Annotated in this window: 55 protein-coding genes (1 of these 55 cut by a window edge); 29 read left to right on the top strand and 26 right to left on the bottom strand. The window is 53.8% G+C overall.

Going from position 1 to position 56,977, the window contains the following annotated elements:
• The 3 genes in view from F8R23_RS23385 to F8R23_RS23375 are tightly spaced (at most 22 nt apart) and all read left to right on the top strand, a layout consistent with a single transcriptional unit that may run on beyond the window.
• Nucleotides 1–1,162 carry the 3' portion of a glycosyltransferase gene (locus F8R23_RS23385; protein WP_151416073.1) on the top strand. It extends 8 nt beyond the left edge of the window, so the window shows 1,162 of its 1,170 coding nt (coding positions 9–1,170); its start codon lies off the left edge, out of view; its stop codon occupies nt 1,160–1,162.
• Between the two features lie 22 nt (nt 1,163–1,184).
• On the top strand, nt 1,185–2,420 hold the full coding sequence (locus F8R23_RS23380; RefSeq protein WP_129936348.1) for an O-antigen ligase family protein: 1,236 nt from the start codon (nt 1,185–1,187) through the stop codon (nt 2,418–2,420).
• 5 nt (nt 2,421–2,425) lie between these two features.
• Nucleotides 2,426–3,409, top strand: a complete 984-nt coding sequence (locus F8R23_RS23375; RefSeq protein ID WP_129936347.1) for a glycosyltransferase — start codon at nt 2,426–2,428, stop codon at nt 3,407–3,409.
• Here the strand turns inward: F8R23_RS23375 and F8R23_RS23370 are convergent.
• The gene (locus tag F8R23_RS23370) at nt 3,406–4,509 is read right to left on the bottom strand and encodes a glycosyltransferase family 9 protein (RefSeq protein WP_129936346.1); all 1,104 of its coding nucleotides are present in this window, start codon (nt 4,507–4,509) and stop codon (nt 3,406–3,408) included. The two genes, F8R23_RS23375 and F8R23_RS23370, sit on opposite strands and share 4 nt — an antisense overlap.
• A gap of 1 nt (nt 4,510) precedes the next feature.
• Nucleotides 4,511–5,467 carry a polysaccharide deacetylase family protein gene (locus F8R23_RS23365; RefSeq protein WP_129936345.1) on the bottom strand — a complete coding sequence of 319 codons (957 nt, stop codon included), beginning with the start codon at nt 5,465–5,467 and terminating at the stop codon, nt 4,511–4,513.
• Between the two features lie 211 nt (nt 5,468–5,678).
• On the opposite strand from F8R23_RS23365, the gene rfaQ reads away from it, so the two are divergent.
• The 3 genes from rfaQ to F8R23_RS23350 are packed head-to-tail and all read left to right on the top strand — an operon-like array spanning nt 5,679 to nt 8,985.
• Nucleotides 5,679–6,761: a putative lipopolysaccharide heptosyltransferase III gene (gene rfaQ / locus F8R23_RS23360; protein ID WP_129938893.1), complete on the top strand. Its 1,083-nt coding sequence runs from the start codon at nt 5,679–5,681 to the stop codon at nt 6,759–6,761.
• Nucleotides 6,758–7,885: a glycosyltransferase family 4 protein gene (locus tag F8R23_RS23355; protein WP_129938894.1), complete on the top strand. Its 1,128-nt coding sequence runs from the start codon at nt 6,758–6,760 to the stop codon at nt 7,883–7,885. Before rfaQ ends, F8R23_RS23355 begins: the two co-directional genes overlap by 4 nt.
• A gap of 2 nt (nt 7,886–7,887) precedes the next feature.
• Nucleotides 7,888–8,985 (top strand): glycosyltransferase, encoded by a 1,098-nt coding sequence (locus tag F8R23_RS23350; RefSeq protein WP_151416072.1) that lies wholly within the window; start codon nt 7,888–7,890, stop codon nt 8,983–8,985.
• A gap of 30 nt (nt 8,986–9,015) precedes the next feature.
• Here F8R23_RS23350 and F8R23_RS23345 read toward each other — a convergent pair whose 3' ends face one another.
• Nucleotides 9,016–10,029 (bottom strand): glycosyltransferase family 9 protein, encoded by a 1,014-nt coding sequence (locus tag F8R23_RS23345; RefSeq protein ID WP_129936342.1) that lies wholly within the window; start codon nt 10,027–10,029, stop codon nt 9,016–9,018.
• A gap of 125 nt (nt 10,030–10,154) precedes the next feature.
• Between F8R23_RS23345 and waaA the strand changes: the two genes are divergently transcribed.
• From waaA to coaD, 3 genes are read left to right on the top strand one after another with little or no spacing between them, the layout of a single operon-like run.
• Nucleotides 10,155–11,432 carry a lipid IV(A) 3-deoxy-D-manno-octulosonic acid transferase gene (gene waaA / locus F8R23_RS23340; RefSeq protein ID WP_085120055.1) on the top strand — a complete coding sequence of 426 codons (1,278 nt, stop codon included), beginning with the start codon at nt 10,155–10,157 and terminating at the stop codon, nt 11,430–11,432.
• Nucleotides 11,433–12,206, top strand: a complete 774-nt coding sequence (locus F8R23_RS23335) for a glycosyltransferase family 2 protein (RefSeq protein WP_151416071.1) — start codon at nt 11,433–11,435, stop codon at nt 12,204–12,206.
• 3 nt (nt 12,207–12,209) lie between these two features.
• Entirely contained in the window at nt 12,210–12,695 is a 486-nt protein-coding gene (gene coaD / locus F8R23_RS23330) for a pantetheine-phosphate adenylyltransferase (RefSeq protein ID WP_112349254.1), read from the top strand.
• On the opposite strand, the gene mutM is transcribed toward coaD, so the two are convergent.
• From mutM to radC, 4 genes are all read right to left on the bottom strand, one after another.
• Nucleotides 12,696–13,505, bottom strand: a complete 810-nt coding sequence (gene mutM / locus F8R23_RS23325; RefSeq protein WP_129936340.1) for a bifunctional DNA-formamidopyrimidine glycosylase/DNA-(apurinic or apyrimidinic site) lyase — start codon at nt 13,503–13,505, stop codon at nt 12,696–12,698.
• 79 nt (nt 13,506–13,584) lie between these two features.
• Nucleotides 13,585–13,752, bottom strand: a complete 168-nt coding sequence (gene rpmG / locus F8R23_RS23320; protein WP_004392084.1) for a 50S ribosomal protein L33 — start codon at nt 13,750–13,752, stop codon at nt 13,585–13,587.
• A gap of 11 nt (nt 13,753–13,763) precedes the next feature.
• On the bottom strand, nt 13,764–14,000 hold the full coding sequence (gene rpmB, locus F8R23_RS23315; RefSeq protein ID WP_004953342.1) for a 50S ribosomal protein L28: 237 nt from the start codon (nt 13,998–14,000) through the stop codon (nt 13,764–13,766).
• A gap of 263 nt (nt 14,001–14,263) precedes the next feature.
• The gene (radC, locus tag F8R23_RS23310) at nt 14,264–14,947 is read right to left on the bottom strand and encodes a RadC family protein (RefSeq protein WP_129936372.1); all 684 of its coding nucleotides are present in this window, start codon (nt 14,945–14,947) and stop codon (nt 14,264–14,266) included.
• A 180-nt stretch (nt 14,948–15,127) separates the two neighbouring features.
• On the opposite strand from radC, the gene coaBC reads away from it, so the two are divergent.
• From coaBC to slmA, 3 genes are all read left to right on the top strand, one after another.
• A complete protein-coding gene (coaBC, locus tag F8R23_RS23305) occupies nt 15,128–16,345 on the top strand; it encodes a bifunctional phosphopantothenoylcysteine decarboxylase/phosphopantothenate--cysteine ligase CoaBC (protein ID WP_165366393.1) in 1,218 nt (405 codons plus the stop codon).
• A complete protein-coding gene (gene dut, locus F8R23_RS23300; protein WP_085120061.1) occupies nt 16,323–16,781 on the top strand; it encodes a dUTP diphosphatase in 459 nt (152 codons plus the stop codon). The genes coaBC and dut overlap by 23 nt, the downstream gene beginning before the upstream one ends.
• A gap of 253 nt (nt 16,782–17,034) precedes the next feature.
• Nucleotides 17,035–17,631, top strand: coding sequence for a nucleoid occlusion factor SlmA (slmA, locus tag F8R23_RS23295; RefSeq protein WP_012147516.1), 597 nt, complete (start codon nt 17,035–17,037; stop codon nt 17,629–17,631).
• A gap of 47 nt (nt 17,632–17,678) precedes the next feature.
• Here the strand turns inward: slmA and pyrE are convergent, their stop codons facing one another.
• Together pyrE and rph are read right to left on the bottom strand one after the other, a co-directional pair.
• Nucleotides 17,679–18,320 (bottom strand): orotate phosphoribosyltransferase, encoded by a 642-nt coding sequence (gene pyrE / locus F8R23_RS23290; RefSeq protein ID WP_085120062.1) that lies wholly within the window; start codon nt 18,318–18,320, stop codon nt 17,679–17,681.
• A 92-nt stretch (nt 18,321–18,412) separates the two neighbouring features.
• Nucleotides 18,413–19,129, bottom strand: coding sequence for a ribonuclease PH (gene rph, locus F8R23_RS23285; protein ID WP_012147518.1), 717 nt, complete (start codon nt 19,127–19,129; stop codon nt 18,413–18,415).
• A 126-nt stretch (nt 19,130–19,255) separates the two neighbouring features.
• Here rph and F8R23_RS23280 point away from each other — a divergent pair, with 126 nt between their 5' ends.
• Nucleotides 19,256–20,119, top strand: a complete 864-nt coding sequence (locus tag F8R23_RS23280; protein WP_112349257.1) for a YicC/YloC family endoribonuclease — start codon at nt 19,256–19,258, stop codon at nt 20,117–20,119.
• 46 nt (nt 20,120–20,165) lie between these two features.
• On the opposite strand, the gene F8R23_RS23275 is transcribed toward F8R23_RS23280, so the two are convergent.
• Entirely contained in the window at nt 20,166–20,345 is a 180-nt protein-coding gene (locus F8R23_RS23275; protein ID WP_129936338.1) for a hypothetical protein, read from the bottom strand.
• Between the two features lie 375 nt (nt 20,346–20,720).
• Between F8R23_RS23275 and F8R23_RS23270 the strand changes: the two genes are divergently transcribed.
• On the top strand, nt 20,721–21,905 hold the full coding sequence (locus tag F8R23_RS23270; protein WP_151416070.1) for a NupC/NupG family nucleoside CNT transporter: 1,185 nt from the start codon (nt 20,721–20,723) through the stop codon (nt 21,903–21,905).
• 37 nt (nt 21,906–21,942) lie between these two features.
• Here F8R23_RS23270 and F8R23_RS23265 read toward each other — a convergent pair whose 3' ends face one another.
• Nucleotides 21,943–22,377, bottom strand: a complete 435-nt coding sequence (locus F8R23_RS23265) for a DUF3574 domain-containing protein (protein ID WP_112349259.1) — start codon at nt 22,375–22,377, stop codon at nt 21,943–21,945.
• A 282-nt stretch (nt 22,378–22,659) separates the two neighbouring features.
• On the opposite strand from F8R23_RS23265, the gene F8R23_RS23260 reads away from it, so the two are divergent.
• A complete protein-coding gene (locus F8R23_RS23260; protein WP_129936337.1) occupies nt 22,660–23,277 on the top strand; it encodes a trimeric intracellular cation channel family protein in 618 nt (205 codons plus the stop codon).
• On the opposite strand, the gene ligB is transcribed toward F8R23_RS23260, so the two are convergent.
• Nucleotides 23,252–24,958 carry an NAD-dependent DNA ligase LigB gene (ligB, locus tag F8R23_RS23255; RefSeq protein ID WP_390900954.1) on the bottom strand — a complete coding sequence of 569 codons (1,707 nt, stop codon included), beginning with the start codon at nt 24,956–24,958 and terminating at the stop codon, nt 23,252–23,254. The two genes, F8R23_RS23260 and ligB, sit on opposite strands and share 26 nt — an antisense overlap.
• Before the next feature lie 311 nt (nt 24,959–25,269).
• Here ligB and gmk point away from each other — a divergent pair, with 311 nt between their 5' ends.
• The 5 genes from gmk to recG are packed head-to-tail and all read left to right on the top strand — an operon-like array spanning nt 25,270 to nt 31,133.
• Nucleotides 25,270–25,893 (top strand): guanylate kinase, encoded by a 624-nt coding sequence (gene gmk, locus F8R23_RS23250; protein ID WP_099063925.1) that lies wholly within the window; start codon nt 25,270–25,272, stop codon nt 25,891–25,893.
• A gap of 54 nt (nt 25,894–25,947) precedes the next feature.
• Nucleotides 25,948–26,223: a DNA-directed RNA polymerase subunit omega gene (rpoZ, locus tag F8R23_RS23245; RefSeq protein ID WP_004953385.1), complete on the top strand. Its 276-nt coding sequence runs from the start codon at nt 25,948–25,950 to the stop codon at nt 26,221–26,223.
• A gap of 19 nt (nt 26,224–26,242) precedes the next feature.
• Nucleotides 26,243–28,354, top strand: coding sequence for a bifunctional GTP diphosphokinase/guanosine-3',5'-bis pyrophosphate 3'-pyrophosphohydrolase (gene spoT, locus F8R23_RS23240; protein WP_129936334.1), 2,112 nt, complete (start codon nt 26,243–26,245; stop codon nt 28,352–28,354).
• A gap of 5 nt (nt 28,355–28,359) precedes the next feature.
• Nucleotides 28,360–29,055, top strand: a complete 696-nt coding sequence (gene trmH, locus F8R23_RS23235) for a tRNA (guanosine(18)-2'-O)-methyltransferase TrmH (RefSeq protein ID WP_099063926.1) — start codon at nt 28,360–28,362, stop codon at nt 29,053–29,055.
• Nucleotides 29,052–31,133, top strand: a complete 2,082-nt coding sequence (gene recG / locus F8R23_RS23230; protein ID WP_129936333.1) for an ATP-dependent DNA helicase RecG — start codon at nt 29,052–29,054, stop codon at nt 31,131–31,133. Before trmH ends, recG begins: the two co-directional genes overlap by 4 nt.
• Nucleotides 31,134–31,193: 60 nt before the next feature.
• Here the strand turns inward: recG and gltS are convergent, their stop codons facing one another.
• Nucleotides 31,194–32,405, bottom strand: a complete 1,212-nt coding sequence (gltS, locus tag F8R23_RS23225; protein WP_099063928.1) for a sodium/glutamate symporter — start codon at nt 32,403–32,405, stop codon at nt 31,194–31,196.
• A 242-nt stretch (nt 32,406–32,647) separates the two neighbouring features.
• Here gltS and F8R23_RS23220 point away from each other — a divergent pair, with 242 nt between their 5' ends.
• Nucleotides 32,648–34,048, top strand: a complete 1,401-nt coding sequence (locus tag F8R23_RS23220; protein ID WP_112349264.1) for a nucleobase:cation symporter-2 family protein — start codon at nt 32,648–32,650, stop codon at nt 34,046–34,048.
• A 129-nt stretch (nt 34,049–34,177) separates the two neighbouring features.
• Nucleotides 34,178–35,839, top strand: coding sequence for an AsmA family protein (locus F8R23_RS23215; RefSeq protein WP_151416069.1), 1,662 nt, complete (start codon nt 34,178–34,180; stop codon nt 35,837–35,839).
• 39 nt (nt 35,840–35,878) lie between these two features.
• Here the strand turns inward: F8R23_RS23215 and fabY are convergent, their stop codons facing one another.
• From fabY to typA, 5 genes are all read right to left on the bottom strand, one after another.
• Entirely contained in the window at nt 35,879–36,826 is a 948-nt protein-coding gene (gene fabY / locus F8R23_RS23210; RefSeq protein WP_099063931.1) for a fatty acid biosynthesis protein FabY, read from the bottom strand.
• A gap of 23 nt (nt 36,827–36,849) precedes the next feature.
• Nucleotides 36,850–37,287 carry a D-aminoacyl-tRNA deacylase gene (dtd, locus tag F8R23_RS23205; RefSeq protein WP_012147545.1) on the bottom strand — a complete coding sequence of 146 codons (438 nt, stop codon included), beginning with the start codon at nt 37,285–37,287 and terminating at the stop codon, nt 36,850–36,852.
• Entirely contained in the window at nt 37,284–38,174 is an 891-nt protein-coding gene (locus F8R23_RS23200) for a virulence factor BrkB family protein (protein ID WP_099063932.1), read from the bottom strand. Before F8R23_RS23200 ends, dtd begins: the two co-directional genes overlap by 4 nt.
• A 49-nt stretch (nt 38,175–38,223) precedes the next feature.
• The gene (yihX, locus tag F8R23_RS23195; RefSeq protein ID WP_099063933.1) at nt 38,224–38,814 is read right to left on the bottom strand and encodes a glucose-1-phosphatase; all 591 of its coding nucleotides are present in this window, start codon (nt 38,812–38,814) and stop codon (nt 38,224–38,226) included.
• Between the two features lie 164 nt (nt 38,815–38,978).
• The gene (typA, locus tag F8R23_RS23190) at nt 38,979–40,802 is read right to left on the bottom strand and encodes a ribosome-dependent GTPase TypA (protein WP_012147548.1); all 1,824 of its coding nucleotides are present in this window, start codon (nt 40,800–40,802) and stop codon (nt 38,979–38,981) included.
• Nucleotides 40,803–41,172: 370 nt separating this feature from the next.
• Between typA and glnA the strand changes: the two genes are divergently transcribed.
• The 3 genes from glnA to glnG all read left to right on the top strand — a co-directional run bounded on the left by glnA (nt 41,173) and on the right by glnG (nt 45,235).
• Complete coding sequence (gene glnA / locus F8R23_RS23180) at nt 41,173–42,582, top strand: glutamate--ammonia ligase (protein WP_151416068.1); 1,410 nt, start codon at nt 41,173–41,175, stop codon at nt 42,580–42,582.
• A 182-nt stretch (nt 42,583–42,764) separates the two neighbouring features.
• Nucleotides 42,765–43,814, top strand: coding sequence for a nitrogen regulation protein NR(II) (gene glnL, locus F8R23_RS23175; protein WP_099063934.1), 1,050 nt, complete (start codon nt 42,765–42,767; stop codon nt 43,812–43,814).
• Between the two features lie 8 nt (nt 43,815–43,822).
• A complete protein-coding gene (gene glnG, locus F8R23_RS23170) occupies nt 43,823–45,235 on the top strand; it encodes a nitrogen regulation protein NR(I) (protein ID WP_085120084.1) in 1,413 nt (470 codons plus the stop codon).
• A 48-nt stretch (nt 45,236–45,283) separates the two neighbouring features.
• Here the strand turns inward: glnG and hemN are convergent, their stop codons facing one another.
• From hemN to F8R23_RS24340, 3 genes are all read right to left on the bottom strand, one after another.
• Complete coding sequence (gene hemN / locus F8R23_RS23165; RefSeq protein WP_129936328.1) at nt 45,284–46,657, bottom strand: oxygen-independent coproporphyrinogen III oxidase; 1,374 nt, start codon at nt 46,655–46,657, stop codon at nt 45,284–45,286.
• 182 nt (nt 46,658–46,839) lie between these two features.
• Entirely contained in the window at nt 46,840–47,391 is a 552-nt protein-coding gene (yihI, locus tag F8R23_RS23155) for a Der GTPase-activating protein YihI (protein ID WP_129936327.1), read from the bottom strand.
• Nucleotides 47,392–47,490: 99 nt separating this feature from the next.
• On the bottom strand, nt 47,491–47,763 hold the full coding sequence (locus tag F8R23_RS24340) for a hypothetical protein (RefSeq protein WP_244953414.1): 273 nt from the start codon (nt 47,761–47,763) through the stop codon (nt 47,491–47,493).
• Nucleotides 47,764–48,138: 375 nt separating this feature from the next.
• Here F8R23_RS24340 and yihA point away from each other — a divergent pair, with 375 nt between their 5' ends.
• Nucleotides 48,139–48,789: a ribosome biogenesis GTP-binding protein YihA/YsxC gene (yihA, locus tag F8R23_RS23145; RefSeq protein ID WP_112349269.1), complete on the top strand. Its 651-nt coding sequence runs from the start codon at nt 48,139–48,141 to the stop codon at nt 48,787–48,789.
• Between the two features lie 278 nt (nt 48,790–49,067).
• Here the strand turns inward: yihA and spfP are convergent, their stop codons facing one another.
• Both spfP and polA read right to left on the bottom strand, forming a co-directional pair.
• Nucleotides 49,068–49,115: a small protein SpfP gene (spfP, locus tag F8R23_RS24465; RefSeq protein ID WP_071892919.1), complete on the bottom strand. Its 48-nt coding sequence runs from the start codon at nt 49,113–49,115 to the stop codon at nt 49,068–49,070.
• 207 nt (nt 49,116–49,322) lie between these two features.
• A complete protein-coding gene (polA, locus tag F8R23_RS23140; RefSeq protein WP_151416067.1) occupies nt 49,323–52,127 on the bottom strand; it encodes a DNA polymerase I in 2,805 nt (934 codons plus the stop codon).
• Between the two features lie 504 nt (nt 52,128–52,631).
• Between polA and F8R23_RS23135 the strand changes: the two genes are divergently transcribed.
• The gene (locus F8R23_RS23135; RefSeq protein ID WP_112349271.1) at nt 52,632–53,522 is read left to right on the top strand and encodes an acyltransferase; all 891 of its coding nucleotides are present in this window, start codon (nt 52,632–52,634) and stop codon (nt 53,520–53,522) included.
• A gap of 46 nt (nt 53,523–53,568) precedes the next feature.
• Here the strand turns inward: F8R23_RS23135 and dsbA are convergent, their stop codons facing one another.
• The 3 genes from dsbA to F8R23_RS23120 all read right to left on the bottom strand — a co-directional run bounded on the left by dsbA (nt 53,569) and on the right by F8R23_RS23120 (nt 55,583).
• Entirely contained in the window at nt 53,569–54,192 is a 624-nt protein-coding gene (gene dsbA, locus F8R23_RS23130; protein WP_112349272.1) for a thiol:disulfide interchange protein DsbA, read from the bottom strand.
• 29 nt (nt 54,193–54,221) lie between these two features.
• On the bottom strand, nt 54,222–55,208 hold the full coding sequence (locus tag F8R23_RS23125; protein WP_099063940.1) for a serine/threonine protein kinase: 987 nt from the start codon (nt 55,206–55,208) through the stop codon (nt 54,222–54,224).
• Nucleotides 55,209–55,313: 105 nt separating this feature from the next.
• Entirely contained in the window at nt 55,314–55,583 is a 270-nt protein-coding gene (locus F8R23_RS23120; protein ID WP_099063941.1) for a YihD family protein, read from the bottom strand.
• Nucleotides 55,584–55,735: 152 nt separating this feature from the next.
• Between F8R23_RS23120 and mobA the strand changes: the two genes are divergently transcribed.
• Together mobA and mobB are read left to right on the top strand one after the other, a co-directional pair.
• Nucleotides 55,736–56,329, top strand: coding sequence for a molybdenum cofactor guanylyltransferase MobA (gene mobA / locus F8R23_RS23115; protein WP_129938903.1), 594 nt, complete (start codon nt 55,736–55,738; stop codon nt 56,327–56,329).
• Nucleotides 56,322–56,840 carry a molybdopterin-guanine dinucleotide biosynthesis protein MobB gene (gene mobB / locus F8R23_RS23110; RefSeq protein WP_129936324.1) on the top strand — a complete coding sequence of 173 codons (519 nt, stop codon included), beginning with the start codon at nt 56,322–56,324 and terminating at the stop codon, nt 56,838–56,840. Before mobA ends, mobB begins: the two co-directional genes overlap by 8 nt.
• The last annotated feature ends 137 nt before the right edge of the window (nt 56,841–56,977 follow it).

Raw genomic sequence — 56,977 nt, 5'->3', positions numbered from 1 at the left:
ACTGCACATTATCAATTTAGGGAAAATGGGCGGTGTTGAACGCCTGTTCCTGCAGTACATCAACGACACCACCGACGGTAGCAACGAAGTGATTTGCATCAGCAGTGAAGTCGGCGATGAGATTCGCCGGCAAATGCCTGACCAAAAAGTCACCTTTGCCAATCGGCTGATTAACTCGCTACCGCTGCGCTGCCCGCAATTTTTGCGTAAATACCTGCTGAAAAGAAAAATCGAGCAGGCCAATGCCGACGTGGTGATCGTTTGGGATCTGATACCGGGTCTGGCTGCTAAACCTAAACGCGGCAAGCTGGTTTATTACGATCATGGCTGTTCATGGCGTTACCCAAAGAATCACAAGACTTTACGTTTTCTCGCGATGCTGGACGGTTGCATCTCCGCGTCCTACGCCTCTAAACGGGTGATGGCGCTGCGGTTCAACCTGCCCTGCCCGAATCACGTGGTGATAAATCGGCTGAAAACGCCATCGGGTATCAGCGATAACCTGAAGCCGCTCAGTAAACCCGTCAGGATCGGCACAGCATCACGTTTGGTGAGCCTGAAAGGCATTAGTGTTTCGTTGCTGATGATGCAGGAACTACTGCGTCGTGGGCATGATGTCACATTGGAGATTGCCGGTAAGGGCCCGGATCAGGCAGCGTTTGAAACCCTGGCAGAAAAGCTTGAGCTGAGCGACCGGGTCACCTTCAGTGGTTTCCAGGATAACGTAGCCGACTTCTTTAATCGTACGCATATCTACATGAGCACGCCGATCACCGAGCCCTTCGGCTTATCTTGTATGGAAGCGCTGTATTTTGGCGTACCAGTGATTTTCCCACAGGTCGATGGCCAGCCAGAGGTGATTCAAGACGGACACTGCGGCATTGGCCTGACACCCTCGGTGACGATTGAAGAACATCAACGCTTGACCGGTATCAAAGTGGATTTCCCACATGATGTCTACGATCCGCTTAGCGATACCCTGGTAACGCCCAAGTTGCTGTCACATCTTGAATGTGCGGATGCGGTGGAAAGGCTGATGGTGCCGGAAATCTATCAAAATATGAGTCAAAATGCGCAACATTACCCGGTCGAACATTTCAGCTACGCTATGTTCAAGACCGAGTTTGATGACGCACTGAAATCCTTTATTAGCCAACCATAATGTGAGCTGGAAACCTAGTCCCATGCTATTAAAAGAGACCACACCCCATCCTGCCTTCAGTTACCTCATCTATTTGGGTTGCGCGATCGCTTTTTGCACCATTCCTTTCGGTTCAGCTACTGGACGCAATATTTTCTATATTTCCAGCTATATTTCCTTCATCGCTGTCTGCTTGAATTTAAGATATTTTTTTAAAAATAAACGTAATTTAATTCTGCCTTTGCTGTTTTTTTGCGTGGGTATGGCGACTATTTTCTGGATGAACCACTTCAAACAACCCGGTGACTACATCAACATTTACCGCTCCTATATGTCGACCGGTAAATTACAGATCGCCACTGCCTTCATCCTGTTGATTGCATTAAATGAGCGACTTTGCATGCAACGCGCGTTTATCATCGTCGCACTGGCCACCGGTGTCGCCGTCAACGGCTACTCGCTTTATCAGGGGTTGTGGTTGGATATTCCACGCATAGAGATCAACTTCGATCGTGCCACTGTTGCTGCCTATCTGATTACCGCCATCAACCTGGTGGTGCTGCAAGCAATACTGATGTTACGGACGAAATATCGTATCCCACTATATATTTTAGGCTTCCTGGTCACCTTCTCCACGTTGGTACTCACTGGAACGCGGGCAGCGATGCTGGTTTACCCAGTTGCGGTAGCTTTATCGATATTGGCAACGAAAAACCTGATTTCTCATAAACACAAAATTTTGCTGATGGCCTCCGTGCCGCTATTGCTTCTCGCCAGCGGTTTCTTTTTTAAAGCACAGATAGAACAACGTATTACAGCATTCCAGACTGATTTGCGGCTAATCAATCAACCACAGACCGAGAACTCGATTATTTCCAGAGTCTCCATGCAGATCGTCGCAATACGCACCGGTTCGCAAGCACCACTAGGACAATCCGCAGAACAACGGGGTGCCGAAATCCTCGCCATAGTTGCGCACGAGCCTCATCTGGCTGGTGTCTTGCCTTATATCAACGTGCATCTGCATAACGAACTGTTGGAAACCTACTCACTCAAAGGTGTCTGGGGCATGCTATTTTTACTGGCGCTCTACATCGGTTTATTCGTTTCCTCACTTAAGCCCTACCGCAATGCGTTGCTACTGGGGGTCACATTCAGCCTGTTTGTTTACGGGCTCAGCGACGTTATCTTCTTCAGCACGGAAGCCACGGCGATTTTCTGCCTGGCGATTATCCTCAGCGTGCTGTCAGTGAAAAAAACGCCAGTATCCGAGAATTGAAAAACATGGTTTCGTCGCCGCATCTGCTCAGCTTTATTGTACCTTTTTACAATAACGAAAATTTTGTTGTCGCCAGCCTGAGCTCGCTGTTCAACCAGATCGCTGATGATATTGAAGTGATCATCATTGATGACGGTTCAACAGATACTTCTGCCGAACGGGTCCGCCAATTACTGGCGGAGCGCCAACATCCGCATGTGACGTTTATCTCGCAGAAAAATGGCGGTATCGCCTATGCCCGCAACGTCGGGCTTCGTCACGCACGAGGGCGCTTTATTACCTTCCTAGATGGCGATGATTTGCTGAGTAATGACTATCTGGCCATTCTACGGCCACTGTTGGTTGCCGATGAAGATGACCTTATCGATTTTAATTATCAGAAGTTTACCGACGTTCCACCAACACAACCCGCCGATACGACAGCTCGTCGCAACACTTATGATTTCGCGAGTCTTGGCTTGTCCTGCCTAACCCCATTATTTGCTCACTCGATGTGGCATCTCTGGAGTCGTATCTACAGGCGATCACTGTTGGAAGGAGAGTCATTTGAAAATGGCAGGCGTTATGAAGACGTGATTTTCACCCCTTTCCAGTATTTCAAAACCCAGAAAATTGCTCATCTCGATCACGTGCTCTATTTTTACCGTGACAACAGCCAGGGAATTACCCGTAATGTCAAAGCTAAAGACATTGAAGATATGCAGTTTGCTATCGACAAAATGCTGCTCTTTATCGACCAGCATCCGGGTGATGAATCACTACGACAGTTGGCAGCGTTAATGCTCGCCAACTGTTTCTCTGAAGTGAAAGGTATGTCGAAGGTATTGTACGGTTATTACTATTACCCGCCAGAAGCACGGTATAGATTTCGGCGTCTTGCTGACGTATGCAGCAACAGCGGCGTACCGCGTAAAAAAGTCCGACAAATGCGTTACGCCTGGGTGGACACCTGGCTGTCAAAAATCCGCTGGCGGTTGAAAAAGCGCTAAACCTGCGCTTTATCTAACGACAGATGATCCACGACTTCAGCGTAAATGCGCTGTGGTTGGATCACCCCCATCGGGCTTTCCGCTTCCAGTGGCATGGTGTATCCGGTACGGGAAACCTGAACGATTCGATGTAGCTCCAGATCCTGAATCGGCCCGGTAGAACGCGAATCCGCGGTGACAAACAGGCTAATGGTTTTGACCTTCAGCGCCACCGCCAGGTGCAATGGCCCGGTATCGCCGGTTACCAACACGTGGAAGCTGTCGATCAGCGTCAACAGCCCTTGCAACCCCGTTTTACCAATCTGGTTGTCGATGCATGCCTGGGTTTCAGGACTAACCTGACTCAGGAATTGTTGTGCTTTCCCTTCATCAAAAGGCCCGCCAATCAGTACTATGCGTACATTGCCCTGTTTAGCCACCAGTTCGTCGGCCAGCCGGGCAAAATGTGAGACAGGCCAACAACGTGACTCAGTAGAGGCGCCTAACTGGAATCCAATAGTACAGTGCTCACTGCTTTTGACGCCCGCCTGGTAAGACACTGGAATTTCCATTGTGGGATCGTCACTACGGCAGCCCAGGATGGAAATCAGCTCCAACTTGCGGCGAATAAAGTGGCCGTAGTAATGAAAAATATAGTTGGTCAACCAGGGTTCAAGCCCGCAAATACCAGAACTGTAGTTATCCCTGATAATGTATTTAGCCCCGGACAAGACCGCACTGATAATGTCATACGGCAGATGTGAGTGCAGGATCAATGCCAAATCTGGTCGATGTTCGCGCAACGATTTTAACAGCGGGCGCATGGTTTTGATTTTGCTGTCCCAATACACCACCCGATCGTAATAGCGACCATTCTCCACTAACTCCTGATTTTTTTTGTGCACTACCAACGTGATATGTGCATCAGGGTAGCGTTCTCGCATCGCGCGAAGCGCCGGGGTATTGAACATAAAGTCACCCAGCGCCGTGGTGGAATAGATGACAATATTGTCAAACTGAAGCCGACTGTCGAAAGTCGCTTTGTCCTGAAAGCGGCCGGACTTTGCTGTATAGCGCCGTAAAAACCAATCCGCGACCTTAATTTTCCATTTTTTCGACATGTCAGTTCACTTTAAGTTGATAATACTCGGCCAGCGTCATGCCCACCGTGCGCTGCTGCAGCCAGGCAAAAAGCTGCTCCAAATCACGATATAACACTTCGATATCCTGCTGCGTTTTAAAGGTCGGGCTACCGCCGGGCATAAACTCGGACGAGTGCAGCATAAATTCAACGTAGTCATGGCCCTGAGCCAGACAGCGCTCAGCCACCAACTTCATTTTTTCCAGATTGCCGCCGCTTGGCCGCAGCCAGTTAACCGACGGTGAGCGCCGTTTGCCACGCAGGCTATCGTAACCCTGCTTTAGCGTATTCATCAGCGCCGAATGCTTATACTGGATACTCATAGGCACTTCCAGTAGCGATGAGGAGCCCGCCCTGGCGATATTTTCCGGATCGATAAAATAGGCCTGCGATGGGAAGTGGCGATAGTCGGTGCCGCCGTTGCCCTGCGGGTTGCCCGGTGAGTATTGCCAGTTAACGCGCGGCGTCACCGAACAATCCACCTGATAACCATATTCCAGTAGCAAGGCCGCATAGTATTCATTAAACGCCCAGCGCCCGGCGCGATGGCTGAGCATTTTGGTCTGGAAGCTGTCTTCCAGCAATTTGGTCATATGATCGACCTTGGCGCGAATTTGATCGACCGGGTATTCGATCAGATAGGGCTTATGCCGCCAGTCGTCGCCAGTTAATGGCGTCAGCGGTGGGCTGTTCCAGGCATGCAGGTGCATCCCCACCTCCCCGCAGCCACGGGCTATCACATCACGGGCAAACTCGACATATTCTGCATCCACCGCCATTTCATAGTTGGTGAGGTACACCGGCTTAAAGCCATATTTCTCACACAGCGTCTGAAAGCGCGGCAAAAAGCGCGTGTTTTCGGTCGAAATGCGATCGTGGTTTTGCCACAAATTATCGCCTTCGGTATCAATGGTGATGAGAAACGCCGGTTTAGTCATAAATATCGAGCCTGATATCAATAGAATGCATTATGTTACGCAGGGCGTTTCGCCAGGGCAAACGACTTTGTTGCCTGGTTTGGACAACGTTGAAGGCCTTTTGTCACTCCCCCAGACTATTTTTTCACTTCACCGCAAGAAAACCGAGCAACAGTAGCCACATGCGATCGGGTCATTTAGAATCAAAGATTGGTTTCCCAGAAAGCGACTCATGATGAACGACGCGCCAGCCCTAGCTCCTGATCCCTCGATACAGCGTATTTTGATCGTTAAACTTCGCCATCATGGCGATATGTTGCTGATCACACCGGTCATCAATACCCTGCAACAAAACTACCCGCAGGCGCAGATCGACGTACTGTTGTATAAAGAAACTCAGGAGATGCTGGCCAGCCACCCGGCGCTGTCGAATATCTTTGTTATCGATCGTCAGTGGAAAAAGCAGGGGACGAAAGCGCACCTGCACCATGAGCTTAACCTGATCCGCCAGCTCAAAGCACAAAGTTACGATCTGGTGGTCAATCTTGCCGATCAGTGGCGCAGCGCCCTCCTCGCCAAGCTAACCGGCGCGCGTATTCGTCTGGGTTTCGATTTTCCCAAACGGCAGGGTTTCTTATGGCGCTATTGTCATACGCAGTTGGTGCCGGTGAGCGATCACGGCCGGTTGCATACGGTTGAACAGAATCTGTCGCTGTTGCAACCGCTCGGCCTGTCAGCCCTCAGCCAGCAGGTGACCATGAGCTACTCGCAGCAGGACTGGCAGGCCTGCGAACAATTGTTACAGCAGCAAAGCATTACCGGCGATTTTATTGTGGTACAACCCACCTCCCGCTGGTTCTTCAAATGCTGGAGCGAAGAAAAAATGGCGGCCACCATCAGCGCACTGCAGGCCGATGGCCACCAGTTGGTGATCACTTCCGGGCCGGACGCAAAAGAACGTGAAATGGTGGAGCGCATTCTGGCGCTCTGTCCGCCGCAGGACGTAGTTTCATTGGCCGGCCAACTGACACTACGACAACTGGCCGCCCTGATCGACCACGCTAAACTGTTTATCGGTGTAGATTCGGTGCCTATGCACATGGCCGCTGCGCTGCAGACCCCCTGCATCGCTCTGTTTGGCCCTTCCAAGCTGGTGTTCTGGCGCCCCTGGCAGGTCATTGGCAAGGTGATATGGGCCGGAGACTACGGCGACTTACCCGATCCGGACGCCATCAATACCGGCACCGATGAACGTTATCTGGACCTTATTCCTACAGACGCGGTGATTGCAGCCGCGCGGAGCACGCTGGCATGAAAGCATTTCGTTTGGCGATCGTTCGCCAAAAGTACCGCCCGGACGGTGGAGCTGAGCGTTTCGTCTCACGCGCCCTTGAGGCGCTGGAACAGCAGGACCTCGATCTGAACGTTATCACCCGCGAATGGCAGGGTGACGCCAATCCAAACTGGCATATCCACCTGTGTAATCCGCTAAAATTCGGTCGCATCAGCCGTGAACGCGGCTTTGCCGAGGCAGCCAGAGCGTTATGGCAGAAAGAAAACTTCGATCTGGTGCAGAGCCATGAGCGCATTCCCGGCTGTGATATTTACCGTGCCGGTGATGGCGTCCATCGCCGCTGGTTACTGCAGCGGGCGCGCCTGCTACCGGAATGGCGTCGCAAGTGGCTGTTCTCCAATCGTTATCACCGTTACGTGATGTGTGCGGAACGGGCGATGTACGCCGCACCAGAGCTGAAAGCCGTCATCTGCAATGCAGAAATGATCAAACAGGAAATCATCGATGACTTCGGAGTACCGGCCGATAAAATCACGGTGATCTACAACGCCATTGATAATCAAAAGTTCCTGCCCGCCAATGCCGAACTGCGCCAGCAACTACGTCAGCAATACCAGATCCCGCAGCAGGCGCACTGCCTGATTTTTGTCGGTTCAGGTTTTGAACGTAAAGGGCTGGCCGCCGCCATCCGTGCCGTTGCAGCGACCGATAGCTATCTGTTGGTGGTGGGTAAGGATAAGGCTGAAAAACGTTATCAGGCGCTGGCCCAGTCGCTGGATTGCAGCGACCGGCTACGGTTTATGGGCGTGCAAAAACAAACGCTGCCGTTCTATCAGGCTGCCGACGCACTGTTGCTGCCTACACTGTACGATCCGTTTCCCAACGTCATCCTGGAAGCGATGTCCTGCGGACTGCCGGTCATTACCAGCACCACCTGCGGCGGCTCGGAATTTATCACCCAGGGGGAAAATGGCTTCGTGACCGATGCCCTTGATGTCCCCGCGCTGATCGCAGCGATCACCGCGCTACCGCGCCAGGCTTTGGGCTCCGCCATGGGCGAGGCAGCAAGATTGCGTATTATGTCGGCTACCCCGGCACACCTGTCGGAACAGCTGATCTCCCTTTATAACCGGCTGCTGGATTAACTATGCGTATTCTGATGATTATCGACGGCCTGCCTGGCGGAGGCGCTGAAAAAGTGGTGCTGACCCTGTGCCAGGGAATGCAGCAAATGGGTCATGACGTCGGCCTGATTTCATTGCGCGATGTCTGTAACTATCCGATCCCCACAGGCATTCACTATCAGGTGGTCGCGGACCATAGTCGCTCACCATGGCGCAAACTGACCGAACTGTCACGCCGCGCCGCCGCACTGGATCGGGCGATCGCCGACAATGAGCGCCAACAGGGTGCCTATGATTTGGTGTTCTCCAACCTGCATAAAACCGATCGCATCGTCAGCCGCAGCAAGTTGCTCACGTCAGACCGACTGTGGTTCTGCATTCACGGTATCCTGTCGACCTCCTATCTGGGCCATCGCAAGGGGCTGGATCGTTGGTTGAAACAACGGAAAATCGCCCAGGTTTACCAAGGCAGGAATATCGTTGCCGTCTCACAAGCCGTGGGCAACGACTTGCAGCAGAACTTGCCGATCCGCCCAAACCGATTGGCGGTGATCAACAATCCGTTTGATATTGCTGCCATCGAGCAGCAGGCGGCGGAACCCTGTGAACTGGCAGGTAAAGATTATCTGGTGCACGTCGGGCGCTTTCATCCGCACAAACGGCACGATCGGCTGTTGAAGGCCTATGCCCAATCGGGCATACAAGCACCGCTGGCGCTGATCGGCACCGGCAGCGAAGCCAACGTGGGAGAAGTGAAACAGCTGGCAAACCAGTTGGGTATCGCAGACCGAGTACTGTTCCTCGGCTTTCAGGCCAATCCTTATCCGTTTATTCGGCACGCATCACTGCTGGTACTTAGCTCCGACAGCGAAGGCTTTGGTAACGTGCTGGTGGAAGCGCTGCTCTGTGGTACTCCGGTGGTCAGCACCCGTTGCCCCGGCGGGCCTGCAGAAATTCTGGAAAAAGCGGGAATGGATAACGCGCTGGCGGAACTTAATGAAAAGTCACTGGCGGAAAAAATGGCGGAAATTTATGCCAATCCACCAGAGATTAATCATCAGCAACTGTTGGGCTATGGGCTAAATCCTATTTGTCAGCAGTATTTGGCGCTCAAGAAATAAATAAGGCAGGGAACCCTGCCTTATATTTAATTAATTGAATGCCTGAATTTTCTGCCAGACATCGTCGACGGGCACATCAATACAGTCACCCGATTCGGTTTGCAGAATGTGATAACGTCCAGACCATGGATGCCAGGATTCTTTATCAGTATCGCCAAAGAATACCACCATGTCTTTATTCAGCGCCGCGGCCAGATGCATCTGCCCGCCGTCGCTGCACAACACTCTGTCGCATAAATCAAAACCGGCAAGTAATTCACGCACCGACGCCGTTGGGTACAACGCCACACGCTCGTTCTGACAAAGCGCCAATAACTGCTCTGCGCGTTTCTGATCGCCAATATCATCCGGCGTTAGCGTACCCTGCGGCGACCAGAAAATCAGCACCGCCGTGTTCTTATCGGCGAGTAAACGATTGATAATTTCGGCATAGCGCTCGATCGGCCAACGCCGCTTAGGACTGCGACTGCTGATATGAACCGCAAAAACTCGCTCGACCTGCGGCAGGCATTGTTGCAGACGCTGCGCCGCCTGCTGGCGCTCTTCAGCCGTCAGGTACACCCGCACCGGGGGGATGGGAATACGCTGGTCGGTGATGGCCGAAAGGTAGCTGTAGGTATGCTCTACCTGATGCTTGCCGCTGAAATTCTCCTTACGAAAAGGATGATGAATATCAGGCGTGCCCAAGTCTGCGCCAATAATATTGTCGATCCCCGCCATTTTTGCCAAGCGCAGGCTGTACTTGCAGGGAACCGGGTTGGCCAGGATCGCCGCATCAAACTTTATTTTACGCAGCTTAAGGAAAATCATCAAACGCTCGAAATAAACCCCCAGCGTGGTTTCATTTTTCGCCTTGTGCTTTGCCTTTTTATAGACGAAGACCTTTTCGAGGTGCGGGTTATTTTTAACAACATCCTGACTGACTTTATTGATTAACAGATAAAGTTTGGCATCCGGATAGGCAATTTTCACCCCTTCGATCAGCGGAGTGGTACAAACAAGATCGCCAATATTGTCACGGCGAATAATTAAAATATTCTTCATTCCAAGCCTATCAGCGAAATCTCTCGCCTGTTGTCTGAAACTGACACCCAAGGTTACCAAATTAGCGCCTTTCCCTTCCAGTTATGGTACTATTCTGAATAACCCATATAAATGAAATTGATAGAATGTTGCTGCGTTTATATCAGGTACTACTCTACCTCATCCAACCCCTGATCTGGCTCCGCTTACTGTTGCGCAGCCGCAAAGCTCCAGCCTACCGTAAACGCTGGGCAGAACGCTATGGCTTCTGCGCCGGAAAAGTCGTACCGGGCGGCATCATGCTGCATTCCGTCTCCGTGGGTGAAACGCTGGCCGCCATCCCGTTGGTCCGCGCACTGCGCCACCGTTACCCCTATTTACCGATTACTGTGACCACCATGACGCCGACTGGTTCAGAACGCGTGCAGTCCGCCTTCGGTAAAGACGTTCATCATGTTTATCTGCCTTATGATCTGCCTGGCTCCATGCGCCGCTTCCTGGATCAGGTGAATCCCAAGCTGGTCATCATCATGGAAACCGAGCTGTGGCCCAATCTGATTAACGCCCTGCACCAGCGTCAGATCCCTCTGGTGATTGCCAACGCCCGGCTTTCCGCCCGTTCTGCCGCCGGCTACAAAAAAATCGGCGGTTTTGTCCGCGATATGCTGCGCCGCATTACCCTGATCGCCGCGCAAAACCAGGAAGACGGCGAACGTTTTGTCGAACTTGGCCTAAAACGCTCACAGTTGACGGTGACCGGCAGCCTGAAATTCGATATTTCCGTTACGCCAGAGCTGGCTGCACGCGCCATCACGTTACGCCGCCAATGGGCGCCGCGTCGGCCAGTGTGGATCGCCACCAGCACCCACGAAGGTGAAGAAAGCATTCTACTGGCCGCGCATCGCAAACTGCTGGAAAAACACCCTGACCTGCTGCTGATCCTGGTGCCACGTCACCCTGAACGCTTCCCTACCGCTAAAGAGTTGGTGCAAAAAGCCGGCTTCAGCTACACCCTGCGCAGCAACGGTGAAATCCCTTCCGGCAGCACCCAGGTGGTGATCGGCGATACCATGGGCGAACTGATGCTGCTGTATGGCATTGCCGATCTGGCCTTTGTTGGTGGCAGTCTGGTGGAGCGCGGTGGACATAACCCGCTGGAAGCCGCTGCACACGCCATTCCGGTACTAATGGGACCGCATACCTTCAACTTCAAGGATATCTGCGCCAAGCTGTCGCAGGCCGAAGGGTTGATCACCGTGACCGACGAGGAGTCGTTGGTCAAGGAAGTGGCTACGTTGCTCACCGACGAAGACTATCGCCGCTATTACGGCCGCCACGCGGTAGAAGTGCTGTATCAAAATCAGGGAGCGCTGCAGCGCCTGCTGCAACTGTTAGAACCGCACCTGCCACCTCGGAGCCATTAAATGAGCGCCCGCAAAAGCCTGTCGGTAGTGATTATCGCCAAGAACGAAGCCGGGCTGCTGCCGGACTGCCTGCGCTCCGTAGCCTGGGCAGACGAAATCGTCATACTGGATTCAGGCAGCCAGGATGACAGCGTCGCCGTAGCCGAAAGTCTGGGCGCCAAAGTATTCACCCATGTCGACTGGCAGGGATTTGGCAAACAACGCCAACTGGCGCAAAGTTACGCCAGCCACGACTATATTCTGATGATCGACGCCGACGAACGCGTTACACCAGAACTGCGCCAATCAATTGAACAAACGCTGACCGCTCCGGACGATAATCAAGTCTACAGCTGCGCGCGCCGCAATCTGTTCCTCGGGCGTTTTATGCGTCACAGCGGCTGGTATCCTGACCGAGTCAATCGGCTGTACGCCAACCAGCGCTATCGCTATAACGACAATCTGGTGCACGAGTCGCTCACGATCAACGGGGTGAAAGTGGTGCCTCTTAGCGGCGATCTGCTGCACCTGACCTGCCGCGACTTTTTTGCCTTCCAGCGTAAACAGCTGCGTTATGCCGAAGAATGGGCCAATCAACGCCATCAGGCCGGTAAGCGCTGCGGCTATCTCTCGATTCTGACCCATACCCTCGGTGCCTTCTGCAAAACCTGGTTGCTGCGTGCCGGCTTCCTGGACGGCAAACAGGGGTTGCTGTTAGCGGTGGTCAACGCGCAATATACCTTCAATAAATATGCCGCACTCTGGGCATTGGGCCGCAACTATTCAGAGAAGTGAATCATGACCCGTAAAGCCATCTATCCCGGTACTTTCGATCCCATGACCAACGGCCACCTGGATTTGGTAACCCGTGCGTCACTGATGTTCGATCACGTCATTTTGGCGATAGCCGCCAGCCCGAGTAAAAAACCGCTGTTCACACTGGAAGAGCGCGTAGCTTTAGCCAGCCAGGTGACATCGCATCTGGATAATGTAGAAGTGCTGGGGTTCAGTGAACTGATGGCGCATTTTGCAACCCATCAGAATGCCAATATTCTGGTTCGCGGTCTGCGTGCGGTATCTGATTTTGAATATGAGCTGCAGTTGGCCAACATGAATCGCCATTTGATGCCGACGCTGGAAAGCGTGTTCCTGATGCCTTCCGAAGAGTGGTCGTTTATCTCTTCCTCGCTGGTGAAAGAAGTGGCGCGCCATGGTGGTGACATCGCCCCTTTCCTGCCGGCGGTGGTCACCCAGGCCCTGTTCGAAAAACTCGCCGCGCAATAATCAGCGCTGGCAGCGTCGGCAGAAGAAAGTGCTGCGCTGCCCGTGCTTGGCGGATTCAATCGGCGTGCCACATGCGCGGCAAGGCTCGCCCGCCCGACCATACACCTGCAGTTCCTGCGCGAAATACCCCGGCTTGCCGTCCGATTGCAGGAAATCACGCAGCGTGGTGCCGCCTTGCTCAATAGAGCGCAGCAATACCGCCTTAATGGTTTCCACCAACACTTCAGCTTCCACTTTACTCAGCGACCCCGCAGGACGGTCAGGCAGGATCCTGGCGGTAAACAGCGATTCACTGGCGTAGATATTGCCCACCCCCACCACCAGCTTGTTATCCATCAACCAGGGTTTGATCAGCGTGCGCTTGTTACGCGATTTTTCGTATAGGTAGGCACCGGTAAAAGCGTCACTCAGTGGTTCCGGCCCCAGGTGGGCCAGCACGTTACTGCTCGCCAGATCGTCACACCATAACCAGGCGCCAAAGCGGCGCGGATCGGTGTAACGCAGCGTCATACCGTTGCTGATCACCAGATCGACGTGGTCGTGTTTACCGGCCTCGGCCTCTTCGGCCAACATCCGCAGGCTGCCTGACATCCCCAGGTGAACGATAATCCAGCCGCTCGCCAGTTCAATCAGCAAATACTTGGCGCGGCGTTGCACACTGAGTACCGGCTGGTCGCTCAACGCCAGAATTTGCTCGGAAACCGGCCAACGCAGACGCGCATTGCGTACCACGGCATACTGAATGCTATGGCCAACAAGGTAAGGTTCAATACCGCGGCGGCTGGTCTCAACTTCTGGTAATTCAGGCATCTGGCGCTCTCCTGTCGGTTTTCTACTCTTATAACGCAAAAAACCCGGCCGAGGCCGGGTTTTTATTAATCCACTAAAATTATTTAATTTTAGCTTCTTTGTAGATCACGTGCTGGCGGACAACTGGATCGAATTTCTTCAGTTCCAATTTTTCCGGCTTAGTACGCTTGTTCTTCGTGGTGGTATAGAAGTGACCAGTACCAGCAGAAGAAACCAGCTTGATCTTCTCGCGAACACCTTTAGCCATGATGCAGTTCCTTAATACTTCTCACCACGGGTACGCAGATCGGCCAAGACCGTCTCAATACCCTTCTTATCGATAACACGCATACCTTTAGCAGATACACGCAGCGTTACAAAGCGCTTCTCAGCCTCAACCCAAAAACGGTGTGAGTGCAGGTTCGGCAGAAAACGGCGTTTGGTCGCGTTCATTGCGTGGGAACGGTTATTACCGCTCACCGGGCGCTTGCCAGTAACTTGGCAGACTCGTGACATGTCTATTCTCCAAAAATCAAATCAGCTCGAGCTTCGTATAGAGTATGGCCGCCTCGTCAGGCTTTTAGAGCCCATCTCAGCAAACTTCATACTGAGGAGACTCTCGTCATCAGGTTAGAAACCACACATCAGGTTAGAAACCTGCTGAGATAGGCTCTTACGCCAAACCCAAGATTCTCAAAGGTGGCGTAGTATACGCTCTGAAGCGTAAGTGCTCAAGTCCCGAACAGCTAAAGATCCCATAAGGATCGCGAAAAAATCGCTTAAAGCCATCCGCGCTCGGCAAAAGAGACACATTCACCCCGACCTATCACCAAATGATCGAGCACTCGGATTTCCAATAACAGGCAGGCATTAACCACTTGCTCGGTTATCAAACGATCGGCATGACTGGGTTCAGCCATACCCGAGGGGTGATTATGCGCCAGAATAATGGCGGCCGCATTAGCCTTCAACGCTTCGCGCACAATTTCTCTCGGGTATACGACAACGCTGCTGATGGTACCAGCAAACATCTCCTGATGGCGAATAACACGGTGCTGATTGTCTAAAAACAATACCAAAAACACTTCCCGTTCATGATGTGCCAGCAAACTTTGCAAATAATGCTGGGTCATCCTGGGGTTAAGCATGGCATTTTCCTGCGCCAGATGGCTGGAAAAGAAGCGGAACGCCAACTCGGAAATTGCCTGCAATTGAGCGTAGCTGGCAGTACCCAGCCCTTTATGGCTGCAAAAAACTGAATGCTCCGCCGACATCAGGTGAGACAGCGAGCCAAACTGCTCCAACAGTTGCTCAGCCAGTTGCATGACATGTACACCGGGAAAACCGGTGCGCAGAAAAATGGCCAGCAGCTCCGCATCAGACAACGCCGGCGCACCGTAACGTAATAATTTTTCCCGTGGTGCCAGCATATCCGGCCACAAGGTGATTACCTGACTGCTCATCATCGCCCCCCTGAAAACGCCACAGCATGCCACGCAGCGGAGAGGTCAACGACAGGTGTTTGATAACATTGCGAAGTACTGCGCAAAGCACAATGTAACGCACTGCAGACTCAGCAGAATCGCTCACCTGTCTGGCGGTTATGCTAAAATGGCACATCTTTCGGATTCAATCGGACAATCATGATGACGGGACTTTCCGGCAAACATATTGTGCTTGGCATCAGTGGCGGCATCGCCGCCTACAAATGCCCGGAACTGGTACGCCGCCTGCGTGACAGAGGCGCGGAAGTGCGTGTGGTAATGACCAACGCGGCGAAAGCCTTTATTACGCCGCTGACTCTGCAGGCCGTTTCCGGTTATCCGGTCTCAGACGATCTGCTGGATCCCGCCGCCGAAGCGGCGATGGGCCATATCGAACTCGGTAAATGGGCAGACCTGGTGATCCTGGCTCCGGCTACCGCCGATCTGCTGGCACGCGTCGCAGCCGGCATGGCCAACGATCTGCTGACTACCCTTTGCCTGGCCACGGCGGCACCGATCGCCGCCGCGCCCGCCATGAACCAACAGATGTACCGCGCCGTCGCGACTCAGGCCAACCTGCGCACTCTGCAGGCACGCGGTATGCTGCTGTGGGGACCAGACAGCGGCAGCCAGGCCTGTGGTGACATCGGCCCGGGGCGCATGCTCGATCCGCTGGAAATTGTCGAACTGGCGAACAGCCATTTCTCTACGCCACAAGATCTGCAACATTTAAAGATTATGCTCACCGCCGGCCCGACGCGCGAAGCCTTGGATCCGGTGCGGTTCATTAGCAACCACAGCTCAGGTAAAATGGGCTTTGCCATCGCCCGTGCCGCCGCAGCACGGGGTGCACAGGTCACGTTGATCGCGGGGCCAGTCAACCAGCCAACGCCACCCTGGGTCACCCGGGTTGACGTCGTCAGCGCGTTGGAAATGGAGCAAGCGGTGCAGCAACGCGCTGCTGCGCAGAATATTTTTATTTCCTGTGCTGCCGTGGCCGACTACCGTGCCGAGCAGATTTCCGATGAAAAAATTAAAAAACAGGGTGATGAAATCATCCTCAAAATGGTAAAAAACCCCGATATCGTTGCCGGCGTTGCCGCAATGACCAAAAATCGCCCCTTTGTCGTGGGGTTTGCCGCCGAAACCCAGAATGTGGAAGAATACGCGCGACAAAAACTGGCGCGTAAGAAACTGGATTTAATTTGCGCTAATGATGTATCGCTTGCAGAGCATGGGTTTAACAGTGACACCAATGCCTTGCACCTTTTTTGGCAGGATGGAGAAAAGCGCCTGGCGCTGAGCGACAAGGCACTCCTTGGCCAACGTTTAATAGACGAGATAGTCAGCCGTTATGAAGAAAAAAATCGACGTTAAAATCCTCGACCCACGTATCGGACAGGATTTCCCATTACCAACCTACGCCACCCCAGGCTCTGCCGGCCTGGATCTGCGCGCCTGTCTGGACAGCGCCGTTGAACTGGCACCGGGTGAAACTACGCTACTGCCTACCGGCCTGGCTATTCACATCGCAGATACCGATCTTGCGGCAGTAATCTTGCCACGTTCCGGTCTGGGCCATAAACACGGCGTCGTACTGGGCAACCTGGTCGGCCTGATCGATTCCGATTATCAGGGTCAACTGATGGTTTCCGTCTGGAACCGCGGTCAAAAATCCTTCACTATTGAACCCGGTGAACGTATCGCACAGATGGTATTTGTGCCGGTGGTACAAGCTGAGTTCAATCTGGTTGAAGAGTTCGACAGCAGCGAACGTGGTGCCGGTGGTTTTGGTCACTCCGGCCGCCACTAAGCGATACCCGATTGCCGACAGGGAAACGTCACCTGAAATCTTGCCACCCCAGAGAGAAGGACAGCTCTACGGCTAGGTTTGGCCGGCTACGATTTCAGCGCAGACCAGGGCGCGCGGAGAATACAGGTCGTTAAGGCCGCTGACCCCAGCATCGTAAAAAAGCTATCACATAAGCCGCACAGAGATATCTCTGCAGCGGCCGGTGCCCGGGTTTTCGAAAGTCTAAGCAGTTTTAGCAAGGGTCTAATCAGACATGGCAGAAAAAGAAAAAATCAAAAGGAACCGGCGCGAGGAAATACTGCAGGCATTAGCTCAGATGCTGGAATCCAGCGACGGCAGCCAACGTATTACCACCGCTAAACTTGCCGCTAACGTCGGAGTCTCCGAAGCTGCACTGTACCGGCACTTTCCCAGCAAGACACGGATGTTCGACAGCCTGATCGAGTTTATTGAAGACAGCCTGATCACGCGCATCAACCTAATCCTGCAGGATGAGAAAGAGACATTTAACCGCCTGCGGTTGATTCTGTTACTGGTACTGGGGTTTGCCGAACGCAACCCGGGCCTGACGCGTATCATGACCGGTCATGCATTAATGTTTGAGCAAGATCGACTGCAGGGGCGAATCAACCAGCTGTTTGAACGCATCGAGGCGCAGCTGCGTCAGGTGTTGAAAGAACGCAAACTGCGGGAAGGAAAAGGCTTTATCGTGGATGAAACGCTGCTGGCCAGCCAGTTACTGGCGTTCTGTGAAGGCATGCTGTCACGCTACGTACGCTCCGAATTCCGCTACCGCCCAACGCAAGAATTTGATGGCCGCTGGCCACTGTTGGCGGCACAGCTGCAATAAACCCTATGCCGGGTGCATTTGGTGCGCCCGGCATAGTAAATCCCGCGTTAAACCCCGTACTGCTCGCGATAAGCGCGAACCGCCGCCAGGTGATCCGCCATTTCCGGTTTCTCTTCCAGATAAACAATCAAATCCTTCAGCGTCACGATGGAAATCACCTTACAGTGATAATCACGCTCAACTTCCTGAATGGCCGAAATATCCGCACGGCCGCGCTCCTGACGATCGAGGGAAATCAGCACCCCGGCAAGCCGCGCGCCGCCGGCGCCAATGATTTCCATTGATTCACGGATCGCTGTACCTGCAGTGATAACGTCGTCTACCAACATCACTCGGCCTTGCAGCGGGCTGCCTACCAGCGTGCCACCCTCACCATGGGTCTTGGCTTCTTTACGGTTAAAGCAGTACGGCACATCGCGCTCATGGTGCTCTGCCAACGCGACGGCTGTGGTGGTCGCGATCGGGATCCCTTTGTAGGCTGGGCCAAACAGCAGGTCGAACTCGATACCGGAATCCACCAGCGCTTCGGCATAGAAACGCCCTAACAGCGCGAGATCACGCCCGGTATTAAACAGGCCGGCATTAAAGAAATACGGGCTGGTACGACCGGATTTCAGGGTGAACTCGCCGAATTTCAATACCTGCTTGTTAAGCGCGAACTCGATAAACTGGCGCTGATAGGCTTTCATTGCTGCTTCTCCTCGTCTGGTCGGTTAGATCTGTTAATACTGCCGCCCGATCGCCGGGCGTAAAAAAGGCGACCCTTGAGTCGCCTTAATAATTAGTCTGCCAGCGCCGCTTTCTGCGCCTGGAAGATGGTATCGATGCCCCCTCGAGCCAGCGCCAACAGCGCCAGTAACTCATCGTGGCTGAACGGCTCGCCCTCGGCGGTGCCCTGCACCTCGATCATGCGGCCATCTTCCATCATCACCACGTTCATATCGGTTTCTGCTGCGGAGTCTTCGACATACTCCAAATCGCACAGCGCTTCGCCGTTAACGATACCAACAGAAACTGCGGCGACCAGCCCTTTCATCGGGTTGGCTTTCAGCTTGCCGTTAGCCACCAGCGCATTCAACGCATCGGCCAGCGCAACGCAGGCACCGGAAATAGACGCGGTACGGGTGCCACCATCGGCCTGCAAGACGTCGCAGTCAAGCGTGATGGTGAACTCACCGAGTTTTTTCAGATCTACCGCTGCACGCAGCGAACGGGCGATCAGGCGCTGGATTTCCAGCGTGCGGCCACCCTGCTTGCCTTTTGCGGCTTCGCGGGCGTTACGGCTGTGGGTAGAACGCGGCAACATGCCGTATTCAGCGGTGATCCAACCCTGGCCCTGACCTTTCAGGAAGCGCGGAACGCCCTCTTCTACCGTGGCGGTGCACAAAACTTTGGTATCGCCAAACTCAACCAGCACGGAGCCTTCCGCGTGTTTGGTATAGTGACGGGTCAGTGTCAGTGGGCGAACTTGTTGTGGTGCTCTGCCTGCAGGACGCATGGGCTCTCTCCGGCTTCTAATCAACGATTGGCTGCGCATTATACGGGCTTCGTGACGTAATGCCTATCCTGCCCGCATCTCCAACGCTATAATCGCCCCATCTTTTCCTATTACGGGTACGCATCAATGATCCGCAGCATGACAGCCTACGCCCGGCGTGAAATCAAGGGTGAATGGGGCAGCGCAGCTTGGGAGCTGCGTTCCGTGAACCAACGCTATCTAGAAACCTACATTCGCCTGCCAGAGCAATTCCGCAGCCTGGAGCCGGTGATCCGCGAACGTATTCGTGGCCGCCTGACCCGCGGCAAAGTGGAATGCAACCTGCGTTTCGAACTGGACCCGAGCGCGCAAAGCTCAATGATCCTGAACGAAAAGCTGGCCAAGCAGCTGGTTGAAGCTGCCAACTGGGTAAAAATGCAAAGCGACGAAGGGGAAATTGATCCTATCGACGTACTGCGTTGGCCAGGCGTGATGTCTGCCCAGGAGCAGGATCTGGACGCTATCAGCGCACAGCTAATGCAGGCGCTGGACGGGGCACTGGATGACTTCATCATTGCTCGCGAAAGCGAAGGTACCGCACTGAAAGCGCTGATTGAACAGCGCCTGGACGGCGTTAGCGCCGAAGTGATCAAGGTACGGGCCCAGATGCCAAACATTCTGCAATGGCAGCGTGAGCGTTTGGTCAGCAAGCTGGAAGAAGCTCAGGTACAACTGGAAAACACCCGTTTGGAACAGGAACTGGTGTTGATGGCGCAGCGTATTGACGTCGCCGAAGAGTTGGACCGTCTGGAAGCCCACGTAAAAGAAACGCACAACATCCTGAAGAAGAAAGAAGCCGTGGGCCGTCGCCTCGACTTTATGATGCAGGAGTTCAACCGCGAATCTAATACCTTGGCATCCAAGTCCATCAATGCCGAAGTCACCACTTCCGCCATCGAGCTGAAAGTGTTGATCGAGCAGATGCGTGAGCAGATCCAGAACATCGAGTGATATGTTCTTCATTCGCTTAAGCCCGCGTCAGCGGGCTTTTTTACGGCTATGCTCTGGGTAAACCAGCCACCTGCTCTTCGGTAATCAGCCCCATTTTCTGCAGCTGCACGGCAATTCCCCAGGTCGAGCGTTCAAATTCACTGCTCATCACTTCCAGCGTCATGCCCGCGGCGTGGCTTTCTTGCAATCGTTGTTTCTCTTCTTCATCCCAAATGGTGTCGATCATTGGTCTCCTCATCCTGAGAAAAAATTTCGCTGAATTTCTGCGACAAAATGTCAGACTATTTTCATGGTTAATCCTTAATAAACCAATCTATTAGCGCAACCCGTGGGACATTCTGAGCATTGGGTTCCAGGCCTTTACTTTAGGCAATAACCCTGGAAGCGACGAAGCTTTGCGCGTCACAACGCAAAAAATGCATCGGATACGGAGCGGTGTGGGTTTATGAAAAACTGTGACCCAGTGGGCACGGGTGGCAATCGGTAACTTATCTCGCTGACTGAAAGTATTTTATTCCGATTATCACCTAAGGTAATGAAAGGAGGGCTAAGCTGTGGCTAAATGTGTTTTTTTCATGCCCGCAAGCTGTACGGACCCTTTATGCCGCAAATTCTGCAATTTATTTTTGCCCTGGTGGTGATCATCGCCCTGGCCCTGTTAGTCAGCAATGACCGCAAGAAAATCCGCCTGCGCTATATTATTCAGCTTCTGGTCATCGAAGGTGCCCTCGCCTATTTCTTCCTGCATTCAGAAAGTGGCCTTAGCGTCATCAGACACGTCGCTGGCTTCTTTGAGACGCTGCTGACATACGCCGCGCAAGGTTCTGACTTTGTGTTTGGTGGCATGAGCAAAGACGGGTTGGCGTTTATCTTCCTGGGGGTTTTGTGCCCGATAATCTTTATTTCTGCGCTAATCGGCATTTTGCAACATTTCCGCATTTTACCGCTGATTATCCGTGTGGTTGGCACTCTGCTGTCCAAAGTTAACGGTATGGGCAAGCTGGAGTCTTTCAACGCCGTCAGCACGCTGGTGCTCGGACAATCGGAAAACTTTATCGCTTATAAGGGCATCATTGGCGATATCTCGCCACGCCGCATGTACACCATGGCGGCTACTGCCATGTCGACAGTATCCATGTCCATCGTTGGCGCCTATATGTCGATGATCGATGCGCAATACGTGGTTGCAGCGCTGATCCTCAATATGTTCAGTACCTTTATCATTTTGTCGATCATCAACCCTTATCAGTTGGACGATGAGCCTGAATTGAAGCTGAGCAAGCTGCATGAAAATCAGAGCTTCTTTGAAATGCTGGGCGAGTACATTTTGGCGGGCTTCAAAATTGCGATGATTATCGCTGCCATGCTGATCGGCTTTATTGCACTGATTTCTGCGGTAAACGCCCTGTTCTCCGCCGTGTTCGGTATCAGCTTCCAGCAGATCCTGGGCTATGTATTCTACCCGTTGGCCTGGTTAATCGGCATCCCGGCACCGGATGCGCTGCGGGCAGGCAGCATCATGGCGACCAAGCTGGTAGCCAATGAATTTGTGGCAATGATTGAATTGAAGAAAATCGCTGCGGAGCTAACACCACGCGGCCTGGGCATCCTGTCGGTATTCCTGGTGTCCTTCGCCAACTTTGCCTCTATCGGCATCGTGGCCGGGGCAATCAAAGGGCTTAACGAGCGACAGGGCAACGTGGTTTCTCGTTTTGGCCTGAAACTGGTCTACGGCTCAACGCTGGTCAGCCTGCTTTCGGCGGCAATCGCCGGGCTGGTGCTGTAAGCCAAACTCGTATCCCGGCCTGCGGGCCGGGACTTCCTCAGAACGCGACACACACCGGCGCATCAACCCGCATCACAGAATCCTGCGCAAACTGTTGCTTATAGCTGCTACGCAGCGCCTCAATATTGGTTTCACTTTCCTTGCCCGGTGCATGGACCAGCATCAACGCTTTGCTGTTCTCACGTGCCAGCTTGCCGTCATTACCCAGCCACTGTCCTTTGGCATCAAATACCGACAGCCCATCTTTAAAGCGCGGCGTCACTTGCCGATCCACAAAACTCTGCCACTCTGCTGCGCTAATCACCGGTCCCGTCGGGCGGTTCAGACCAAAATACAGCGTGGTTTGCGTCATGGGATCGCCTACTGAGCAAGTCGCTGGCTTTTGCTGCACGGTGTTCGGAACCGGAGCAACACAGCCGCTCAACAGTAAGGCCGCCGTTACGGCCGTCGCCAGCATGGGAGTATTTTTCATTTATCTTTATGTTCCTTAATGAATGCCATTATCCGCCATCGACACGCAGCCTCGGACCGAGTGCAATAAATATAGTCAGCCATAGAAACTAACACTAAATTTCTAATACTTCCGTTAGAAATAAGAGGTTAGAAAAGGCAATAAACAAGTAAATCCAATCAACAATGGATTAATTAAAGTAATCCGAAACATCACCCGTTAGAAAAACTCAGTAGCGATGTACCCCGTCGGCGATTACCCTTCCACCATTACACTCATTCCTGCCCACCCTGTGAATACCTTATGTTACTGAGCGTTCTTTATATCATCGGCATCACTGCCGAAGCCATGACCGGCGCACTGGCTGCCGGCCGTCGCCAGATGGATATGTTTGGCGTAATTATTATCGCTTCGGCCACCGCGATCGGTGGCGGTTCGGTGCGAGATATGCTGCTCGGGCATTTTCCATTGGGGTGGGTCAAACATCCTGAATATATTGTTATCGTCGCCATTGCCGCGATTGTTACCACCTGGCTGGCGCCACTGATGCGTCATCTGCGTCGCCTATTCCTGGTTTTGGATGCCGTTGGTCTGATTGTGTTTTCAATCATCGGTGCGCAAGTCGCACTGGATATGGGGCACGGTGCCATCATCGCCGCGATTGCCGCCGTGATCACCGGCGTGTTCGGTGGCGTACTGCGCGATATGCTCTGTAACCGCATTCCACTGGTATTCCAGAAGGAAATCTATGCCGGTATCTCCTTTGGCGCCGCCTGGTTGTATATCGGCCTGCAACACTTCAGCCTGCCGCATAACCTGGTGGTGATCATCACGCTGGTCGTCGGCCTCAGCGCCCGCTTACTCGCCCTGCGCTTTCGTCTGGGTCTACCGGTATTTAATTACCAGCATCCGGATCATTAATAAGATCCACCTCAGAGGCGAAGCTGGTTATTTGCTGGGATGCCAACGTGCTGACCAACGCCAGCAGCGGTGGGTGCTGGAGAAAATCGACAATCTGCCGCGCCCTTTTGGTTCCAATACCGGCCATCGTCCGCCATGCTTCGGCGGGCAATTGCTGAACCTGATGCCAACTTCTCAACGTCACCGCTTGCTGCGGGGACAGCGGCGCGCCTAAGGCGATTAACCAGCGGGCAAAAGGCTGCTGCCGCGCCAGTTGAAACTGCCGGTAAATGCTCTGCCCTCGCTTACCGCCAATACCAGGGGCAGACATCAACTGTTCCGGCGTCAGCACCAACCAATCCAACAGATGCCGTACCAGCCCCTGATCGATGAGTGCCTGCCAGGTAGATTCGTTGACGCCGTGGAGATTTAACCCCTGTCGGCCGCTCAGCCACACCAGCCGGGCAAGAAATTGCTGACGGCAATCCGGCCGCCAACTAAAGCAACTCAACGGGTGATAATGTTCTGCGGATGGCGCACTGGGCATCGACCTCTCTTTTACCCGCCAGACCACCTTATTAAGATGCGGAATGCCATGCCCCATCAGGCTGATTACCACCTGATCTCCCGGCACAACCGCCCATTGCCGCCAACGTGGTAGTGAGCCGAGGTTAACCCGAGTCACCCATTTGTCGTCCAGCCTGACAGGCTCAAGGCGCAGCACCACGGCAATTTTTCCGGTTCGCCCCACATTGAATTCGACGCCATTGACCTGCGCAACCTGCTGCGCCGGAGAATACTTCCAGGCAACGGCCCAATCACCGGGCTTCGCTTGCCAGTACCTTCCCTGCGGTGAACGCGCCTGATGGATCACCACGCCATCGGTAACGAAAGGCAAAGCGGCCTGGTACCAGCGATCTCGCCATTGCTGCACTTGCACCAATGATTTCACCGGTTGCGAATAAGCCAGGGTCAAAGGGAACCCCATAGCAGCAAGCTGGTGTAAACGCTGCGGCATCGCTTGCGGACCGTCCGGCCATGCCCAGACAAACAGGCCAATCTGCTGCAGTACCGGTGAAGGCCTCTTTTTCATCAACGCACCGGCAACCTTAGCCCGGGCATTGATGCCACCACTACGTTTTTGTTGATGACCGTTCACCATCAGAAACAGCTCACCTTGCAGAGTCAGCGTCTGCGGCGCATCCTTGATGCCAGTGGGCACCGCCGGTATGGCACGCACATTTTCCAGCCAGTTTTCCCCCTTTAGCCCGTCCCCCCGGCTGATCGCCGACACCAAGACTCCGTCACGATAAACCAGCGTAATGGCTACGCCGTCCACCTTTGGCTGAACCCAGAGGTCACTGCGGCCGTGCAACCATTGGGCCACTGCGGCAGGATCCGGCAATTTGCGTAATCCGGTATGCGCAACCGGGTGCGACAACTTGCCCGCAGGTAAAAGCGGCACAGACTCCTCTGCCGGTGCCAGCCCGGCGCAAGCTAGCCACAGCTGCAGTTTTTTGCGCAGGCTGTCGTAAACTTCATCTTCAACCAAACTGTTTCCCTGTTGGTAATAAGCCACATCCCAGTGCTCAAGCTGGTTTTTTAACGTGGTTATCTCCAGTTGCAACCGCTCCGGCCGCCATGTTGGGCAAGACTCCGCCCACAGCGGCTCGCTAAACACCAAACAGCCCAGCAGGATCATCCCGATCCCCATCACACCTTTACGCATTGTGCACCTCCCTGATAACCGGCAGTAAATCCGGGAAGTGGAGACGCGGCAATGGCCAATCAGTCGTTCTGCAAAGCAGCTCGAGAAGGGCAGAGCGCATTGCAGAAAAACGCCAAAATTTAGCGATAAGCTGCGCAAACCCGTCTGTTTGAGGTTTTTTCAGCATAAAGCGGCGGGCAAAATGCGAGCTAACGCTGCATCCGGCTCGTTAGCCGTGTATACTGTGCGGAGAAAATACACATCCGCTGTTATTGGCATATCAACCGCTACCAACGAACATCATCATGGCTCAAGGCACACTTTATATTGTCTCTGCCCCCAGTGGCGCAGGGAAATCAAGTCTGATTCAGGCTTTGTTAAAGACGCAACCGCTGTACGACACGCAGGTTTCGGTTTCGCACACCACGCGCGACAGCCGCCCGGGTGAACAGCATGGCGATCATTATTTCTTCGTCTCAAAAGATGAATTCTGCCGAATGATTGAGCAGGATGCCTTTCTTGAGCACGCCGAAGTGTTCGGCAACTATTACGGGACCTCACGCGCCGCCATTGAGCAGGTGCTGTCGACCGGTGTAGACGTTTTCCTGGATATCGACTGGCAGGGCGCGCAGCAGATTCGCGCAAAAATGCCCCAGGCACGCAGCATCTTTATTTTGCCGCCGTCGAAGGAAGAACTTGATCGTCGCCTGCGTGGACGCGGGCAAGACTCTGATGAAGTGATCGCTAAACGCATGGCGCAAGCCGTGGCGGAAATGGCGCACTACGCGGAGTATGATTATTTAATTGTGAATGATGATTTCGACTTGGCTCTGTCCGATCTGAAAACCATTATTCGCGCCGAGCGCCTGCGTTTAGGCCGCCAATTACTGCGGCATGACGCTTTAATCAGCAAACTATTGGCAGACTGAAGACAGTTTCAGTATTATGCCCAGTCTTTTCGTCACCTGTGGAGTAGCACAAATATGGCACGCGTAACTGTTCAAGACGCTGTAGAGAAAATTGGTAACCGTTTTGACCTGGTGTTGGTCGCTGCTCGTCGGGCACGTCAAATCCAGACTGGCGGTAAAGATGCACTTGTTCCGGAAGAAAACGACAAGTACACCGTTATCGCGCTGCGCGAAATCGAAGAAGGCCTGATCACCAGCCAGATCCTCGATGTTCGTGATCGTCAGGAGCAGCAAGAGCAGGAAGCCGCAGAGATTCAAGCGGTTACCGCCATTGCTGAAGGTCGTCGTTAATTAGACTGCGAGTCTGCCTTTGTACCTGTTTGAAAGCCTGAATCTGCTGATTCAACGTTACCTGCCTGAGGAGCAGATTAAGCGCCTCAAACAGGCATACCTCGTTGCACGTGATGCTCACGAGGGACAGACACGCTCCAGCGGTGAGCCCTACATTACTCACCCGGTTGCCGTGGCCTGCATTCTGGCGGAAATGCGTCTCGACCATGAGACGCTGATGGCAGCATTGCTGCACGACGTCATCGAAGACACCCCGGCCACCTACCAGGATATGGAACAGCTGTTCGGCAAAAGCGTTGCCGAATTGGTTGAAGGCGTATCCAAGCTCGACAAGCTGAAGTTCCAGGATAAAAAAGAAGCGCAGGCGGAAAACTTCCGCAAGATGATCATGGCGATGGTGCAGGATATCCGCGTCGTGTTGATCAAGCTGGCCGACCGTACGCACAACATGCGCACCCTCGGTTCGCTTCGCCCTGATAAACGGCGGCGTATTGCGCGTGAAACCCTGGAAATCTACAGCCCTCTGGCCCATCGTCTGGGTATTCACCACCTGAAAACCGAGCTGGAAGAGCTGGGTTTTGAGGCGTTGTACCCGAACCGCTATCGCGTAATCAAAGAAGTGGTGAAAGCCGCGCGCGGTAACCGTAAAGAGATGATCCAGAAGATTCTCGCTGAGATCGAAGGGCGACTGACCGAGGCCGGCATACCCTGTCGCGTCAGCGGGCGAGAAAAACATCTGTATTCCATCTACCTCAAGATGCACCTGAAAGAACAGCGTTTCCATTCAATTATGGATATCTACGCGTTCCGGGTGATCGTGAAGGAAGTCGACACCTGCTACCGCGTACTGGGTCAGGCTCACAGCCTGTACAAACCGCGTCCGGGCAGGGTCAAAGACTATATCGCCATTCCCAAGGCCAACGGCTATCAATCGCTGCACACTTCATTGATCGGCCCACACGGCGTACCGGTTGAGGTGCAGATCCGTACCGAAGATATGGATCAGATGGCCGAAATGGGGGTCGCCGCGCACTGGGCTTATAAAGAAAAAGAACAGGGCGAAACAGGCACCACCGCACAAATCCGCGCTCAGCGCTGGATGCAAAGCTTGCTGGAGCTGCAACAAAGCGCCGGCAGTTCGTTTGAATTTATCGAGAGCGTAAAATCCGATCTGTTCCCGGATGAGATTTACGTTTTCACCCCGGAAGGCCGCATTGTCGAATTGCCTGCGGGCGCAACGCCGGTCGACTTCGCCTACGCGGTACACACCGATATCGGCCACGCCTGCGTTGGTGCGCGGGTCGATCGTCAGCCGTACCCGCTGTCGCAGCCACTGAGTAGCGGCCAAACGGTCGAAATTATCACCGCACCGGGCGCACGACCCAACGCCGCCTGGCTGAACTTTGTCGTCAGCTCAAAAGCACGCGCCAAAATCCGCCAGATGCTGAAGAACCTCAAACGCGATGATTCGGTCAGCCTCGGCCGTCGCTTGTTGAATCATGCGTTAGGCGGCAGCCGCAAACTGACAGAGATCCCACCGGAAAATATCCAGCACGAGTTGGATCGCATGAAGCTGGCAACGCTGGATGATTTGCTGGCTGAAATCGGCTTAGGCAATGCCATGAGCGTGGTGGTAGCGAAAAACCTGCAGGGTGACCAGTCCAATCTGGGCATGTCCTCCGGAGTGCGTAACCTGGCGATCAAGGGCGCAGACGGCGTACTGATCACCTTCGCCAAATGCTGCCGACCTATTCCAGGTGACCCGATCATCGCCCACGTCAGTCCAGGCAAAGGCCTGGTGATCCACCATGAGTCCTGCCGGAATATCCGCGGCTACCAGAAAGAGCCTGAGAAATTCATGGCGGTAGAGTGGGATAAAGACATTGAGCAAGAATTCATTGCCGAGATCAAAGTGGACATGTTTAACCATCAGGGGGCGCTGGCCAACCTGACGGCGGCTATCAATGCGGCTGAGTCCAATATCCAAAGCCTGAATACCGAAGAAAAAGACGGCCGGGTTTATAGCGCCTTTATCCGCTTGACCACCCGCGATCGCATCCATCTGGCAAATATTATGCGTAAAATCCGTATCATGCCGGATGTCATTAAAGTTAACCGTAACCGAAATTAGCGCTTATGAGCCCTGAACGCTATGCGCGGATTTGTGAAATGCTGGCTACCCGGCAGCCGGATTTAACGGTCTGCCTGGAACAGGTGCACAAACCGCATAACGTCTCCGCCATCATCCGCACCGCCGACGCCGTCGGCGTGCATCAGGTGCATGCCGTGTGGCCAACCCCGCGCATGCGCACCTTGGTTTCTTCCGCGGCTGGCAGCAACAGCTGGGTGAATGTCAAAACCCATCCCACCATTGTCGACGCCGTGACCCATCTGAAAGATCAGGGTATGCAAATTCTGGCGACTAACCTGTCAGCCCGCGCAGTCGACTTCCGTGAGGTGGATTACACCCGCCCAACCTGCGTGCTGCTGGGTCAGGAAAAAACCGGCATCACCGAAGAGGCCCTGCGGCTTGCCGACCAGGACATCATCATTCCGATGATCGGTATGGTGCAGTCGCTTAACGTGTCGGTCGCCTCGGCACTGATCTTGTACGAAGCGCAACGCCAGCGGCAAAATGCCGGTATGTATCGCCGTGAGCACAGCATGCTCGACCAGGAAGAGCAGCAACGTCTGCTGTTTGAAGGCGGCTATCCGGTACTGGCCAACGTGGCCAAGCGTAAAAGGCTGCCGCGCCCACACATTGATGAGCAGGGCCAGGTGGTCGCCGATGCCGAATGGTGGGCAACCATGCAAGCGACGGTACGTAAATGAAAGGCCGCCTGCTGGATGCTGTCCCACTCACCACACTTTCCGGGGTTGGCGCCAGCCAGGCAGGTAAACTGGCCAAAATTGGCCTGGAAACCATTCAGGATTTGCTGCTGCACCTGCCGCTGCGCTATGAAGACCGCACCCGCCTCTATCCAATAAACGATCTGCAATCGGGCATTTTTGCCACAGTGGAAGGCGAAGTACTGCGCACAGACATCAGCTTTGGTCGTCGACGCATGCTGACCTGCCAGATCAGTGACGGTACCGGCCTACTCACCATGCGCTTCTTCAACTTCAATGCGGCGATGAAGAACAGCCTGGCCAACGGCCGTCGTGTCACCGCCTATGGTGAAGTCAAACGTGGTAATCACGGCGCAGAAATTATTCACCCGGAATACCGCATTCAGGGAGAAAGCAGTGAGGTTGAGCTGCAAGAGTCACTGACGCCGGTCTACCCCACCACCGAAGGCATTCGGCAGGCCACGCTGCGTAAACTGACCGATCAGGCGCTGGAGCTATTGGATACCTGCGCCATTGCCGAACTGCTGCCGCCAGAACTGAGCGGTGGGTTAATGAGCCTGCCACAGGCGTTGCATACCCTGCATCGCCCACCGCCGGATATCCAGTTAGCGGATTTGGAACTGGGTAAACACCCGGCACAAAAACGTCTGATCCTGGAAGAGCTGCTGGCGCACAACCTCAGCATGCTGGCGGTACGAGCCGGTGCCCAGAGCTATCAGGCGCTGCCGCTGATGCCGGATGACCGGCTTAAAAAGCAATTCCTCGCCCAGTTGCCGTTTTCACCGACCGGGGCGCAAGACCGCGTGGTGGCCGATATCGAAGCCGATATGCAAAAAGGTTTCCCGATGATGCGACTGGTACAGGGCGACGTCGGCTCCGGCAAAACACTGGTGGCTGCGCTAGCCGCGTTGCGCGCTATCGCTCACGGCAAGCAGGTGGCGCTGATGGCGCCAACGGAGCTGCTGGCCGAACAGCACGCCAACAATTTCCGCCAGTGGTTTGAACCGCTGGGGCTTCAAGTCGGCTGGCTGGCCGGCAAGCAAAAAGGTAAAGCGCGTATCGCGCAGCAAGAGGCAATTGCCAGTGGGCAGGTGTCGATGGTGGTCGGTACGCACGCCATCTTCCAGGAACAGGTGCAGTTCTCCGGCCTGGCACTGGTGATCATCGACGAACAGCATCGTTTTGGCGTACACCAGCGGCTTGCCCTGTGGGAAAAGGGGGAGGAGCAAGGCTTCCATGCCCATCAGTTGATCATGACCGCCACGCCCATCCCACGCACGCTGGCGATGACCGCCTATGCCGATCTCGACACTTCGGTGATCGACGAGCTGCCCCCAGGCAGAACGCCGGTCACTACCGTCGCCATTCCCGATACCCGCCGTGCCGATATTATTCAGCGAGTGAAAAACGCCTGCATCGAAGAAGGCCGACAGGCGTATTGGGTTTGTACGCTGATCGAGGAGTCTGAGGTGCTGGAGGCCCAGGCGGCAGAAGCCACCTGGGAGGAACTGAAAGTCGCGTTGCCGGAGCTGAAAGTCGCGCTGATACATGGCCGTATGAAAGCACAAGAGAAGCAGGCGGTGATGCAGGCCTTTAAACAAGGCGAACTGCAGCTGTTGGTGGCAACGACGGTGATCGAAGTCGGTGTCGACGTACCAAATGCCAGCCTGATGATCATCGAAAACCCGGAGCGGTTGGGGCTGGCGCAGCTGCATCAGCTACGCGGCCGCGTGGGTCGTGGTGCTGTCGCGTCACACTGTGTTTTGTTGTACAAAACGCCGCTGAGCAAAACGGCACAAAAGCGCCTGCAGGTGCTGCGTGACAGCAATGATGGCTTCGTTATTGCGCAGCAAGATCTGGAGATCCGCGGCCCCGGTGAGTTGCTGGGCACACGTCAAACCGGCAGTGCAGAGTTCAAAGTGGCCGATTTACTGCGCGATCAGGCAATGATCCCGGAAGTGCAACGCGTCGCCCGCCATATCCATCAGCAGTATCCGGAACATGCTCGAGCCTTGATTGAACGCTGGTTACCGGAAAAAGCGCGTTACTCCAACGCCTAATCCCCCTACCATAGAAAAGGGCGCCAATCGGCGCCCTTTTCGTTTATTACTACCCGTTAATCAGCCAATAACCGGGAATATCGGCAGCAGCAGATACAGCTTAATCACAATCGCATTGGCAATATCAATAAAGAACGCCCCGACCATTGGCACCACCAGAAACGCCAGGTGTGATGGGCCGAAGCGATCGGTAATCGCCTGCATATTGGCGATCGCCGTTGGCGTCGCGCCCATACCGAAGCCACAGTGGCCCGCGGCCAGTACCGCTGCATCGTAATTTTTACCCATCACCCGATAGGTGACGAAAATGGCGTACAGCGCCATCACCAGCGTTTGTACCGCCAGGATCGCCAGCATCGGCAAGGCCAGCGAAGCCAGCTCCCACAATCGCAGGCTCATCAGCGCCATGGCCAGGAACAGCGATAGGCTGACGTTGCCCAGCACCGATACCGCACGTTCAAACACGGTATAAAAACCGGTGAAAGCCAGGGTGTTGCTGAGGATCACGCCGACAAACAGCACGCAGACGAAGTTTGGCAATTCAAACACCGTGCCACTCAGCAAGCCTGAGATCAACTGACCCAGGCTCAAACAGATGGCGATCATGGCGATGGTTTCAACCATGACCAGCGAGGTGATCAAACGGCCGCTTTCCGGCTTTTCAAAACCGCTTGGCTGGACACTGTCGTCCGGTGTGCCTTCCGGCGTGGACGAATGCTTCACCAGATAACGCGCCACCGGCCCGCCGATCAGGCCACCCAGTACCAGCCCGAAGGTGGCACAGGCCATCGCCACTTCCGTGGCGTTTTCAAACCCGTAGCGTTCGATAAACAGCTTGCTCCAGGCCGCCCCGGTGCCATGGCCACCGGACAAGGTGATGGAGCCGGCAATCAGACCCATCAGCGGATCCAGACCCAGCATTTTCGCCATGCCGATGCCGATGGCGTTCTGCACCAGCAGCAGGCCCAGCACCACAAACAGGAACACCATTAATGCCTTACCGCCCGCACGCAAGCGCGCCAGGTTGGCATTCAGACCGATGGTGGCGAAGAAAGCCAGCATCAATGGGTCCTTCAGCGACATATCGAAGCTGATTTCCCAGTTAACGAGCTTTTTCAGGGCTAACAACAGGAGCGCCACCAGTAAGCCACCGGCGACAGGTGCGGGGATAGTGTATTTTCTCAACAGGGGAATGCTGGTAACGCATTTGCCCCCAAGGAGCAAAACCAATGTTGCCGCGACTAACGTGCCATAAGTATCAAGATGAAACATCCAGGTACTCCATGTAAGGGGAAAGATCCAATTAAGAAATAATAAGTTATAGAAAACCGCTTAGTTTTTAAAACTTGATGAGTGCAGGATTAGAAGGAAAAAACGCTGATAACACAAGAAAAAATGAATAAAAATGCGACATAACCGGCGATAACACTAACAAAACATTAACGCGCAACCGTTTGCTTTCGTGAGGTAAATCATTAAAATACCTGCTTTGCCGTTTCTGGAAATGCCACACCATGACCATGCCATCCGCCGAGCTCGATGCTGTGCAAAAAGCATCCTCCCCTGCCCGCAACAGTGAACTGATTTATCGCCTGGAAGACCGCCCACCACTGCCTCAGACGCTGTTTGCCGCTAGTCAGCACCTGTTGGCAATGTTTGTCGCAGTGATCACCCCGGCTCTGTTGATCTGTCAGGCGTTAGGTTTACCGGCACAGGATACTCAACACATCATCAGCATGTCGCTGTTTGCCTCCGGTCTGGCCTCTATCCTGCAAATTAAAACCTGGGGGCCGGTCGGTTCCGGTCTGCTGTCAATTCAGGGCACCAGTTTTAACTTTGTTGCACCGCTGATTATGGGTGGGCTGGCGCTGAAAAACGGCGGGGCCGACGTGCCAACCATGATGGCAGCGCTGTTTGGCACACTGATGGTCGCCTCCTGCACCGAGATCTTGCTATCACGCGTGCTGCACCTGGCACGACGTATTATCACCCCGCTGGTTTCCGGCATCGTGGTGATGATTATCGGTTTATCGCTGATCCAGGTTGGGTTGACCTCCATCGGCGGTGGCTATGCCGCGATGAACGGGGGTAGCTTCGGTGCCCCCAAAAACCTGATGCTGGCCGGTGCGGTATTATTGGTGATTATCTTGCTAAACCGTCAGCGCAACCCGTACCTGCGCGTCGCCTCTCTGGTGATTGCCATGGCGGTCGGTTATCTGCTGGCCTGGGCCATGGACATGCTGCCATCAAGCCAACCGGTTCCCGAGACGGCAGCAATCATCATCCCAACGCCGCTGTATTACGGTCTGGGCTTTGACTGGAACCTGCTGTTGCCACTGATGCTGATCTTTATGGTCACCTCACTGGAAACCATTGGCGATATCACCGCCACCTCGGACGTGTCGGAACAGCCGGTCAGCGGCCCGCTGTATATGAAGCGCCTGAAGGGCGGCGTGCTGGCCAACGGTCTGAACTCAATGCTGTCAGCGGTGTTCAACACCTTCCCCAACTCCTGCTTTGGTCAGAACAATGGGGTGATCCAGCTGACCGGCGTTGCCAGCCGTTATGTCGGTTTCGTGGTGGCACTGATGCTGATCCTGTTGGGGTTGTTCCCGGCGGTAGCCGGATTCGTGCAACACATTCCTGAGCCAGTATTGGGCGGCGCAACCCTGGTGATGTTCGGTACCATCGCTGCATCCGGTGTGCGTATCGTGTCGCGCGAACGACTGAACCGCCGTGCAATCATGATCATGGCGCTGTCGCTGGCGGTGGGCATGGGCGTTTCCCAGCAACCGCTGATCCTGCAGTTCGCGCCGGACTGGCTGAAAACCCTGCTCTCCTCAGGCATTGCTGCCGGGGGGATCACCGCCATCGTGCTGAATCTGGTGTTCCCGCACGAACACGAAAAGCCGTAATCAGCCGCACTGACGGTTAAACGGTCGCTTGCGGCCGTTTTTTATTGCCTATCAGACCATTGCACTTGAGATGCCCAGCCAATTACGGCATAAACAGGGTATCTTTTTTGACCGATGCGGATGTAGACGATGAAATTTATCGGAAAACTGTTGCTGACGTTGCTGCTGCTGGTAGTGCTTGCCATTGCGCTGTTGTACGTCATTGGGCAAACCCGTTGGGCAGCCGGCTGGATCAGCCGCTGGGTCAGCGATAACAGCGAATACCAACTGTCGGTGGCGAAGATCTCGCACTCGTGGGACCAACCGAGCCAAATCAGCCTGGAAGACGTTCGGTTGGCAACAAAAAATCAGCCGCCATCGCTGATAGCCAAACAGGTAGACCTCGGGCTCAGCCTGCGCCAAATCACCGAACCGCGTTATTTCCATAGCGTCACGCTACGCGAGGGGACGCTTAAGCTCCCACAGCAGAATTCGGTATTGCCGATACAGGCCAATGTGCTGCAACTGAGCAATATGGCGCTGCAATCCAACGATGAAACCTGGCAGCTGGATGCCCAACAGGTCAATGCCGGTATTACGCCATGGCAGCCCAACGCCGGTCATCCCTTGGGTGAAAATAATCAGTTCCAGTTCAGCGCCGGTTCCATGACGCTGAACGGCATCCCAGCCTCACAGGTATTGGTGCAGGGCGAGCTTAAACAAAACCAGTTGCTGCTCAGCAACTTCGGCGCCGATCTGGCGCAAGGTGATTTGACTGGCGTAGCCACCCGCACCGCTGACGGCAGCTGGCTGGTAGAACGCCTGCGGCTGAGTGGTGTGCGCATGCAAACGCCACTGACGCTGGAACAATTCTGGCAGCGCTTTACCGCCCTGCCGCCGATCACGCTTAAACGTTTTGATCTGATCGATGCCCGGCTGGAAGGTAAAGAGTGGGCGTTCAACGATCTCGACCTGTCGCTGCAAAACGTCACCTTCCAGCAGGGCGACTGGAGTAGTCTGGACGGTTCGCTGAACTTCAACGCCAGCGATCTGATCAATGGCGGTTTCCACCTGATTGATCCGATCATGAATATGCGTCTCTCACCAGCGGGTATCGCTATTCAGCAGTTCACCACCCGCTGGGAAGGTGGCCTATTGCGTACCTCCGGCAACTGGCTGCGCGCTAATAATCGCCTGCAACTGGATGAGGTGGCGGTCGCCGCGTTGGAATACACCTTGCCAAGCAACTGGCGCGGGTTGTGGCTACAAACGCTGCCGCACTGGCTGGCGGAGGTCTACGTCAACAAGCTGACCACCAACCGCAATCTTATCATCGACATCAACCCGGCTTTCCCGTTCCAGGTCACCGCGCTGGACGGTTACGGCAGCAACCTGTTACTGGCGCGCGATCACCAGTGGGGTATCTGGTCCGGCACGCTGAATCTCAACGGCAGCGAAGCCACCTTCAACAAGATAGACGTTCGCCGCCCATCGTTGGCGCTGAACGCTAATGACGGGCAGATCAACGTCACCGATCTCAGCGCCTTTATGCCGCAGGGATTGCTGGAAGCCAAAGCCACCATCGAGCAGTTGCCGGGCAAGCCTTTTACGCTTTCGCTGAATGGGCGTTCGGTACCGGTGAACACCTTGCAACAATGGGGATGGCAACCGGTTCCACTGGAAGGTGACGGTAGCCTGCAATTACAGTTGAAAGGCTTGCTGAACAGTGATGGGCCATTCAAGGCTTCATTGCAGGGTCAATTAAAGGCCACCAGCAATGCAGGGCAAACGCTGGAACAACAACTGCCTTGATTTTGGATTGGCCCTCTCTGCACCGAGAGGGCCACAGCATCAACTGTCTATCGCCTCACAACCGCCCTGATCGAGGGGAACTTCCGGTTCGGCCGGCAACACCATGTAAGTGCCTTCAAACACCGCCCCTCTGTCATCGTCGCCGAACAGATGGACTTCCGCCTGTACACGAGCACGGCGACCACGCGCCAGGCGGGCTAAATCCCCGCTCAATGAACTGAGATCCGCCACCGCTCGCGGCCGGCCGGTAATCGGCTTGCTGTAACGGATATGGGCATCCGCCAGAATAATAGTGCCGCCCAAATGACGCTCACGCAGCAACAGCCAGATTAGCCCCCATGCGGTCAGTGTCGCCAGGGAGAACAGGCTGCCGGCAAACAGCGTATGGTGCGGATTCTGGTTGCCTATCTCAGGCATGGTGGTGACAAAACGCTGGCCGGTATATTGGCTGATGCGCACGCCCATTTTCTCACTGAGCGGGATATGGTCGTACCAGGCCTGCTGCAACTGACCGCACCAGTCGGGGCGATGCAAAATGTCATCCAGCGTCGCCACGGGTTTGATCATCAAAAAGTGGCGAATCGGCGTAGTTTGCGGCGCGGTGATCTCGCCCTGATTAACGAAGCCAAGTTTGGCAAAGAAATCCACCGCATCCTCACGAGCGCTGCAGACTACCCGCTTAACACTCTCCTGGCGCGCCACGGACTCGAGAGTCATGGCCACCAGCGTCCCCAGGCCTTTGTCCTGCACCGTCGGATCTACCGCCAGAAAACGAATCGCCGCCTCGTTGTCCGCGTTGATATACAGTCGCCCAATAGCGACAATTTTTCCGCCCTCGTCCACCACCATTTGGTGATGCGCCATGGCGTCATAGGCATCCTTTTCCGACCCCACCGGCTGGTGCAGCGGCTTGCGCAGCATTTCCCAGCGGAACTGGTAATAATCCTTCAGTTCTTGTTCTGTTACCGGTACTCGTAGGTGATACATAGACGCCTTCTCTCTCAGAATACTTAAACTTGAAGCCAAAACGTCACTGGTCCGTCGTTCACCAGCGCGACTTTCATGTCAGCCGCAAACTCACCGGTTTGAGTTTCTATGCCGCGCTCGCGGCACTGGCCAACAAAATATTGGTATAACCGATCGGCTTCCTGCGGTACCGCACCGCGCGAAAAACTAGGGCGCATACCTTTTTGCGTGTCGGCCACCAGCGTGAACTGCGAGACCACCAGCAGGCTGCCCCCTGCCTGTTGCACATTGAGATTCATCTTGTCGTTCTCGTCACCAAAGATGCGGTACCCCAACACACGCTCACACAGGCGCACGGCTTTCTGCTCGTTATCATCCTGCTCCACGCCCAATAACACTAACAAACCCGGGCCTATGTTGCCTACCGTCTGGCCTTCGACCGTGACGCTGGCATTTAATACCCGTTGAATTAACGCAATCATAACTGCCCTTCTGGTGGCTGAGCCTGTTGTTCTGCCTTCTGTTGGCGGTAGTCGCGGTATTCCCCGATGGTCACCGTGATTTCCGCGCCGAGTAACACGATACACCAGCTCCAGTAGACCCAGAGGAATAAAATGGGGATCACCGCCAGCACGCCGTAAATCAGCTGATAAGACGGGAACATGGTGACGTACAAGGCAAAACCCTTCTTGCCCAGCTCAAACAGCAAGCCGGCCACCAGCGCACCAATCAACGCATCCTTGGGCGGTACCCGTACCGTCGGCACAATGCAATACAGCAGCCAGAAGGATATCCATGACAGGATCAGCGGGAAAATACGCAGCACCTGATCCACCAGGCTGTTAACACCGGTCTGCGCCAACCAATTGAGCGACAGCAGATAGGAGCTGATCGCCATGCTGGCACCGACCAACAGCGGCCCCAGGGTCAGAACCATCCAGTACACCGCGAACGAAAACACGATTGGACGCTTGTTTTTGCTACGCCAGATGGTGTTCAGCACGCTGTCTACCGAGGAGATCAACAACAGCGCGGTGACAATCAGCCCACAGGTACCGACGGCAGTCATCTTGTTGGAGTTGGCAACAAACTGCTCCAGATAACTCTGGATCACGTTGCCGGCGGCCGGCATGAAGTTGGAGAAGATAAAGCTTTTCAGTTGGACGCTGATATCGGAGAACATCGGGAACGCAGCAAATAGCGCGAACACCACGGTCACCAAAGGCACCAGCGACAACAGGGAAACATAAGCCAAATGGCCCGCCAGCATGGTCAGGCCATCGCTGTCGACGCGCTTAATCAGCAGCCGCCCAAAGGTGACGCTGGGTTTGATCGCAGAAGGCAGCTTCTTGCGGCGGAAAAATGACATGGCCACTCCTTGATGTCAGTTTGTACGCCTTAAGCTTAACCCTTCGCGGTCATTGGGCAAAATAAGCCGGCACCACGTCGCGGTCGGTCACGTGCACCCCTTTAATGCCCAGCGCCTCAGCCGCTGCCACATTAGCCGCCACATCGTCAAAAAACACAGCCTGCTCCGATGGGGTATTTTCGGCGTTAAGCACGTGCTGATAGATATTGGCGTCCGGTTTGCGCATGCCAATATCCTGAGACAGGTAGAGATGATCGGCGGCTTCGGCCACTTGTGGGTAGTGCTGTGGCCAATAGTTACAGTGCAGGCGATTGGTGTTCGACAGCACCACCACACGGTGGCCTTCACTGCGCAGACGTTTCATGATGTCGATCACTTCCGGGCGCAGGGCGACAAACACCGCCTGCCAACCGGTAGCGAACTGTTCGAAGCTTAGGGCGATACCCATTTCATCACTCAACCGTTCAGCAAAATCTTCATCGCTGATTTCACCGCGCTCATGCTGTTGGAACAACTCGCCCATGGTGAAACGCTCGGACAATACCGCCAGCGGCGTACCGCTTAAATTGCTCCATACACCCAGTACACGTTTGAAATCGATATCGACGATCACATTACCTAAATCAAAGATATACAGCATAGTCCTCTCCTGATGGGCCGGTGAGATTTTACTGTAGCGGGAAAAACAGGGGCTGAATAGAGAGCAGGCAGAAAAGCGTATAGCACGCGGCAGAAATGGGAAAAGGCAGAGGAAAAAACTCAGGGCGCTGGACGCGCCCTAAGTGTTGCAGACTAAATCAGCGATTAAGCTTCTTTAGGACCGCGGCTTGCACGCTTACGATCGTTTTCAGTCAGATGACGTTTACGAATACGTACGGACGTTGGCGTTACTTCTACCAGTTCGTCATCATCGATGAATTCCAGAGCTTGCTCCAGGGACATCTTGATAGCCGGAACCAGGGTAGTCGCTTCGTCAGTACCGGAAGCACGCATGTTGGTCAGCTTCTTACCGGTCAGGCAGTTCACGGTCAGGTCGTTAGAACGTGAGTGAATACCGATGATCTGGCCTTCATACACTTCCGCACCGTGACCCAGGAACAGCTTGCCGCGATCTTGCAGACCGAACAAGGCGAATGCTACCGCTTTGCCCTGGCCGTTAGAGATCAGCACGCCGTTCTGGCGCTGGCCGATTTCACCCTGGCGCACGTCATCGTAGTGGCTGAAGGTGGAGTACAGCAGACCGGTACCGGAAGTCATGGTCATGAACTCGGTACGGAAACCGATCAGGCCACGCGCAGGGATCAGGTAATCCAGACGAATACGACCTTTGCCGTCTGGGATCATGTCCTTAACGTCACCTTTGCGCTCACCCATGGCTTGCATGACTGAACCCTGGTGCTGTTCTTCGATATCCAGCGTCACGTTTTCGAATGGCTCTTGCATGCGGCCATCGATTTTACGGTTGATAACTTTAGGACGGGAAACCGCCAGCTCGAAACCTTCACGACGCATGTTTTCGATCAGAACCGACAGGTGAAGTTCACCACGGCCAGATACGCGGAATGCATCAGCATCTTCGGTTTCTTCAACACGCAGTGCCACGTTGTGCACCAGCTCTTTGTTCAGACGGTCAAGAATCTGACGTGAAGTCACGTACTTGCCTTCTTTACCACAGAACGGAGAGGTGTTGACGTTGAAGTACATGGTTACGGTCGGTTCATCAACGGACAGTGCCGGCAGCGCTTCAACCGCATTCACATCACAGATGGTGTCAGAGATGTTCAGCTCGCCCAGACCGGTGATAGCGATGATGTCGCCAGCTTCAGCGATAGGCGCTTCGATACGCTCCAGACCCATGTGAGTCAGAACCTTGGCAACTTTACCGTTACGGGTTTTGCCTTCGCTATCAATGATAGTGATCTGTTGGTTCGGCTTGACCTTACCACGCTTGATACGGCCGATGCCGATAACGCCCACGTAGTTGTTGTAGTCCAGCTGAGAGATCTGCATCTGGAATGGTGCTTCGAGCTCAACCTGCGGTGCAGACACGTGGTCTACGATCGCTTGATACAGCGGGGTCATGTCTTCCGCCATCTCATTGTGGTCAGTACCCGCGATCCCCATCAGTGCAGAAGCATAGATGATTGGGAAGTCGAGCTGCTCGTCGGTCGCATCAAGGTTAACGAACAGGTCGAAGACCTGATCAACAACCCAATCAGGACGTGCGCCTGGACGGTCAACCTTGTTGATTACCACGATCGGCTTCAGACCATTAGCGAAGGCTTTTTTGGTCACGAAACGGGTTTGCGGCATTGGGCCATCCATTGCGTCCACAACCAGCAGCACCGAGTCAACCATTGACATCACACGCTCAACCTCACCGCCGAAGTCGGCGTGTCCTGGGGTATCCACGATGTTGATGCGGTAGTCTTTCCAATTAATGGCGGTGTTTTTAGCGAGGATGGTAATCCCACGCTCTTTCTCCAAATCGTTGGAGTCCATTACGCGTTCGGTGGCTTCTACACGCTCTCCGAAAGTACCGGATTGTTGCAGCAGCTTATCAACCAGGGTGGTCTTACCATGGTCAACGTGGGCAATAATGGCGATGTTACGCAAATTTTCGATCACAGCTTTGCCTCAGGCATTAGAAATAGCGCGCTATTGTACACGTATTAAGCGAGGGACTAAACAAGATCACAACAGTCTCTTATAAACAACTGTGTACAGGTCAGTATGTGATCCCTTTCACGGTGCAAAAAGCAGCATCCGGTGCACTTTTGCACCATTACGGTGCCCCACCTCACATGAATTGCACCATTTAAGTGCAATGCATCACTGATGGTGCATACTGTTTCTGTGCAAAAGCCGCACAGAAAGGCGATTAAAGCGCTTTCGCAAAGTTGGCACAGTTTTCGCTTTAGTCTTTTTAAGACAAAAAAAGCCAGTTCCACAGATTCGTTCCACGACGAAGACAATGATAAATCCGGGAGAGTTAAGTATGTCCGCTGAACACGTTTTGACGATGCTGAATGAGCATGAAGTGAAATTCGTAGACCTGCGTTTCACTGACACCAAGGGTAAGGAACAACACGTCACCATTCCTTCTCATCAGGTAAATGCCGACTTCTTCGAAGAAGGTAAAATGTTTGACGGCTCCTCGATCGGTGGTTGGAAGGGCATCAACGAATCTGACATGGTGCTGATGCCAGACGCCAGCACGGCGGTACTGGATCCATTCTTCGAAGAATCCACCCTGATCATTCGCTGCGACATTCTCGAGCCAGGCACCATGCAGGGCTACGATCGTGATCCGCGCTCCATCTCCAAGCGCGCAGAAGATTTCCTGCGTTCTTCCGGCATCGCGGACACCGTGCTGTTCGGGCCAGAGCCAGAATTCTTCCTGTTCGATGATATTCGTTTCGGCAGCAGCATCCGTGGTTCTCACGTAGCTATCGACGATATCGAAGGCGCATGGAACTCCGGCACCAAATATGATGGCGGCAACAAAGGCCACCGTCCGGCAGTCAAAGGCGGTTACTTCCCGGTTCCTCCGGTCGATTCTTCACAGGACATCCGTTCTACCATGTGTTTGACCATGGAAGAAATGGGCCTGGTGGTTGAAGCGCACCACCACGAAGTGGCAACTGCAGGTCAGAACGAAGTGGCAACCCGCTTCAACACCATGACCAAGAAAGCCGACGAAATCCAAATTTACAAATACGTGGTTCACAACGTGGCTCACGCATTTGGCAAAACCGCGACCTTCATGCCGAAACCTATGTTCGGTGATAACGGCTCCGGTATGCACTGCAGCATGTCGCTGTCCAAGAACGGGACTAACCTGTTCGCCGGCGACAAATACGGCGGCCTGTCTGAAATCGCCCTGTTCTACATCGGCGGTATCATCAAGCACGCTAAAGCGATCAACGCCCTGGCCAACCCGACCACCAACTCTTACAAGCGTCTGGTCCCAGGTTACGAAGCACCGGTCATGCTGGCTTACTCAGCCCGTAACCGTTCAGCTTCTATCCGTATCCCAGTGGTAGCCAGCCCGAAAGCGCGCCGTATCGAAGCCCGTTTCCCGGATCCAGCGGCTAACCCATACCTGTGCTTCGCAGCTCTGCTGATGGCAGGCCTGGACGGTGTGATTAACAAAATCCACCCTGGCGATGCCATGGACAAAAACCTGTATGACCTGCCACCGGAAGAAGAAGCTGAAATTCCAAAAGTTGCAGGCTCCCTGGATGAAGCGCTGGCTGCACTGAGCGAAGACCGTGAGTTCCTGACCCGTGGCGGCGTATTCACCGACGACGCGATCGACGCTTACATCGATCTGCGTAAAGAAGAAATGGACCGCGTTCGCATGACACCACACCCGGTTGAGTTCGAACTGTACTACAGCGTTTAAGTTTTACCGCGCCGTCTGCGGACGGCGCCCAGATTTAGTTGTTTTTTTGTTGCCGTGGAAACTTTCTGCCCATCTTCGGATGGGTTTTTTTCTCCACCGTATTTTCTGCAAAACTATTCCATACCGCACGCTGTGGGGATGGGGTAGGATAGATGCACTAAAAAGGTGCAGGAGTCTGCTGTATGGCAACTGGCAAGCTGCCCGATGCTGGGCAGATCCTCAATTCTCTCATCAACAGCATCCTGCTGTTGGATGATGATCTGGCGGTTCATTACGCCAATCCGGCAGCACAACAACTGCTGGCACAAAGTTCCCGTAAACTTTTCGGTACACCTTTGCCCGATCTGCTCGGCTATTTCTCACTGAACGTCGATCTGATGCGTGAGAGCCTGCGCGCCGGCCAGGGCTTTACCGATAGCGAAGTGACCCTGGTGGTTGATGGGCGCGCACATATCCTCTCCCTGACCGCCCAGGCGCTGTCTGAAGGCTATATCCTGATCGAGCTGGCGCCCATGGATAATCAACGCCGCCTGAGCCAGGAACAGCTGCAGCACGCTCAACAGGTTGCCGCCCGCGATCTGGTCCGTGGCCTGGCACATGAGATTAAAAACCCGCTTGGTGGACTGCGTGGCGCAGCACAACTGCTGGCCAAGGCCCTGCCCGACCCGTCGCTGACCGAATACACCAAGGTGATCATTGAACAGGCCGACCGCCTGCGCAATCTGGTCGATCGCCTGCTGGGCCCGCAACGCCCGGGTCAGCACATTACCCAGAGTATTCATCAGGTGGCGGAGCGCGTTTGCCAGTTGGTGTCGCTGGAGAAGCCGGATAACGTGACGCTGGTGCGTGACTACGACCCTAGCCTGCCCGAGATGGCACACGACCCGGATCAAATCGAGCAGGTGTTGCTGAACATCACCCGCAATGCGCTGCAGGCGTTGGGCGAAGCAGGCGGCACTATCACGCTGCGCACCCGTACTGCATTCCAAATCACCCTGCACGGTACCCGCTACCGATTAGCGGCACGTATCGATATCGAAGATGACGGCCCCGGCGTGCCGGCGCAGTTGCAGGACACGCTGTTTTACCCAATGGTCAGCGGCCGCGAAGGCGGAACCGGTCTGGGTTTATCCATCGCCCGTAATCTTATTGATCAGCATTGCGGAAAAATTGAATTTAACAGTTGGCCAGGACATACCGAATTCTCGGTTTACCTGCCTATTCGCCAGTGAGGTTTTCTATGCAACGAGGGATAGTCTGGATCGTCGATGACGATAGCTCCATCCGCTGGGTGCTTGAACGCGCGCTCACTGGAGCCGGTGTGAGCTGCGTGAGCTTCGAAAGTGGCAATGCGGTACTGGAAGCCCTGGCCACGCAAACGCCTGACGTGTTGCTGTCTGACATCCGCATGCCGGGTATGGATGGCCTGGCGTTGCTCAAGCAGATCAAGCAGCGTCATCCCATGCTACCGGTCATCATAATGACGGCACATTCGGATTTGGATGCTGCGGTCAGCGCCTACCAGCAAGGGGCGTTCGATTACCTGCCAAAACCCTTTGATATCGATGAGGCGGTAGCGCTGGTAGAACGCGCCATCAGCCATTATCAGGAGCAGCAACAGCCGGCACGCAGCCAGCCGGCCAACGATCCGGTGGCAGACATTATCGGCGAGGCCCCGGCGATGCAGGACGTGTTCCGCATCATCGGTCGTCTGTCGCGCTCATCAATCAGCGTGCTGATCAACGGCGAATCCGGCACCGGTAAAGAGCTGGTGGCTCATGCCCTGCACCGCCATAGCCCGCGTGCCAAGTCACCCTTTATCGCGTTGAACATGGCGGCGATCCCGAAAGACCTGATCGAATCCGAGCTGTTCGGCCACGAGAAAGGGGCCTTTACCGGCGCCAATCAGATCCGTCAAGGCCGCTTTGAGCAGGCCGACGGCGGGACGCTGTTCCTGGATGAAATCGGTGATATGCCGCTGGATGTTCAAACTCGTTTACTTCGCGTGTTGGCAGATGGTCAGTTTTACCGGGTCGGTGGTTATGCGCCGGTCAAGGTGGATGTGCGTATTATCGCCGCCACCCACCAGAACCTGGAGTTGCGGGTACAGGAAGGCAAATTCCGTGAGGATCTGTTCCACCGCCTGAACGTGATCCGCGTACACCTGCCGCCGTTACGTGAACGTCGCGAGGACATCCCCCGTTTGGCTCGCTACTTCCTGCAAGTCGCGGCAAAAGAGTTGGGTGTTGAAGCAAAGAATCTGCATCCGGAAACCGAAACTGCCCTGACCCGCCTGCCATGGCCGGGTAACGTGCGTCAGCTGGAAAACACCTGCCGCTGGTTAACCGTGATGGCCGCCGGGCAGGAAGTGCTGATTCAGGACCTGCCGAGTGAGCTGTTTGAAACCTCAGCACCGGAAACTGCCGGCCATAGCCTGCCAGACAGTTGGGCCACGCTGCTGGCGCAATGGGCCGACCGAGCACTGCGTTCCGGTCATCAAAACCTGCTGTCGGAAGCGCAACCGGAAATGGAGCGCACGCTGCTCACCACCGCGCTGCGTCATACCCAAGGGCATAAGCAGGAAGCTGCCCGCTTGTTGGGTTGGGGCCGTAATACCCTGACGCGCAAGTTGAAAGAGTTGGGAATGGAATAGCTTACGTTATTGATGAAAACAGCCGCATTCGCGGCCGTTTTTTATCGATCAAATAACCCGAGAGAATTGCTGAGTGCGCGCCTGTTGGCGCAGGTAGATATCAAAGCACATGCAAATATTGCGGATCAACAGCCGGCCACGCGGCGTGACGCGAATACCCTGCTCGTCACGTTCCACCAGCCCATCGCGTTCAAACGGCACCAGCAGTTGCAAGTCTTCAGCAAAATAGCTGGCGAAGTCGATGTCGAACTGTTGTTCTATCGTCGGATAGTCCAGCTTGAAATTGCAGATCAGCGTTTTGATCACCTCACGCCGCAGGCAGTCGTCTTCCGTCATCGCCAGACCGCGCCATAAGGCATGACCCTGCGCCTCTACGCTGCTGTAATAGGTCTTCAGCTCTTTCTGGTTCTGGGCATAGCTGTCCCCCAGCATGCTGATAGCAGACACTCCCAGCCCCAGTAAATCACTGTCACCCTGAGTGGTGTATCCCTGGAAGTTACGATGCAGTTTGCCTTCACGCTGCGCCACGGCTAGCTCATCATCCGGACGGGCAAAATGATCCATACCGATAAACTGATAGCCGGACTCGGTCAGGGAGGCAATGGTCTGCTGCAGGATATCCAGTTTCTGCTGCGCACTCGGCAAATCCGCGTCTTTGATTTTACGTTGGGCGGCAAACAGGTTCGGCATATGTGCATAGTTGAATACGCTGAGGCGATCCGGGTTTAATTCCGCCACCCGCTGCAGGGTGTAAGCAAAGCTCTCCGGCGTCTGCTTTGGCAGCCCGTAGATCAAATCGATATTGGTGGAGTTAAACCCCAGTGCCTTGGCGCGAGCGATCAGGGCGAAGATAAAGGCTTCATCCTGCTCACGGTTCACCAGCAGCTGCACCTCTTTATTGAAATCCTGTACCCCCATGCTCAGGCGGTTAAAGCCTTCGCTGCGTAAATGATCGAGCACATCCAGCTCAATCTCGCGCGGATCGACTTCGATCGACATTTCCAAATTGGGCAGAAAATCAAAGTGTTGGCGCAACATTGCCACCAGCTTACTGATTTGCACTTTGCTCAGGTAGGTCGGTGTGCCGCCACCCCAATGCAACTGGCCGACTTTACGCCCGGCAAACAGAGGAGCCCGCTGAGCGATCTCCTGTGCCAGCACCGCCAGGTATTCATCAGCCTTGTGCGTCTGACGCGTCACCAGTTTATTGCAGCCACAGAAATAGCAGAGTTTGTGGCAGAAGGGGATATGCACATACAGCGACAGTGGACGCTCTGGATAACGCGCAGCGGCGCGTTGAAACGCCGCTTCGTCATAGCCCTGGTTGAATTCCAGCGCTGTGGGGTATGAGGTATAACGCGGCCCTGAATAGTTATATTTCTGGATCAGGGCCAGATCCCAGACAATTGCCTGCTCTGACATGCTCACTCCTTCCGATATTTTTTTCTACCGGGCCGGGAAATGGGCAGTTGTCTACGCTGTCTGGCCGCGGAAGCGCTGCGAAAACGCGTTTTGCGTTTTGACAGCCGCCACAGTTTACCGAATAACCACAGCAGATAACACATTAAGAGTAGGGCTACTGTCAGGATCAACCACATGACGCGTTAAATTACGTCTTTCGGGTTACCGCCTTTCAGCAGTTTCAGGATATCTTCCCGCTTTTCTTCTTCTTCTTCGTCGTCATCGCCCAATTCAATGCCCAGTTGCTCCATCAGGGCATCGATACGATCCAGCGTCTGATCAACATAAGCCTGATCTTCGGCGTTCAGAGTCTCGCCGTCATCAATGCGATCCAGCAGTGCGTCCAGACGCTCATCATTTTCCAGCTTGGCAAGTTCTTCTTCCGGCGTCAGACGTGGTTTAGGCTTGGTTTCAGCTTTTGGTTTTGGTTGCGGCTTGGCTTTTGGTTTATCTTCAACCAACAGCGCTACCGGCACTTTGCTACCGATACGCGGATCTTTGGCCTGGGCTGCCGCTTTATTTTTTTGATTAGCGGACTCAACCTGGGTGCGAGAACCGGAAGCAAGACCACGGCGTTTTTTCTGACGCTTGTGTTCACGGGCTTCCTGATCGAGCTCCGCACGGCTTTTCTTTTTGTTTTTCGGCGTCGCCGCGCTGCTGCGTGGGGCGCGAGGTGCTTTTGATGGCTGGTTCATAGCGTATGCTCTTAGGTATGTAGATTCAGTATAGAGATAGATGCTATACGATTGCGGCGGAATCTAGCAGAAAGCGAACAAAGAAAAAAGGCGGCAGGTTTAACCTGCCGCCTTTTTACACCTTCTTTCGAAGGATATTCCTGCTACGCGCTCCGTGCGTACATTCAACATCCTGGTTTTTCCTTTTGCTATAAACGCAATCCCTGCCGCACTACGTCCTTCATCCTGAAGGGAAAATCGTCCATGGCGCAATCCGTTCGCATCCACTCTTCCTGAGCGCGCTTCCTGCGGGCATTCCAATCGCGGTAACTTCACCATCCTTGTGCTATTCGCATATTCAGATGCAAATAGGTCAATTCCTTCTGGGTTCATCCTGGCACTCCAGCACTTCCTGTGCACTCCATGAGATTTATCACCCTTCCCGGATGTTCCTTAATCCTGCACAGCCCTGTGCTGCAAGCTACTTTACGCGATCAAGGGGGAGTCTCAAGGTAGCTGCAGGGCTTTGGCACCACAAAGAGGACAACGGAGAATTAACCCATTGTTTTAAAATGGAAAGAATAAAAACAGCTTTCGAATAAAGCGACATTACCCCCTATTCGAATGGCGAATGTCTCACAAGCCCGGCCGGGTCTGACTGCCATGCCCTGCTGCCACGATGCTTAAAAACAGAGAAACACACCATTTTTACCGCTGATGCAGTTATAATCGCCAATCAGTTAGCCATCCTCGCGGAGACGAAAAATTTTGACCAGCAAGAATTACAATTATCATGTGACCCATTTCGTCACCAGTGCGCCCGATATTCGCCATCTGCCGGGGGATGAAGGTATTGAAGTTGCGTTCGCCGGCCGCTCTAATGCCGGTAAGTCCAGCGCGTTAAATACCCTGACCAACCAGAAAGGCCTGGCGCGTACCAGTAAAACGCCGGGGCGTACCCAGCTGATTAACCTGTTTGAAGTGGAAGAAGGTATTCGCCTCGTCGACCTGCCGGGTTATGGCTACGCCGAAGTTCCTGAAGAGATGAAACGCAAATGGCAGCGTGCGCTGGGTGAATACCTGCAAATGCGTAACTGCCTGAAAGGCCTGGTGGTGCTGATGGATATCCGCCATCCGTTGAAAGATCTCGACCAACAGATGATTCAGTGGGCCGTCGATGTCGGTACACCGGTCATGATCCTGCTGACCAAAGCGGACAAGCTGGCCTCTGGCGCGCGTAAAGCGCAGCTTAATATGGTGCGTGAAGCGGTAGTGCCGTTTATGGGCGATATCCAGGTTGAAGCCTTCTCCTCCCCGAAAAAAATCGGTGTCGACAAGCTGAGCCAAAAGCTGAACACCTGGTTTAACGAGATCCCACCGGAAGTGCTGCCGGAAGATGACGACACCGCCGGCGAATAACAATGCCTCAGGTACCGCAATAGCCGATGTGGAAACGCATCGGCTTTTTTACGCCCGCGATCCGCGATATCAGGCTATTTTCGTTATCTAATTACAGTTTTGACTAAAATCCATCATAAACGCTTATGACGATTTAACGTTGAAAATCCAACGGATGGGCAATTTCAGGGATCGATTGAGGAAAAAGCGGGTCGGAGAGAATAGGAAAAACTTATGGCTTGGCTTTGTTTTTACAATAAAAAACGCCCCAGTCAATACTGACTGGGGCGGCTAAATATTCAGCCAAATCCGATTACGTGAAGTAAAAGGTCTGAAAGATAGAACATCTTACCTCTGTACCCTACGCGAGTAACTTTACATGATTTTTTCGCAGTGCAAAAGAATTTTTTGTAGTTTACTTACACAGTTTAGTGCGTAATAACGGCGAGGTTGTGGAAACAATCGCCGTATCTTGTAGCTTAATTACAAAAACTGCTTAGGTTATCGCCAGTTAGCGAATCCACTGAAGGTCCGGCTGGCAAGCCACGGCATTCTTAGTGGGCTTCATCCCAGTTGGCACCCACGCCAACGTCGACTTTCAGCGGCACGGCCAACGCCATGCCGTTTTCCATCAGCTCACGAATACGCTGGTTGGATTCCTCAATCACCGACTCATGCACCTCGAATACCAGTTCATCGTGTACCTGCATAATCATACGCACCAGCGGTTTCTCCTGAGCTTGCAGCCAGGCGTCCACTTCGATCATCGCACGTTTGATGATGTCGGCTGCCGTCCCCTGCATTGGAGCGTTAATCGCCGCACGCTCGGCCGCCTTACGACGCATGCCATTACTGGAGCTGACATCCGGCAAATACAGACGACGACCGTCCAGCGTACTGACATAGCCCTGGCTGGCGGCCTGCTGGCGGGTGCGCTCCATATATTCCAGCACGCCCGGATAACGTTCGAAGTAAAGGTCCATATAGCGCTGTGCTTCACCGCGTGGGATCCCTAGCTGTCGCGCCAGACCGAACGCGCTCATGCCATAAATCAGGCCAAAGTTAATCGCCTTGGCGCTGCGCCGCTGTTCGTTGGTCACCTTATCGAGCGGCAGGCCAAACACCTCGGCCGCGGTGGCACGGTGGATGTCCTCACCGGCTGCAAAGGCCTTCAGCAGCCCCTCATCCTGTGACAGGTGGGCCATAATGCGCAGTTCAATTTGCGAATAGTCGGCAGCCACAATGCGGTAACCTTCAGGGGCAATAAATGCCTGGCGGATACGGCGCCCTTCGTCGTTACGTACCGGAATATTCTGCAGGTTAGGATCGCTGGAAGAGAGACGCCCAGTCGCCGTCACCGCCTGATGATAGGAGGTATGTACCCGGCCACTGACCGGGTTAATCATCAGCGGCAGCTTGTCGGTATAGGTGGTTTTCAGCTTCGCCAAGCCACGGTATTCCAGGATCACCTTCGGTAACGGGTAATCCAGCGCCAGCTCAGCCAGCACCTCTTCATTAGTCGAAGGCGCACCACCCGGGGTTTTCTTCAGTATTGGTAACTTTTGTTTTTCGTACAGGATCGCCTGCAGCTGTTTGGTGGATGCCAGATTGAAAGGCTCTTCCGCCAATTCATGGGCCTGAATTTCCAACTCTGCCAAGCGCTTGGTCAATTCAATGGAGTGTGTGGCCAAAATGCTTTGGTCAATCAACACCCCGGTTCGCTCGATATGCGACAACACCGGCAACAGCGGCATTTCAATCTCATTGAATACCGTCAACAGTTCGGCGCTTTCCTTCAATTGCGGCCACATCGCTAAGTGTAGTTGCAGCGTGACATCGGCATCTTCAGCGGCGTAAGGTGCTGCCTGCTCCAGTGCAATCTGGTTGAAGGTAAGCTGCTTTTTACCCTTGCCGGCAATCTCCTCGAAGGTCACGGTTTTGTGGCCAAGATAACGATCGGACAAACTGTCCATATCGTGGCGACCGCCTACGCTGTCGAGCACATAGGATTCCAGCATGGTGTCGAAAGCAATACCGCGCAAGGTAATGTCGTAACGCGCCAGCAGGCTCATATCAAACTTCAGGTTTTGCCCGACCTTCAGCGCTTTCTCATCTTCCAGCAGCGGCTTCAGCGTGGCCAACACTTGAGCGCGATCCAACTGTGTCGGCGCATCAAGATAATCATGTGCCACCGGCAGATAAGCGGCTTCGCCCGGTGCAATGGCAAATGACAGACCGATCAGGTTAGCGGTCAGAGTATCCAGGCCGTCGGTTTCGGTATCAAACGCGAACACTTCGGCTTTTTTCAGTTTTTCCAGCCACTCGGCGAAGGTGTCTTCATCCAGAATGGTGACGTAACCCTCTTGCGACAGTGTCGCTTCTGCCGGAGCTTTTCCGGTTTCAGCGACTGTACTGGCAGAAGATTTCGCCGCGCTGGTTGCTTTCACTCCGGCGCCTTTCTTGCCTTCGAGCCAAATGCCGGCTTCGACATCCGCCAGCCAGCGCTTAAACTCATACTGTTTGAACAACTGCTGCAACATATCTACGTCCAGCGGAGACACCTGCAGATCGGCGCAGGTCAGATCCAGCTCGACGTCAGTTTTGATGGTAGCCAGCTTGTAAGAGAGGTACGCCATCTCTTTGTTCTGTTCCAGCTTGGCCGCCATGGTTTTGGCCCCACGGAAGCTGAGCGTGGCGATGCTGTCCAGATTGGCATAGAGCACATCCAGCCCACCCAGCCCCTGTAATAGCCCCTGCGCGGTCTTCTCACCCACGCCAGGCACACCTGGGATGTTATCCGAGGCATCCCCCATCAGCGCCAGAAAGTCGATAATCAGCTCCGGCGGAATGCCGTACTTGTCGCACACTTCCTGCGGGCCGAGAATGGTGTTGTTCATGGTGTTGATCAAAGTGACGTTCGGCGTGACCAGCTGCGCCATGTCTTTATCGCCGGTGCTGATCAGCACCGCATGACCGGCTTTTTCAGCTTCCAGTGCCAGCGTACCGATGACGTCGTCCGCCTCAACGCCGGGCGTGACCAGCAGCGGCAGGCCCATAGCCTTGACCATTTTGTGCAACGGCTCAATTTGCGCACGCAGATCGTCAGGCATCGGTGGCCGGTGCGATTTGTATTCTGTAAACAGCTCATCACGGAAGGTTTTTCCTTTAGCATCAAACACCACCGCAACATGGCTTGGCTGGTACTGCAGCAGCAGGCTACGCAGCATATTCAGCACGCCGTACATTGCCCCGGTCGGTTCACCTGCGGAGTTGGTCAGCGGAGGGAAGGCATGATAAGCGCGGTAGAGGTAAGAGGAACCGTCAACCAGGATTAATGGGTTTTCTGCAATTTGAGCCATAGCGTTACTTTATCTTTATCGTGACCGGACATGACGGTAAGCATGCCATAGCTGGCCGCCTGAGACGAACCTTAGCGTGCATTAAGGGTGAAAATCCTGTGATCTTGCGAAGCGATCCGCAAGATCCCTCCTGTGGATAACTTTGTGCATAGAAAAGACAGCAAATTATAACGATGCGTTTATCGTTATAAGAGGAAATAAAATTCCTATTGAAATCACGGCGTTAAATGGCGTTATTTTGACTTAGGGTAATTATCGACTTTTACACAATTTGTGGATATAACTTGCGTCCAATTTTAATAGCACTATTCATCAAATTTGACGCCTCAATTACCATAGCACAAGATGAGCAAGTTGCACGAAAACGCAGCAAATGCCTATTTCTCTCACTATAAAACAGTTACCGTTTACGGACGCTTTCTCCCCATAGTTTCTGTTAAAATATTTTTTTGTTCATGCATACCGGCATGTAACGCTGTTCTCACCAACTGTCAGCCCATAACCATGCCAAGATTGTTATCCCCTGTTATTTTTATACTTTCTGCCCTGCTCGCCATTTTGGTGACCGTGCTCTGTTCAATCCCGATAACGCTGGCCGGTATCATTAAACTACTGGTGCCTTTTCCTGCCGTCTGGCGACGTATCTCAGCCTTTGCCGATTTTATGATGTGGTGCTGGTGTGTGGGACTGGCACTGCTATTACGCATCAACTGGCAGCTGCGCTGGGATATTGAAGGGTTGGAAGGCTTGGAGCGCAAAAATTGGTACCTGCTGATCAGCAATCATGAAAGCTGGTCAGATATCGTGGTGTTGTGCGTGTTGTTCCGTAACCATATTCCAATGAATAAATACTTTCTTAAGCAACCGTTAGCCTGGGTGCCCTTTGTCGGCCTGGCCTGCTGGGCACTGGATATGCCATTCATGAAACGTTACTCGCGCGCCTATTTACTCAAACATCCGCAAAAGCGCGGGAATGACATTGAAACCACACGCCGTTCCTGTGAAAAATTTCGTCAACGCCCAACCACTATCGTCAATTTTGTGGAAGGGTCGCGCTTTACTGAAGCCAAGAAAATTAAAACCCATTCACCCTACCGCAATTTATTGGCCCCTAAGGCCGCCGGTATTGCTTTTACACTCAGTGCATTAGGCAAGCAGTTCGATAAAGTGTTAAACGTTACTCTGCTTTATCCAGAAAATACGGAGCGGCCTTTTCTGGATATGCTGTGTGGCCGGTTGAAACGCGTAGTGGTAAGAATTGAGTTGCTGCCAATCGATGAAACCATGCATGGCGATTACTTTAACGATAAGCAGTTTAAGCGGCGCTTCCAGCTTTGGCTGAATACGCTGTGGCAGGATAAAGATCGGCTGCTGGATAAGTTGAAGCGACAGTAAGGAAAGAAAAAGCCGGCTAAGCCGGCTTTTTTACTATAAATTTTGGTTACTTTTGTTCGCTGAGGAATTTAACCACGTCGGCGAATTGCTTCACGTAAACATCCATCGAGCTGGTATCCATGCCGTCGTTTTTAACCATGTATTTGCCGTTAACAAATACGGCTGGCACACCGCGCAGTTGCAGATCTTCTGCAGCTTTCTCCTGTTGAACCACCAGGGATTTCACCACGAAGCTGTTCAGGGCCCCATCATAATCAGCCGCGCTCACGCCAGCCTTCACAAACACATTGCGGATATCATCCGGAGTTTGCACGGTCTGGGTTTTCTGCACTGCTTCAAACATCAGTGGGCTAACTTTATCTTCCACACCCAACGCCATTGCTACAGCCCATGCCTGAGTCAGTTGTTTACCCAATGGCCCCAGGAATTCAACGTGGTATTTGGTCATTTTAGTGCCCGCAGGCAACGCTTTTTTCACATTTTCGGAAACGTGATACACCTGCTCAAACTGATAGCAGTGCGGGCAATAGAAGGAAAAGAACTCCAGCACCTGAGGTTCGCCGGTCACCGGCTTGTCCAGGGTTACGTACTGTGCACCATCGCTAAATTGCGCAGCCGAGGCACTGAATGCCATCACCATGCCAACGAGTGCCAACCATATTTTCTTCATAAGACTAAACTCTCCATTGTGTTAAAGCTTCAATACATTGGCATCAGCTGCAGAGGGGGTTCCTGCAACAGCTTAACCTGTTCGGTGAATGCCGCAGTCTGAGATAACCAAAAATCAGACTCCGCCATCCACGGAAAACTTTTAGGAAACGCGGGATCTTGCCAACGACGAGCAACCCATGCCAGGTAGTACACCATGCGCATGGCCCGCAACGGCTCGATCAACGCTAATTCACTTTGATCAAATTCGGCAAACTCGGAGTAAGCCTCCAGCAAAATATCTAACTGCATCAGACGATCGCGACGTTCACCGTGCAACAGCATCCACAGATCCTGTATCGCCGGCCCGTTACGCGCATCGTCAAGATCAACAAACAGCGGACCATCTCGCCACAAAATATTGCCTGGGTGACAATCACCGTGCAAACGCCGCGGCTGCCAATCCAGATGCCAACGTTGTTTAATCGCCTCGATCAACCGGTCTATCGCGGTCAGGAAGTTTTCACGTTGGGCCTTCGGTAACAGTTCACAGCCAGCCAATACCTGCCGCGGTGCCATGAGGTATTCCTCAATGCCCATTGTCGGGCGTTCCACAAATAGGCTTTCACTACCTACCTGATGAATACGCCCCAGGAAACGGCCCACCCATTCCAGTTGATCGAGATTATCAATCTCATACTGCCGCCCACCAACGCTGGGAAATACAGTAAAAAAGAAACCGCTGTGTGTATGCAGCGTTTGGCCTTGCAGGGACAACGGCGCAACGGCCGGGATCTCCGCCAGGGCAAGATCATGAGAGAACTGATGTTCTTCACCAATTTGCTCAGCGCTCCAGCGTTCGGGCCGATAAAACTTCACCACGTAACGCTTACGATCTTCGTCCATAAACTGATAGACGCGGTTTTCATAGCTGTTAAGCGCAGTCAGCCCGGAGTCTACACGCAGGCCAACACCCTCCAGCGCGTCCATAATCAGGTCGGGCGACAGGGTCTGAAAATTAAAAGCTGAGTTGTTCATAACAACATTCGGTTTCGTTTGGTGACATCACTGTGCCGGGAATGAGAAATAGTAGCATTAATGGCAGGTTCCACGGGTAACTGGTTCACCCTTACCGCACGAATGCTAATCCTTGATCACCCCACGGGCACGAAGCAATGCCGTTTTGAAGTCTTCCTCGTAATCCTTTTTCAGGCCGGGGATCTGTTCGGTACCGGCGCTGCCGCGCATTTTCAGATGGTAGATCAGGATATCATCACTCAGTTCGGGCAGGTTGCCCTGGAAACCGGCTTCCTGTGCCAGCTTTTGCAAAAACTGGATCAGATTGAGATCCGGATCTTCCTGCCAGGCCGGCTGTAGCAGCTCAATCAGCTCGTTTACGCGGTGCGTTTTCATCGCAATATCATCCAATAGAATCAATAAACACACAAAGTAACAGGCTTACCAACGCAGTGAAAGGAGCAGCTTGTCAATAAAGGTAAATCCTGATGTCGCACCCTCTTTAGCGCTACAATCAGGGCGTTAGCCATAAATTCGGGATGATAGATATGCATGAGGAGATTACCGGCATTATTTTAGCCGGCGGGCGCGCCACACGTATGGGCGGAGAAGATAAAGGTCTGGTTCAGGTAGCTGGCATACCTCTCTACCAATACGTACTTTCTCGGCTACGCCCCCAGGTGGGCCAGATAGCCATCAGCGCCAATCGCAATCAAGAAAGCTATCGGGAAAGTGGTCTGCCCATCGTCAGCGATCTGACTCCCGACTTTTCCGGCCCACTCGCAGGCATGTTGGCCGGACTGAAACACGCGAGCACTGAATGGGTTACTTTTGTCCCCTGCGACGTCCCCGATTTTCCCACCACTTTGGTTGATCAGCTCTGGCAACAAAAAGGCAGTGCTCTGGCCGCCTATGCCAGCGATGGAGAGCGGGCACACCCCACTTTGGCGCTGTTGCATACCAGTCTGGCACCTAAATTGGAAGAGTATCTGGCCCGTGGGGAACGCAAGTTGATGTTATTCCAGAACGCGGCAGGTGCAAGACAAATAGTGTTCAGTGGCCAACAGACGGCATTTCATAATCTTAATACCCGGGAAGACTGCCTGCGTTGGCAGCAGGAAAAAGGACTCATCAATGAATAATGCGCTTCCTCCTTTGCTGGCGATTGCCGCCTATAGCGGTACGGGTAAAACCACGCTGCTTAAGCAATTAATTCCTTTATTAAAGCAGCGATGCATCCGCGTCGGGCTGATCAAACATACGCATCATGATATGGACGTGGACACGCCAGGCAAAGACAGTTACGAACTGCGCAAAGCGGGCGCCGACCAGACCCTGGTCGCCAGCGATCGTCGCTGGGCATTAATGACAGAAACTCCAGAACAACAATCCCTGGATCTTCAGTATCTGGCCAGCCGCTTTGATCGTAGTAAGGTGGATGTGATTTTAGTCGAAGGGTTTAAGCACGAGCCCGTCAGCAAAATCATTCTTTATCGTGAAGATATTGGCAGGCCGCTTGAGGATATGTTGGACGAGTTCGTTATCGCCGTTGCCAGCGATCAATCGATAACGGTTAAGTCAAGATCCCTGGATCTCAACCAACCAGAGAGTATTGCCGATTTCATCGTGAAATGGCTGAAAGGCGCAGCGTAGCGGCGTCTGTTCTTTCTTTCGCACACAGCAAAAAGCCTCATGCTTTCGCATGAGGCTTTCGACTTTGTTTGATGCCTGGCAGTGTCCTACTCTCGCATGGGGAGACCCCACACTACCATCGGCGCTACGGCGTTTCA

Source organism: Serratia proteamaculans (assembly GCF_008830365.1).
GTDB classification, from domain to species: Bacteria; Pseudomonadota; Gammaproteobacteria; order Enterobacterales; family Enterobacteriaceae; genus Serratia; species Serratia proteamaculans.
The sequence above is the reverse complement of the archived record's forward strand: the minus strand, read 5'-3'. Positions and strand labels throughout refer to the sequence as shown.

Coding starts and splice junctions, on each gene's coding strand:
- F8R23_RS23380 (WP_129936348.1), top strand. CDS start 1,185: ATGCTATTAAAAGAGACCACACCCCATCCTGCCTTCAGTTACCTCATC.
- F8R23_RS23375 (WP_129936347.1), top strand. CDS start 2,426: ATGGTTTCGTCGCCGCATCTGCTCAGCTTTATTGTACCTTTTTACAAT.
- F8R23_RS23370 (WP_129936346.1), bottom strand. CDS start 4,509: ATGTCGAAAAAATGGAAAATTAAGGTCGCGGATTGGTTTTTACGGCGC.
- F8R23_RS23365 (WP_129936345.1), bottom strand. CDS start 5,467: ATGACTAAACCGGCGTTTCTCATCACCATTGATACCGAAGGCGATAAT.
- rfaQ (WP_129938893.1), top strand. CDS start 5,679: ATGATGAACGACGCGCCAGCCCTAGCTCCTGATCCCTCGATACAGCGT.
- F8R23_RS23355 (WP_129938894.1), top strand. CDS start 6,758: ATGAAAGCATTTCGTTTGGCGATCGTTCGCCAAAAGTACCGCCCGGAC.
- F8R23_RS23350 (WP_151416072.1), top strand. CDS start 7,888: ATGCGTATTCTGATGATTATCGACGGCCTGCCTGGCGGAGGCGCTGAA.
- F8R23_RS23345 (WP_129936342.1), bottom strand. CDS start 10,029: ATGAAGAATATTTTAATTATTCGCCGTGACAATATTGGCGATCTTGTT.
- waaA (WP_085120055.1), top strand. CDS start 10,155: ATGTTGCTGCGTTTATATCAGGTACTACTCTACCTCATCCAACCCCTG.
- F8R23_RS23335 (WP_151416071.1), top strand. CDS start 11,433: ATGAGCGCCCGCAAAAGCCTGTCGGTAGTGATTATCGCCAAGAACGAA.
- coaD (WP_112349254.1), top strand. CDS start 12,210: ATGACCCGTAAAGCCATCTATCCCGGTACTTTCGATCCCATGACCAAC.
- mutM (WP_129936340.1), bottom strand. CDS start 13,505: ATGCCTGAATTACCAGAAGTTGAGACCAGCCGCCGCGGTATTGAACCT.
- rpmG (WP_004392084.1), bottom strand. CDS start 13,752: ATGGCTAAAGGTGTTCGCGAGAAGATCAAGCTGGTTTCTTCTGCTGGT.
- rpmB (WP_004953342.1), bottom strand. CDS start 14,000: ATGTCACGAGTCTGCCAAGTTACTGGCAAGCGCCCGGTGAGCGGTAAT.
- radC (WP_129936372.1), bottom strand. CDS start 14,947: ATGAGCAGTCAGGTAATCACCTTGTGGCCGGATATGCTGGCACCACGG.
- coaBC (WP_165366393.1), top strand. CDS start 15,128: ATGATGACGGGACTTTCCGGCAAACATATTGTGCTTGGCATCAGTGGC.
- dut (WP_085120061.1), top strand. CDS start 16,323: ATGAAGAAAAAAATCGACGTTAAAATCCTCGACCCACGTATCGGACAG.
- slmA (WP_012147516.1), top strand. CDS start 17,035: ATGGCAGAAAAAGAAAAAATCAAAAGGAACCGGCGCGAGGAAATACTG.
- pyrE (WP_085120062.1), bottom strand. CDS start 18,320: ATGAAAGCCTATCAGCGCCAGTTTATCGAGTTCGCGCTTAACAAGCAG.
- rph (WP_012147518.1), bottom strand. CDS start 19,129: ATGCGTCCTGCAGGCAGAGCACCACAACAAGTTCGCCCACTGACACTG.
- F8R23_RS23280 (WP_112349257.1), top strand. CDS start 19,256: ATGATCCGCAGCATGACAGCCTACGCCCGGCGTGAAATCAAGGGTGAA.
- F8R23_RS23275 (WP_129936338.1), bottom strand. CDS start 20,345: ATGATCGACACCATTTGGGATGAAGAAGAGAAACAACGATTGCAAGAA.
- F8R23_RS23270 (WP_151416070.1), top strand. CDS start 20,721: ATGCCGCAAATTCTGCAATTTATTTTTGCCCTGGTGGTGATCATCGCC.
- F8R23_RS23265 (WP_112349259.1), bottom strand. CDS start 22,377: ATGAAAAATACTCCCATGCTGGCGACGGCCGTAACGGCGGCCTTACTG.
- F8R23_RS23260 (WP_129936337.1), top strand. CDS start 22,660: ATGTTACTGAGCGTTCTTTATATCATCGGCATCACTGCCGAAGCCATG.
- ligB (WP_390900954.1), bottom strand. CDS start 24,958: ATGATCCTGCTGGGCTGTTTGGTGTTTAGCGAGCCGCTGTGGGCGGAG.
- gmk (WP_099063925.1), top strand. CDS start 25,270: ATGGCTCAAGGCACACTTTATATTGTCTCTGCCCCCAGTGGCGCAGGG.
- rpoZ (WP_004953385.1), top strand. CDS start 25,948: ATGGCACGCGTAACTGTTCAAGACGCTGTAGAGAAAATTGGTAACCGT.
- trmH (WP_099063926.1), top strand. CDS start 28,360: ATGAGCCCTGAACGCTATGCGCGGATTTGTGAAATGCTGGCTACCCGG.
- recG (WP_129936333.1), top strand. CDS start 29,052: ATGAAAGGCCGCCTGCTGGATGCTGTCCCACTCACCACACTTTCCGGG.
- gltS (WP_099063928.1), bottom strand. CDS start 32,405: ATGTTTCATCTTGATACTTATGGCACGTTAGTCGCGGCAACATTGGTT.
- F8R23_RS23220 (WP_112349264.1), top strand. CDS start 32,648: ATGACCATGCCATCCGCCGAGCTCGATGCTGTGCAAAAAGCATCCTCC.
- F8R23_RS23215 (WP_151416069.1), top strand. CDS start 34,178: ATGAAATTTATCGGAAAACTGTTGCTGACGTTGCTGCTGCTGGTAGTG.
- fabY (WP_099063931.1), bottom strand. CDS start 36,826: ATGTATCACCTACGAGTACCGGTAACAGAACAAGAACTGAAGGATTAT.
- dtd (WP_012147545.1), bottom strand. CDS start 37,287: ATGATTGCGTTAATTCAACGGGTATTAAATGCCAGCGTCACGGTCGAA.
- F8R23_RS23200 (WP_099063932.1), bottom strand. CDS start 38,174: ATGTCATTTTTCCGCCGCAAGAAGCTGCCTTCTGCGATCAAACCCAGC.
- yihX (WP_099063933.1), bottom strand. CDS start 38,814: ATGCTGTATATCTTTGATTTAGGTAATGTGATCGTCGATATCGATTTC.
- glnA (WP_151416068.1), top strand. CDS start 41,173: ATGTCCGCTGAACACGTTTTGACGATGCTGAATGAGCATGAAGTGAAA.
- glnL (WP_099063934.1), top strand. CDS start 42,765: ATGGCAACTGGCAAGCTGCCCGATGCTGGGCAGATCCTCAATTCTCTC.
- glnG (WP_085120084.1), top strand. CDS start 43,823: ATGCAACGAGGGATAGTCTGGATCGTCGATGACGATAGCTCCATCCGC.
- hemN (WP_129936328.1), bottom strand. CDS start 46,657: ATGTCAGAGCAGGCAATTGTCTGGGATCTGGCCCTGATCCAGAAATAT.
- yihI (WP_129936327.1), bottom strand. CDS start 47,391: ATGAACCAGCCATCAAAAGCACCTCGCGCCCCACGCAGCAGCGCGGCG.
- F8R23_RS24340 (WP_244953414.1), bottom strand. CDS start 47,763: ATGAACCCAGAAGGAATTGACCTATTTGCATCTGAATATGCGAATAGC.
- polA (WP_151416067.1), bottom strand. CDS start 52,127: ATGGCTCAAATTGCAGAAAACCCATTAATCCTGGTTGACGGTTCCTCT.
- F8R23_RS23135 (WP_112349271.1), top strand. CDS start 52,632: ATGCCAAGATTGTTATCCCCTGTTATTTTTATACTTTCTGCCCTGCTC.
- dsbA (WP_112349272.1), bottom strand. CDS start 54,192: ATGAAGAAAATATGGTTGGCACTCGTTGGCATGGTGATGGCATTCAGT.
- F8R23_RS23125 (WP_099063940.1), bottom strand. CDS start 55,208: ATGAACAACTCAGCTTTTAATTTTCAGACCCTGTCGCCCGACCTGATT.
- F8R23_RS23120 (WP_099063941.1), bottom strand. CDS start 55,583: ATGAAAACGCACCGCGTAAACGAGCTGATTGAGCTGCTACAGCCGGCC.
- mobA (WP_129938903.1), top strand. CDS start 55,736: ATGCATGAGGAGATTACCGGCATTATTTTAGCCGGCGGGCGCGCCACA.
- mobB (WP_129936324.1), top strand. CDS start 56,322: ATGAATAATGCGCTTCCTCCTTTGCTGGCGATTGCCGCCTATAGCGGT.